The organism is Novosphingobium sp. B1 (genome assembly GCF_900176395.1).
In the GTDB taxonomy this organism is placed as follows: Bacteria; Pseudomonadota; Alphaproteobacteria; order Sphingomonadales; family Sphingomonadaceae; genus Novosphingobium.
The window spans coordinates 55,257-104,080 of the sequence record NZ_FWXL01000010.1; the positions used below are offsets into that span (position 1 = coordinate 55,257).

Here is a 48,824-nt window from a genome sequence, read left to right on the forward strand (position 1 = left end):
GGGTAAAAAAATTCCCCTGTTTACTTACCGCGGACTTTGTGGAGCTATCCGCCTGGCCTCCGTGGAGGCGCCAACAGAATATGGATCACCGCGTATCGGGTATGGCGTATCCGTCGGGGGAAGGAATATGGTCGCCTATGTCCCAGGTGATCTACACTTTCACGTTCGATAAATCGGTGTTCCGGCTCGCGAGTCATGCCATCCGAATCCATTCGCATCACACGCTCGCGTTCGAGAGCGTGTCGGCTACGGCGTTGAAAGGAATGGAGATATTCCTAGGCGCGGAGAACCCGGAAGCTCTGGTTGCCGAGGCGGCGAAGCTCGATCTACCAGGCGACGTCCGGGTGACGTTGCGCATACCCTTGAGCCAAAAGCCCACGTTTCAGCACGCTCGTGACCTAGCGATGCAATACACGGATCATCCCGTTCCAACTCGGCTCGCCTTCATAATAGCGCTGCTCGCCGTATTTCACGGAACGTTTAGCGATTGTTCACAGATTCCTGCCGACGCCATCGATTGACAAATAGCGAGAATACCGGAGTATTGCGGCCGTAAGGGGGTCGCATCATGTACCACCAAGGCAAGGCGTTCGCCGTAAGCGCCGACAGACAGCGAGGCTTTCTCACGCTATTCCGCGAGGAATGGAGGCGTCGGGGGCTGACGAATCCGCAGGTGGCCTCACGGCTCGGGCGCAGCCTCAGCCTGGTCGTGAAGATCAAAGCTGGACGGACGCCGCTTACTGGCCATCTCATCGATCAGCTTGCGGAGATACTCGAGATCGATGTCGTCGGTGCATTCTTCGCCGTCGATATCCTCAACGAACCGATGATCTATTTCGACCCAGTCTTTCTGCAGTCGCTGAACAAGACGATGGTCCTCTATGAGGACATGCTTACCGCCTATCGAGCTCAACAGGACACGTCCGAGCACGACGAGGGCATCACTCTCGATCAGACAGCCGGGTGATCGCTGCAGCGTTTGCCTTGCAGACCAGCGCGACCTCGTTTCGTCATGCCGAAGCCATATTGCACCTCGCCTGATGCTAGCAGATTGTCGTCCGCTTATGACGAACGACGAGCAGCCCATAAAACGCAGCACCCGGTCCATGCGGCTGAAGAAGCAGCGCGAGGATCAAGCCGGCTATCGTCGATCGACGATCGCGTTGTCACCTGTGGCGGTGGCCATTGCAGAGCGGCTGCAGCAGCGACTTCAACTCTCCTCTCGCGAAGCCGTGATCAATGCCGTGCTCGAGCGCATCGAGAGCGACAGGTACATCAAGTACGAGTTTTTGGGCTCAGAGGGATTTCGATCGCCGCCAACCGCGCACCTGCCGACAAATCGAGACACCGAGAATGCCGGCAGCGGCATAGACCCACAGGATCATTCGGTGACCGCCACGGAGTCGGACCGATAGCAGTTGGGGCCGCGGATAGGTCGCGTAGCCGCCGGCGAGCTAAGAAAGCCCTCGACCAGCGATCAGCGCCGCGATCATTTCCCTGGAAAATGGCGGTAGAAGGTCGACAGCGATACGCCGATCGCACCGGCGATCTCGCGTGGTGTCATCTGTGTCTTCAGCAGGCTCTCGGCCGCATTCCGACGATCGTCGGTCATGACCGACTTACGGCCGCCAAAGCGACCGCGACGCCTGGCTACTTCAAGCGCCGCGGTGGTGCGCTCCTTGACCAGCTCGCGCTCCATCTGCGCCATGGCGGCGAGGATGTTGAAGACGAGCCTGCCGGCAGTGCCGGAGGTATCGATCCCATCCGTGATCGAGCGCAAGCCGATGCCCTTCTCCTCGAGCTCGGCTGCGAGATCGACCAGACCCTTCATCGTTCGGCCCAGCCGATCCAGCTTCCAGACGACCAGAACATCGCCGGCGCGCGCGTAGCTGATGGCCTCGACCAGCCCGGGGCGACTGATCTTCGCGCCGCTGGCCTTGTCGGAAAAGCAGCGCTCACACCCGGCCTGGCGCAGCGCATCGAGCTGCAGGGTCAGATCCTGTTCGGGCGTCGATACGCGCGCGTACCCGATCAGCATCGATTTTTCTCAAAACTCATCGACAAGGCTCATCGATCGGGATTACAATTGGCGATGGGTTTTGAGAAGTCATATTCCGCAGCCGGCCTCTCGGCCGATCGCGCCGGGCGACCCATTCCCATGGTGCCTCGTCAAAATAGGTCGTTTGCGACGAAGCCGACCAACCCCGGTGCGGGTCTCGTAGGCGTAGTCGATAGTACGAAGTTGGACCGAACTGGCAGGCACCCTCCCCTCGGAAGGCTGCGTTTTCCGCCCGAAACCCGCCTGAAGTTCGTGGTATCGCCTACGCCTCACCCCATGACCGGCCTTACGGGTCGACCGGCTCGTGGTATCGCCTACGCCTATGGTGTCGCCGCGGTTCGGACGCGCGTGAGCCGACTGGATGACGACGGAGTTGGTCATGCCGAAGAGTAAGGCGGCCGAACCAGGCCTGTCGAAAGATCGGGCGCCGGCCGGCACTGCCAAAGACGCAGTGGTTCCGATGCAGGGCGACCTCTTCTCCATGGACAGCCCACTACGCGGTGGTGTTCATGGCGAGCTATCGCTGATGGCATACCCCTTCTTCGCCCTTACGAAGCAGGCATGGATGAAGCCGCTTGCCTACAGCACCGGCGAGATCAGTATCGAGGTGCAGCCTGGCCATAAGGGTGTCGCCAACATCTACGATAAAGAGGTTATCCTCTACATCGCCAGCCTTATGGCTGCGAAGATCGAGAACGGCGAGCCAGTAAGCCAAAACTTCCAGTTCACTGCCAATGACTTCTTCCGGGTCACCGGCGCTACACCGTCATCCAACGCGTACACAAGATTGTACGAGGCATTGGAACGACTGCAGAGCACGCAGATCAAGACTGACATCGAGACTGGTGGCGAGGGCGAAGCGGGATTCTTCTCCTGGGTCGAGACTGCCCGCCTTCAATATACCAAGACGCGAACCGGCGAGCGCAGGCTCAAGGCCGTGAATGTTCGTCTGTGCGATTGGCTGTTCCGGGCGATCCTCAAGGATCGAAGTGTCATGCAATACGCACCCAGCTACTTCCAGCTGAGCCCGATCAACCGTCGGCTCTATGAAGTCGCTTGCTTCCTGCGCTTCTCCGGCGTGACGTCGATAAGGTTGGGTGATCTACAACACCAGATCGGCCATCAAAGCCTGACCCGGCTCTTCAAGCCTTACGTTGTCGAGGCTGCAAACGGCACAGTCCCGGGCTTCGAGTTTTCTATCCAGGCGGCCGAAGGCGCCTCAAAAAGCAGCAAGGTCTCGGACGAGGTTGTTGTCATTCGCGAGGTTCCGACTGTCCTGGCGCCGATGAAGCGATCGAAAGCTGCTTCCGAGAACTGATCGGATTTGATCTCGACAGTCGCAGAGGCGACGCATTCCACCCGGCCCACCTTGTCAGCACTGCCGACCGCGTCGGAGGCCAACTACCATCCGCTGGGGCGTAGCCGATACCACGAACTTTGCCTTGCCGCGTAGTCGATACCACGAACTTATCGCCGCGGGCGTAGTCGATACCACGAATCTTTTCCGGCGAGCGTAGCCGATACCACGAATACTCGTGGTTTCTTAACCTTTGCATCTGCGGCACTGTGCTCGGGCGACCTTCCGTCGCATTTTCTGGAGCTATGACCGTGGCCACATAAACGAATGCCCGGCACGAAGGCCGGGCACCCTGGAACCGTAAGATGGGCAGCGTCGCCAAACGCTGACCGGTCCGCGATAGGCCTCCCATCTAGACGATCCTGACACCTGGTTCAAGGGAGCGCGATTCGCGCCACGCACGAGTTATGCCTGCTGACGGTCCCTCCATCCGAGGGGGCGAACGATGAACTATACGCAAACGGCTTTCACCGGCCGGACCGGGGCGCGGCCGATCACGGCACTGACGCGCGAGCTCACCCGGAGGATGAAGGTCGTCGACGAGAGCGCCGTCCAGATATCCAAACAAGACGCTCGCAGGGTCGTGAAGGCGCTGAAAGGCGCGATCGCGGTCAGCAACGGCGCGATCGAGACGCTAATGGATCTTGTCCAGCTCACCTGGGAGGCCGACTGGGCCGCCGACCGCCCGCTCGTCGTCTGGCCGAGCAACCAACATCTTGCGGACGAGGTCAGGAAAACCGTTGCCTGCATCAAGGCGCGGCTGCGTGAGCTGCGCGCCGCAGGCTTGATCCTCGCGCGAGATAGCGCCTCGGGACGTCGAAGCGGTTTCCGGAACCGTGACGGCGTCATCGTCGAAGCCTACGGCCTCGATCTCTCCCCCATCCGGCTGCGCTATGCCGAGCTGAAGGAAGCCGGCGATCGCCTCAACGCCCTCTATGCGCTCTTCAAGAGCGGCAAGAAGGAGATCGCGCGTGTCCGCCGGATCGTCGGACAGGCACTCGCGCAGGCCGCTGATCTGAGCCTCACCGGACCGCACTGGATGGCACTCCAGGACGCGATTGACGAGATCGCGTTTGCTGCGGCGCAGGCCAGGACTATGGGCGACCGCGAAGGCTACCAGGCCGCGCTCGACCGTCTTCCTGGCGTTGAGGATCTCGTCGGAGAGACCATCGATCGCTTCATGTTTACAGGGCCCAGTCGGCTCGAAGCTGCGATTTTGGCCAGGTTGAAGAACGAACACTGAACGCTTGATTGATTCTACCAGGACCGTTGCTGACCACCGACCTCGTAGATATCGGCTTCCATGGAGCAATTGTAGCTCTCTGCGATGTTGAACATCTCGGAGAGGAGGCTTTGGATTTCCTCATCAAGGGAAATGCCATCCGGATCGGGGTCATAGGCGACGGTCAGTTTGTAATCACAATTGCCGTTTTTTACCATGGCGTAGTCGCGTTCCAGCATCGCCTCAATCCGCTCCCGAGCGGGTTTTCTACCTCTTCCACGCTTGTTGAAGTTCTCGATAATCAGATGCAGGGCGATGCTGGCAGTGGGCGGCTTTTCCGGCAGTTTGGTCTGTGACGGAATAATGTCGAGCGCCCGATAGACGGTCATTCGTGAGACCTTCAGGTCGCGGGCAACGCGGGCCTTGCTGGCGCCGGCGGCAAGGCGACGGCGGATTTCATCGTCATCGACGTTCTTCTTCCGGCCTTTGTAAACGCCTTCGGCGCGCGCCGCTTCGATCCCGGCGCGCTGACGATCCTTGATGAACTTCAGCTCCATATCGGCGACCATGCCGAGTATGGTGATGACCATTCGCCCCATGTCGCCCGCCGTCGTCACCTCTGGCTCAAGGATGCGCAGCGAAGCTCCCTTTTCATCAAGCTCATGCACCAGGTTCAGGACATCGCGCGTGGAGCGGCCGAGCCGGTCGAGCCGCAGCACGACCAGCTCGTCGCCGGTGTGCATAAACTGCATGATCGTTTCCAGTTCCGTGCGCCCGCTCCGCGAGGCCCCCGATCCGGTCTCGGAACGGATAATTTCGCAACCTGCATTCTTGAGGCGGCCAATCTGGATATCCAGATCCTGGTCCGTGGTGCTGACGCGGGCATATCCGATACGAGCCAAGTGCAAAATCCGTCACATTAGGGTGGCTCTTGCAGTGTATCGTCACATTGAGCGCAAACCCACCCTTTTGTGACAGACGAATGGTGTCACTCGGCCCTATCACTCTGGGGTGTACCCAAATGTTATAGGCCGATCAGCCGCCTCACGCTGCAAGCCGTCCAAAATCAATCCGGTCGTTCAGGTCGAGGTCGAAGCGGCCATAAGGGTTCACATGACTGTAGATCAACGGCGTGAGACCACGATAATCTTCCGGCGTCATCCGCCCCGCCCACTTCGGCTCAACCAGTACGGTCTGAAGCATGCGGGTGTTCACATACACCAGCGACGCTTGCAGGAGGTGTAGCGCCAGAACGGAGATTTCCTGCTCATGGATGCGGTTGGTGGCGATCTCGCCGCCCTTGCCGAAGAACACGAAACCATTAGCGCCGTTCCAGTTCTCAACCACATTCAGCCCTTCGTGGATCTCGCGGCGGAATGCCTCCTGACGCAAATACCGGCATAGGAAGATTGTTTTGACCGCGCGGCCGAGTTCACTCAGCGCCTTGTAGGTCGGGTGCATCACTTCGGCTCTGGCAAACCGGAGCAGGATCGCTTCCGGATCGGCGGTGCGCGATTGCATGGCAGCGGCATATTTGACCATTTCGTCATATTGTTGCTCGATCTCGTCCCAGTCGATCGGGCTGGAGAGGATCGGCAGTAAATTGGAAAGCCGCGTGCGCATGCCGGCTTGGGGAAGGGCCAGTTTCTGGCGTGCCACTGCTTTCAGCCGCGGGGCAAGCTCAAATCCAAGGAGTCGGCAGAACGCAAAGCCGACTGCGCTCTGGCCGTGGCTATCGACGTACTGGCGCTGGATTTCCATGTCGGTGCAATGGCGTAGCACGCCTTCGATCATGGAGGCGACCTCCGAGGAAGAGCACCGCTTGAGCTGGGAATAAACGCAGGTCGCGCGCTTCTCCACATGCCAGTAGATCATGACGCCACGGCCGCCATAGCGGGCGTGCCATTCCGTCATCAGGTTGCGGTCCCACGCGCCGAACTTCGTTGAATCGGACGCGCATGCCGTGCCCGCATCTCCCCATACTGCGGCATTGCGGATTGCCAGTGTCGCGTTTGCTACCCGCGCGCACGCCTCCCTCAGCGCTGGCGCGTGGATGAAACGGCGATGGACATGCAGCAATTCCTCGTAACTGACATCGGGTGTTGCGCCAGCGACCCGCTTGAGCCCGGCGTTCGTGCCCAAGCCATAGAGACACAGCAAAAGACGCTGAGCCAAGGCTGCTTTCGACAGGGTAACCCGCGAGGCCGACGTTTCGAAAGCATCCATCAATCCCGTGTCCAGAGCAGCCTCTTTCAACACGTCCAGCAGTCCGGTCATCGGCCAGCGCTGACCGATCTCGCTTTTGATCGAAGCGAGACCCTTCGGTTCGGGCAAGGGCTTGAACGGTGTAATCGATATCCGGTTGTCGCCGCGCCACAGGAGCCGGACCTTGTCGTTTTGTGGAATATTGGCATTGAGGAGCAACAGTTCCCGTTCAAGCTCCTCCCGGATCGAGGCGCAAAACGCCTGCGCATCTGGCGTCAGGCTGAGGCCGGAATAGTACGCATCTCGCCTGATCTCGAAGTCCTTGGGAAGATCGTCATCGGGATTGCGATAGCGATCCGCCCCGACCACCCAGATTTCTTTGGAGCGGATGCGGTCGCGCAGTTGCGTCAGGACGCAAAGCTCATAGCTGATCCGGTTTACCCGCCCATCGTCATCAATGACGGAACTGCGCCATCGCGCTGGAATCACCTCATCGATCGGAACATCCTGCAATGGCACGAAGCGGCATCCGCCATCCACCTTGCTCCTGATCCAGTCGAGGGCCGCCAGGACCGGCCGCCACACCGCGTTGTTCGACCGGAACTCAAGTACGGAAAGCAGGCTTGGCAGCATGCGCCGGTAATGATTGGCCCAGGAACCACGCATCACCTTGTAGATGCGCCGGTCCAGAGCGCCCTTCGCATGGCTCTCCTTGACGATCGCCGCCAGCTTGGCCTTACCGGCGATCGGGAAAATGACATCGCAGATGCGCCCCGATGGTTCATTGATCGAGGCGCTGGCGATCTCGACCAGCAGGCGCTCCTTTCCATAGACCCGCTCGATGTCTTTCGCGATATCGCCCACCACCTTGCGTTTCGAGCGCGTTCCGATCTTGTGAACGGTTTCGATCAGCAGGTCGATCATCGCGTCAGTGAGTTGCGCCTCCCGCGACATTAGATAAATCGCATAAAGGCCGAGCTGTCGCGCCGGCGCATGCCGGCGCATCTCCGAGGCCTTTTCACCGGCAACGCGGCGAACAATCTGATCGACCCATGGCTTGCCCGTAGCCGTCAGGAGATCATGGGGAAGATCAAGTCTCTGGATAAAGGCGAGTTTCTCGGTCACGTCGAGAATGTTGTCGAGCGTTGCCTGTCCGGCGTCACCCTTCATCCTGTTGAATCCGGTCGAGCTGTCCGGATCGGCAAGCGAGGCTTCCAATAACGCCACCGCATCTGACGAAAGCCGATCACTGGTTCCGATCAGCCAGGTGTCCAGATAATCTTGCCGTTGTGAGCGAACGACACGTTCAAGCTCCTTGCGCGACGGCCCATAAATACGCCGGTCCCGGCACCACAGGAAAACATGCTCAAGCATGGCATTGATCGACTGGCCGCCCGGGCACAGCTCGCCAGCAATCCATTCCGTCAATTGCGCGCGATCCACCCGCTTCATGCGGTGATATCCAAGATGGATCAGGATCTCCGCACAATGCCGTCGTGCTGTCCGACTGGAAAAGTCATAACCGGCTATCTCGCCAGCCTCGACACCGAGTTGCTCGGCCAGATACGAGAGGCCATCGGTAGGGATTGAGCCGGGATCGATCGCGAAAAACCCCAGGGAAGCGAAGAATTTCAGCTGCGCGGCGAGGCCAAGGCGCGTCAGGGCCGGCTTCGAATTTACAAAATCAATATCGGCAAAGCTCAGGCTCCATCGTCCGATCAAATCCCCGCCCGGAATACTCCGATCCATCAACCCACTCCCTATGATGGAGCGAACTGTCCTCTTCTATGATTTCCATCGTCAATACCGAATGCCACGTTCCCAAAACGTTCTCCGACTTGGCCAAAATCGCAGCTTGGGGCCGACTGGGCCTATCTCCTGCCCAATCGGCTTCCTGGCCTTGTCCTATACGAGCTGGGTCCGGCGCTGATCTTGGTTGCTGCGGTCGGCAGCGCCGTGGTCTTCACCAAGGAAGACGGACCGCGCCTTGGCATCCCTGCGCGGCTCGTGCTGTTTGCACTCGTCGCGACGATCGCCGGGACCGCTACCCTTGCTGCCGAATATGCTGCCGCTCTCGACGGGCAATGGCTATGAACACGAGGTGTGCCACGTGGCACACCCCTATCGCGAGACCTACATGGCGTCGCGATGACTTTTGCGAGGGTGTGATGCCGATAGAGCCTTTCGTTCTTATTGTTGCCGATCACGACAGGCGCGTCTTTTCGGTCGAGGGGCCGATGGTGGACGACAACCCGTGGTCAAAGCCGGTCGTCGATGCTCAAGATGGCGGCAAGCGCCACATCAACTGCTTCGTTCCCGGTGGCCCCTCGCGCACCGACGTAGAGACCGCCGCGCGCGAATATCAGCGTGAATATGGGTATGCGCGTGTTGAGGCGGGATCGATCGTCAGCCGCAAACCCTGCTAAGGTCACAGGAACCGGCATCAATCAACCTGGTTCGTTCATGCTATCTATCTGGCGCATTTGACCCGCCAAGCCGCTCAGACGGCCCTTCAGGCGTTGATCGCCGCTGCCGGGCTGCTGGAGGGCCAACCTCGTCTGACGGTGCTTCAGGCGCTGGCTATTGGGCACGACGACCTTCCCGTCGCGAACGACGACACCCGTGATCTCCGCTGGCCGATCCACATAGTGCTTGAGCTTGTGATAGCGCAGCCCTGTCCGGTGGATCATGCGCCGCACATGCCAAACATCTGCTACGGGCACTTTCGCGCCGGAAATTGTCACGTCATCGACATAGACCGTCAGCGTGTAGCCCTTGGCCGTGCAGAACGCCGCGATCTCGGCCCACATATCGTGATAGCTATAATATGCCAGGATCGGGCTGAGGGGACTGCCCGTCGGCAAATGACCCTCGAACGTGCAAAGATCACCAAGAAGGCCGGCAACGTCGGCGCGGCATCCCATGATGCTTTGGAAGAACGCGATCACCCGCACACGGGGCGTGTTGGGGAAGAACTTCTTGATGTCGAGGCAGTGAACGACGCGGTTGCCGCGATGGCGCGCGGCATTGCTGACGTAGCATCGTCCCTTCACCGGGCAGAACAGAAAAGATGGCGGCTCGATCCGCGCCAGCATCTTGGCGATACGGCCCTGTACACGCTTGAGCGGCGCGACCGGATCTTCAACCGGACGTTTTCCGCCACTCTTCTTCTCAATCTCAAACTGCCGATACCGATCCGGCCCGGTCGCCATTGCCCGCAGCTCAGCTTCTGCAAGGCCGAGCACGTCAGCGAGGCGGCGCGGACTCGTGAGCTTATAGAGCTGCGACTGATTGAGCGGGATGACCGTCTTATTCGGCATGGGTCCGACCGGACCGAGCCTCGAGGAATTGAAGCAGGCTCACCACCTTGCCAGCGACAAAGGTCCGTGCCTGGTCGAGCGTGCTCTTCTGATCGAGGTTCTCCGAAAAGAACATGATCGACGAGACAGGCATGTCGAAGACAGTGGCATAGCGCTGGATGATGTCCAGCGTGGGCGTCTTCAGGCCGCGTTCGATTTCCGACAGATACGACGTCGAAACCTCCAACCGCTCAGCCGCCTGCTTCTGCTTGAGGTCGTGATAGACTCGGATCAAGCGAAGAGCTTCACCCAACATTGCATCTCCTTTCAGGAGGCTATTCAGGGTGCGAATTACTGGCGGAAAACCTTGATGATGGAGAGGGCGATGTGGAGCAGTTGCACCACCACTCGCCCCAAGGCCACCACCGTCTTCAAAGTGGACGGACGGATCAGGCGCTTTGCCCAATGCTGCCGTCGCACCGTCTTCGTTCGCGCACGCTTCTCGTTCAGACCAAGCTTTCGCATGGCGTCCTCCTCTGCCAACCCCCACACCATGCAGAGGCGCCGCCGAGGCTTTGGAGGGTGGGGTAGAAGCACGTTAACCCTGAACACCAAGGCGGACACCGGGCCGTCCGGTGGCCGCCCGCGGCGCCGCTCGCTCGCACGCACGGAGCCACAAAGCAGAGAAGGTTTCTTCTCCAGGAGGGGGTTCCCCCTCGGTTGATGGCGACACATCCCCTTTCAAACTGAACGAGAGTGTGATGCCCTAGCGCACTTCGCTAGTGAACGAATAAAATCCGCTCACAGCGAATTTATTGCTCTGCTTAAGCGGCGGCCGACGACGTTCCGCCCTTCCCTGCCATGCGACTGGACGACTCGATGCCAATCTACCGGCGAGCAGGTCATTATGTCTGAAGCTTGCGGGCTGCGTGCCAGTGCCGCAGATAAGCCAAGGGCCGCCCTTTTGAGGCGGCCCCGACCATTTAGTTCCCTCGCGGGAAACGGACACTCCCCAGGGGGAGGCCGCGCGTGCTCCCCATGTAGAAACCCATCCCTTACGATTCAACTAAAATCTGAAAGGACATCAACCGGCCTTACGCGCCGGAACCGGTGGGCGTAGGCGGCACCCCCTGAGGCGGCGACGGGGGCGTCGAGGGCACGGGCAGCCAGGCCAACACAAGGCGCAGCATGTCGTCGAACTCCCCGACCGGCATTCGCATGATGCCGCCTTTGTCAGGGATTAGCCGGCTCACCGCCACGGTCGTCAGCTTGTCGCAGATCGCGAACGCCGCCCGACCGTCAATCGTGGTCTGCAGCGGAAAGGCCCACTTGTTTCCTGGCTGCGCTGCCGTCGAGCAGGGCACCACCGTGACCGCGCCATGCAGCGTGTTCTTGAACGACACGATGATGACGGGGCGCCGCTTCCAGAACTCCGGGAGCTGGGCGTCTTGCGGAAAGTCACACCAGTAGAGCTGACGGATGCTTGGCGCGGCCGTAACCCTCGGTTCCACTTTCGGGGGTGGATCTTGGATATGCGCGTTCACTCGTCGTCATCCTGTACCAGACGCAGCTTAGGCGCCCCGGCCCGGTTCTGACGGCGCTTCGCCAGCTCGGCCTTGTCCTTGATCTCAGCCAGCTTCTCGACCGCGAACGGCGCTACTGCCTTAATCAGCCCATCGAGATGGTAGATGTTGGTGCGGCTGCCGGTTTCGGTCCGCCGCTCCTCGCGACGGATATACCCTGCCCCCTCCAGCGCAGCGATGTGCTTCTGGATCGTGCGCGGATGAACGTCCATCGCCTTCGCCATCGTGGTCTTGGACGGAAAGGGCTTGCCCTCCGCCGTCCACCATTTGCTCGCCAGATACACGATGATGTTGAGATCGAGCGGCGACAGCATGAGCTGGCGCTGATTTTCGATGATGACGCTCGGCAATGCAGTCCAGCCCGCATCCATCAGCGGCTTGGTCCACTTCTTCTCATTCGTTCGCAGATCGGCGCTGCTGTCCTTTTGCTTTTTCGCAGCCATGTGATTATCCTTTCTGGCTGCAAATATGCCCCTCGCGCGAAGGGGATTCAAGTTTGAGGGGGCGGCACTAGGGGCGCCCCACAGGGCGCGCAGGCCGCCCCCTCCCCGGCCCTTTGGACCGCCCACCCGGGAGCCACACGGGGCCTACAAAGCATAGGACATCCCCATATAGGAACCGCTCAGGGTACACTCCTGGCGTATCAACCGAGGATAAACCCAGCGGGAGCCCCCACGGCCTCCCCCTCTCCCCGTGTTTTCCTATTCGCGCTGCCGCAAGGCAGGTGTGCCACGTGGCACACCCCCCATGACACGCCTGGAGCGTGGCACAGCTTGTTGGGCACGCTGCCCTCCCCCGGAGGCCAGACCGGTGCCGGGGAACACCAAGGGCGGCTGCCCTTTCGTTCCCGAACGACAATCAGGCCCCCCGTGTAATCCGCCAAACGCGGCACCCGACGCCCTGCGGAGCGTCGGCCGCGCTAGGCGGCTCGCCCGCGCCAGAGGCCAGATTCTCGCCCTCCCTCCCCATCCCGTTCCTCGCCGGAAAGGCAGAGCCGGTTGCTGTTGCGACCGGCTTTCAGCCTCAAAAGAAAGGAAGACATCATGGGACGGATCACCGACAATCGAGCCGACATCTATCAGGAAATCACCGATCAGATGATCGCGATGATCGAGGCAGGCACCCGGCCTTGGTCGAAATCGTGGAACGGCAGCACCGCACCGAATATCCTGCTCCGCTCGACCGGCGTTCCCTATCGGGGCATCAACGTCCTGACCCTTTGGGTTGCCGCCATGACCAAGGGCTATGGCTCTCCGCATTGGCTGACCTTCAAGCAGGCGCTCGCGCTTGGTGGATGCGTCCGTAAGGGCGAGAAGGGTTCGACCGTCGTCTATGCCAACAAGATTGAGGTTGACGCCGACAAGGGTGGCAAGAGCAGCGAGGACGGCAAGCGTCAGGTGGCGTTCCTCAAGCGCTATACCGTTTTCAATTCTGAGCAGATCGACGGCATCGAGGCGAAATATCCAACACCCGCGCCAATCATCACCGCGACCAATCCCGATGAGCGGGACGCCGAGCTGGACGCGCTTTTCGCCCGCATCCCCGTCACCCTGAAGCACTTCGGATCGCAGCCCTATTATCAGCCGAGCGGCGATCATGTGGTTATGCCCGAGTTTGCCGACTTCCACACCAGCGATGATTATTATTCGACCCTAGCGCACGAACTTTGCCACGCGACAGGACATGTTGACCGACTTGCCCGCCCGTCTCTCATTTCCACGAATCGCGAGGACTATGCCCGCGAGGAATTGGTTGCCGAGCTTGGAGCGGCGTTCGTCAGCGCGACCATCGGCATCAAGCTTCACGACCGTGAAGACCATGCCGCCTATCTGGCAAGCTGGCTCCAGGCCCTGCGCAACGACAAGCGGTGCATCTTCACCGCCGCCCGCCTCGCGCAAGATGCGTCCGATTGGCTTTTGAGCCGCATGGCCGTTGAGACGGCCCCCGAATTGGACGAGGCGGCATGAGCGCCCCTCACGATCCCGGCCCCGACGAGGGCCGGGGCGTGGCGGCGCGACTGGTCTATGACCTCAATATCGCGACCGTTAGCGAGGCAACCTTCAACGAGCTGGTCGCTATCATGCGCGACGGTCCAACCGGCAAGCCGCTGACCCCGGAGGCACAATGGCGACGCGCCTATCACAAGGCGATGTTCCACCGCCGCCTTGTCGGCGTGCAGCCCGACCTACTCGGCGGAAAGCCGGTGACGCATATGCACAAGGCTGCGCCGGGGCCAGTCGTGGACTGGAAACCGGAGCCGGTTGAGGAGAAGCTGTCCCGGATCGCGCGCGATCCCCAAGCGACGTTCGGCATCGGCCGACCGGCTCTTTCGCCAGAGGAACAGGCCGCCGTCATCAACGGAGCAGCCAATTGGCTGCGGATCGCGCAGCGGGTCCGCATAGCGGGCGCTTTCGCATCCTATGATGGCCGCGCGGAACGCCGCGTTGGTCGGAAAGGTGTCATCTGGCGCTTGTGCAGTCCGGTCTTTGCGGATCACACCTATGTTTATCTCGATCCGACCGGCGCCGAACGGGTAGAGAAGATCGTGATGGTGGAACTACGTGACGTCGAGCCGATCGACGACGCGCTGTTGGTCCCCGTCCCCTTCCACCCTTGAAGGCAGCAGGAACCAAGTCTCATGAATCTACCTCAACGCCGCCCTGCGATCCGAGCTGTCAGCTTCGATGAAGTCGGTCAGGCTATCTGCCGCCTGATCGTGATCGCCGGGTCAGATACCGGACAAGCATCGCGGGCAGCCGACTTCTTGTTGGCATGGTGGGATGGCGCGACATGGGGGCACTTCCCGGTTCTCCACCTGTGCAACTGCGATCCATCCATTTCGGAGGATATGCTGATCGACATGGCGTATCTGGCGCAGGAGCCGACCGTTTATCCCGATGCTTGGGGATACCGCGATGCGATGGCGGCGCTGGTCGAGCAATGGCGGCCGGAATGATCCCGTTGCGCAGCGCGGTAGAGATTTCGACCGGCGAGCTGATCGACCGTGACACGCGCCGCGCGCGGCTACTCGCCGCGCGCCGGAGGCCGGTCGGAAGCATCCCTCGCCGGGGCATTCTGTCCGGCCATTGGGATCGGGGCGCAGTTGTTGGGGAGTTTCGGGGCGGGCGCGGCAGTTTCGCCGCGCACGTGGCATCTGTACGCGACCAATAGGACGTTCAGTCGCTATTCAAAGGGCAGTCTCTACTCATGGCCGCATAAGTCATTCGTCCGTGATGGCGATGACGGGAGAGTAGAGATGCGTAAATTATTCTGGATTGCGACAGGGCTATTAGCGACGCTGGCACCCGGCGCTGCGCTGGCTCAGCATCATGGTGGCGGCCATTCCAGCAGTCATAGCGGCTATGGAGGCCACGGCAACTATGGCCGACACGGCGGCGTGGTGGTTTCCAGTCATGGCTATCGCCATTCCCAGCCCTACTACGGGAATAGCTATTATGCCGACTATCCCCGATACCAAGCACGCTACCACGCACGCGATCGGCACCACGATCGTCATTCCCGCCCAAGGCATCACCGCCGCCACCATTGACGGCGGTGATTGCTGATCGCCCTAGTCGGCCGCTATTTGCGGGCTTCCCGGCGTGCAAGCCAAGCCCGCATTTCTGCGATTTCGCGCCGCTGTGTAGCCACCACTTCGGCCGCAAGCCGACGAACGGCGGGATCGCGGCCGTATTTCAATTCAACTTCGGCCATCGCGATCGCGCCTTCATGGTGCGGGATCATCGCGCGCATGAAGTCGGCGTCGGCATCTCCGGTGAAGGCCACGTCCATATCGCCATGCATCTTGGCATTTGCGGCCCGGTAGGCCTTGGTTGCGGGCGGATCGGCTCGGCGGCCTAAAGCATCACCCTGCGATGCGCCGGAAGCGTGTTGGGTATGTTGTGCGCTCGCGGCAAGCGGCATCGGCCCAGCGGCCATTGCCAGCGTGAGCACTACCGTCCTATCAAATCTGACCATAGCAGTTCTTCTCCAGTGGTGGGGTCTCAGTTGATGGCCCGGCTCTTGGCGGCTCGCTTCGACACCACCCGTTCATTGTTGGCGATCATGCTCGACCCAGCATCCACCCTTGGCAGGGGCCTGCCGAGGCGCAGCGGCATCGAGTTCGGCCACGGCTTGGGCCGCAGCTTGGCAGTCGCTGCCGGTTTTCTGTCCCCGCTCGCAGCGCGTGACGACCAGCCTCGCCTCTTCCGCGTGGAACCGGAAGTAGCCCGCATCCCGTGGTTTAATCAGGCCGCATCCGGTGAGGAAGATCGTTGCAGCAGCAGCAGCAGCAGCAATGAGCGCGCGTTGATTGCTGTTTATCATTGCGCTGATACTCTTGTTGATGATCGAAGTCATAAAGCGATGCCGAGGCGCTGGAGTGCGAAGACCATCGCAAAATAGAGCAGGATGGTTAGGCCGCACCCGGCTGCGAGGGCTGGCCAGAAGCCGACGCCGTGACGCAGAAGGTCCGGGATCAATAGAAACATCGGCAACGAGGGCAGGACGAACCAGAATGTCGCCTGCGCATGTGCCGCCATGTTCGTCGCATCAGGCCGGTCGTGCCATAGCCATATCATGCCGAGTACCGATACCACCGGCAGCGACGCAATTAGCGCCCCGAACCCGGGGTAGCGCTTCGCCACTTCCGACGCGGCTGCGATCAATATGGCCGAGATGATGGCTTTGCTTGCGAGATAGAGCATCGGAGAGCCCATCAGTGATGCCGATCCGACCGGCGCCGTGAGCGCCCGAAGGTCGCAACTCGCCAGAGATACCAGATGACGGCCAGTGCGAGCACGCCGTTGCTGACCGGCTCGATGACGTTCGCCACCTGATTATAGCGTTCGCCCAGCTCGAACCCCGCCAGCACTAGGATCACGGTCCATATTGCGGAGCCGGCAAGCGTCGAGAGCAGGAATGGGCCGAGCGGCATCCCGCTGACCCCTGCGGGGACCGAAATCAATGTCCGGACCCCCGGGACCGTACGGCCGAACAGAACCGCCCAATGGCCATAGCGGTCGAACCAGCGGTCGACATGATCGACCTCGCCCGGTGTCAGCGTCAGCCATCGACCGTGACGGGACGCGAAGCGCTTCAACCGATCGATGCCGATCCAGCGGCCGACATAGTACCACAGCACTGCCCCTGCAGCCGATCCGAGGGTGCCGGCGACAACGATCACCAACAGCGAGCCGCGCCCTTGCGCAGCCGTGTAGCCTGCGAGCGGCAAGATCACTTCCGATGGGATCGGCGGGAAGACGTTTTCGGCCAGCATCAGCAGGAAGACGCCGAAGCCGCCGAGCGCTGAGAGAATCGATGTTATGATGTCGAACACAAGCCAGCCTCGTCAGAAGACCCAATAGAAAATCGCGCAGAATGCGAGCAGGAAGGCGAAGACGGACCCTACGATCCGGTTTTCCAGTCGCGGACACTCGACGTTCCTGATCCGCACGGCGACTTGCCAAGCGGGGCGGATTGGACACCGCCAAGAGCCTGCGGCAATGCGATCCAGCTCCGCATCCGACAGCCCGAAAAACGCCTTCACATCGGCGCGTGATCGCCCCGCCAGCCCCATCACGCGAAGCACCACGTCGTCCCATGCGACATCGATCGCGCTTGGCCGATCAACGATCAGGCCGCGCGCATCACCGCCCGCCCAGGAGGGAGGAAGCAAACCGATTATCCGGTGCGGATTGCGCTCCAGCAGTGTCGCCCAGCGCAGCAAGCGGTGTTGGCGATCCTGCGCCGCGATGCTGCTCGCCGGCGTCCAGCGTTTAGTAAGCGCGCGAACGGGCCGCGGCCATTGAGGCGCCTGAGAGGCCGTCATGGGCTTGCGGGGGTGCCGACGTCGCTTTTGCTGGCGCGCTTGAGCGGACGAGAACAGCGCAGCGTGAGGAAGGTGGTGGCGCTCAGAATGACGGCGATATCATAGAGGCCATAGCCCACCGCCGCGCCGAGCGCCCCGGTAGCCCATAAACTGGCCGCTGTTGCCGTGCCCGACGCTTTGCTGCCGTTCTTCAGGATGGCGCCACCCCCGATAAAGCCGACGCCGGTAATCAGACCTTCGAGCAATCTGGCTTGCGCAGGAGACGTGCGGCCGAGGATTGCGATGCCCACCAGCACGAACCCGCAACTGGCAATGGCGACCAGTGGGAAGGTTCGGATACCTGCGCTGCGCGCATCCCTCTCCCGATCCCAGCCAACCGGCAGGGCGAGCGCGTAGGCGGAGGCGAGACTGATGATATGGGTGGCGATCTCCCACCACGAGCTTTGAAACATGTCGGCCTGCCTGTTCTACGCGATTGCTCCAGATCGGAGGAAATGGTGGAATGTCTCACCGGAAGGCGATGGTCGCGAACATCGGCGATCCTAGCGGTGCAGACATGCGATGATGGCGGTCACGACGGCAGTGGTCTCGGCTACGTCGCGCACCTTCACCGTATCGAGGCCGATTTCAGCAGCAGGATAGTCATTCCCGCCGGGGAAAATCGCATCGCCGATGAACAGCATTGCATCGAGCGGCACGCCGCTTTCGGCACTCAGACGCTTCAGGCCATAGCCTTTGTCGACCCCTGCCCTCGTCACGTCGATCGATGTCGTGCCGCCAAGATTGATCGAGAGGTCGGGCAGCGCCGCGCGCAAGGTCGCCTGCAACGCGGTGCGCTTCTTTCGGTCAGGATCCCACGCTTCCTTTTCCTTCAGCGGCGCTGCCTGGCCAAGCCCTGAAAAGGTAATTTGGCTACCGCGATCCTCGATCCGTTCACCCCAAATGCGTTCATCAGCGATGCCGGCATCGGCGAGCGCTCGATCGAAGGCCGTGCGGATCCTCCCTCTCTCCGCGTCGTCGAACAACTCGGTATAGACAGCGCGCCAAGCGCCATTGATGAACCGGTAGAGCTTTGTGCCCGTGGTCGGCATCAACCAAAGGCGGTCGAGGGCGGCATCCACAGGAAGGCGTGAAGCAACCTGCTTTTCGAATTGCGGCCAGTCCCCGCCCGAGATTACCGCCACGTCGGTGACGGCGAGCAATCGGGCGAGGGTTGCGGCCATATCCTCCGATAAAGGGCGCTTGCTCTCCGCAAGCGTGCCGTCGAGGTCGAAGGCGATCAGCCATTTCATTGGTCATCTCCGAATGATCGGTCGCAGGATCTCGACAGGACAATCATCAGGACGCCTTGCGGCTGATCGTCTCACCGTCGCGGCGCCGAAGGTCGTTGTGAAGAGCTGTGGCAGCGATGGCGGCATGGCCCATCGCAACGCTGATCTGGTCCAGCGACATGACGATATCACCGGCTGCATAGATACCGCTGACACTGGTGCGTTGGTGTGGATCGACGATGATGCAACTATCGTCACTCAACTCCACGTCGAGCTGGCGGGCCAAGGCATTGTTGCTGTCGGAACCGAGCGCGGGATAGATCGTGTCGGCATCCAGCACGCTTCCGTCGACCAGGTGCAAGCGCGCTCGGTCGCCGGAAAAATCAAGTCGATCAAGCGGGCTCGATGCGACTGACACCCCTGCCGCGTCGAGTTCCGTCCGGTCATTTTCGCTTAGGTCCACCGAGTTGTGCGCGACCAGCGTGATCCGATCGGAATAAGTTCGCAGGAACAGCGCTTCGGCCACCCCATGCGTATCGGCACCAATGACGCCGATCGCTTGGTCGGTCGCTTCGTATCCGTCGCACACCGGGCAGTAGCGCAGCAATCCGCGATCGAGCGCATCGCGATGGGTTTCGCCGTCCATTTCAGGTCGGCGATTTTCCACCCCTGTCGCAATCAGGATCGAACGGGCTGCGATCGTCAGGTCGCCGCCTTGCGCCTCGAAGGCGTCTTGTGATCCTGTCGCCGCATCAATTCGGCCGTCGAGAATGATCGCGCCGTATCGCTCTGCCTGCGCGCGCATCCGACCGAGCAATTCCCCACCGTTGATCCCTTCCGGAAAGCCGGCGTGATTGTGCGAACGGGGAATCCATTTCGCGCGACTATGCCCCGCGTCGACCACGATGACCCGCCGACGATAGCGGGCAAGATAGATCGCGGCGGTCAGGCCCGCAGGCCCTCCCCCCACCATCAGCACATCTGCCTGATAAGCGCTCATGCCGCCTTCCCCGCTGGATCGCGGTAGGCGAGCAGCCTGAGCGCATTGATGACGACGAGAAGCGTCGATCCCTCGTGGACCGCTACCGCTGGGCCGATGCCAAGGCCGAGGATGGTGGCAGGCACCAAGAAGGCGACGACGCCCAAGCTGGCGAAGACGTTCTGGCGAATGATCCAGCGCGTGTGCCGACTAAGACCGACCGCGAACGGCAGGTGCGCCAGGTCGTCGGCCATCAGGGCGACGTCGGCCGTCTCCAGCGCCACGTCCGAGCCTGCCGCGCCCATCGCGATGCCGACCGTCGCGCTCGCCATCGCCGGCGCATCGTTCACGCCGTCGCCGACCATCGCTACCTTGTCTTCGCCGGCGAGCTTCCTGATCGCGGCGACCTTGTCTTCGGGCATCAGGTCGCCCCATGCCTCGTCGATCCCGACGTCCTTGGCGATCGCTTCGGCAACCTTCTGATGATCGCCGGAGATCATTATCATCCGCGACACGCCCATCTCGTGCAGCCGGCGCAGAGCGGTCTTGGCAGCTTCGCGAGGCGTGTCCATCAGGCCGATCGCGCCCAGGTCGCGATCCCCCTTGCGGACGACCATCGTCGTGCGACCGTTTTCGCGCAGTTGCGCGATCGCATCCAGCGCCCCTTGCCCCAGCGCCGGGATGCCTTCCGTCCCGAACATCTCGGCCTTGCCGATCCAGACCGTCTCGCCATCCACGCTCGCGGTGACGCCGCGACCGGTCAGGCTCTTGAGATCACCGGCAGTGGGCACGGCACGATCGTTCAGTCGTTCGCGACCGTCCTTGACGATCGCTTGGGCTAGTGGATGATCGCTCAGCGCCTCGACAGCCACGGCCAGCGCCAGCAGCTCGCCTTCATCGGCGCCATCGACCGGCACGACATCAGTGATGCGCGGCCGACCTTCGGTCAGAGTGCCCGTCTTGTCGAAGGCGATCGCCTTCAGCGACCCTAGATTTTCGAGCGGCGCACCGCCCTTCACCAGCACGCCGCCGCGCGCTGCGCGGGCGACGCCCGATAGCACCGCGCTCGGCGTGGCGATCGCAAGCGCGCAGGGGCTTGCCGCCACCAGCACCGCCATCGCGCGGTAGAAGCTGTCGCGGAACGGCTCGTCGACGACGACCCAAGCGAACAGGAGAAGCACCGACAGGATCAGGACGGCGGGCACGAAGATCCGCTCGAACCGGTCGGTGAAGCGCTGCGTCGGCGACTTTTGCGTCTCCGCTTCGCTCACCATCTTGACGACCTTGGCAAGCGCGCTTTCATTGGAACGGCGCGTCACCTCGATCTCGATCGCACCGCCGCCGTTGATCGTACCGGCAAAGACCCGGCTTTCCGCGTCTACCGCGTCGGGCTTGGCGCGTGCCGCCGCAGCGTCCGCGACCGGCACCTTGTCGACCGGAATGCTTTCACCCGTCACCGGGGCCTGATTGATCGCGCTTGCGCCCTTGATGATGAAGCCGTCGGCAGGCAGGCGCTCATTCGGGCGCACGATGGCGATATCGCCGACGACCATCTGTTCGACCGGGATTTCGCTGGTCTCCCCGTTGCGGCGCACGGTCGCGGTTTCCGGGGCGAGCTTCGCCAGTGCCTCGATCGCCTTCTTGGCGCGACCCATCGCATAATGCTCGAGCGCGTGACCAAGGCTGAACAGGAACAGCAGCAGCGCACCTTCGGCCCATGCACCCAGCGCAGCGGCGCCGGCGGCAGCGACCAACATCAGCGTGTCGATTTCGAACTTCTTCAGCCGTAGATTGTCGATCGCCTCGCGCAGCGTGAAGAATCCGCCGAAAAAGTAGGCTGTGATATAGCAGGCGGTCGGCAGCCAGTCCGGCGCACCAGTGACCAGCCTCTCGATCGCATAGCCGATCCCCAGCAGCGCGCCGCAGGCGAGCGCGAAGATCAGCTCGGTGTTGGGGCCAAGAAACTCGGCATGGCTATGGTCGTGGCCATCGCCAGGACCGTGCTTCTCCTCGCCCGCGCCGTGGCCACCCGGCCCGTGGTCATGGCCGGCATGGTCGTCAGCCGCGACCCGCTTGCCCACACCGACCTTGAGCTTGCGAAGTGCGGCGCGGACCTCCTCTTCGGTGGTCTCCCGGCGATCATACTCGACCCGAACCGAGCCGCTGGTGCTGGCGTTTGCCTGGACGACGCCGGGTAAGGCACACAGTGCATCGCTGACAGTGCGCGCCCGGCGCTCGTGATTGATACCTGTCACCTGCCAGATCGCATGGCCGTAACGTTCGGTGATCTCGGCGCCTGCGGCGCGCACCATCTCGCGCACGCGCGGCAGCGGCAGCTTGGCAGCGTCGAAATGGATGCACAACGCCGCCGGCGTGTCGCCGTCGAGGCAGATCACATGCGCCCGCTCGACGCCTTCGCGCTTCGACAGGGTCGATACGAGACGATCCAGGCAGGCATCGGCCGCGTCAGGAAGGTCCGGCAGCAGCACTGGAATATCGAGTTCGAGCTTGTCGTTCATGACGACCTCCTTTCGCTTTTCTTGGTTTCGGCGCGTGCGTCGCGCAGGATTTCGACACCGCCCTTGATGGCGATGATGGCGGTAGCGAAGCCGACCAGCAGGTCCGGCCAGTTGGTGCCCAGCCACAACACCAGGACGCCGGCGATCAGGATGCCGCCGTTGGAAATGAAGTCGTTGAAGCTGAAGGTGGTGGCGGCCCGGAGATTGACGTCCGGATCCTTGAGACGCTGGAGCAGCCGCAGGCAGAGGTAGTTCACGACGCCGGCGATCGCCGACATGACCATCATGGTCGGCCCGATCGGGTCGCTGCCTTGAAGGTAGCGTCGGCCAACGTCGATCAGGATGCCGCCCGCGAAGATCAGCAACATGACGCCCGACGCCATCGCGGCGCGTGTCTTCCATGTCTGGCCCCGGGTGAGCGCTACGAGGCTCAGTGCATACACGGCGGTGTCCGACAGATTGTCGACGCCGTTGGCGATCAGCGCGCTCGAGTCCGCGAAGAAGCCCGAGATGAAGAAGCCCACCGCGATCGCCGCGTTCAGCAGCAGGACGATCCAGAGGGTGCGGCGCTCCTCTCCGCCCTTGTTGTCGTTGCTCGGGATCATCCCATGATCTCCTCAAGCGTCAGCAGGGCCAAGAACCCCACAAAGAACATCGAGCTGATGAGCGGGGTGTCGGGCTTCTCGTGCGCCTCGACCAGCAGCTCCTCCGTGACGAGATAGAGCAGCGCCATCAGCCCGAAGCTGAGGAAGCCGGCGACCATCACCGGCGACAGCGTGGCGACGGGTACAGCCGCCAGCGCGCCGATCGGCAGCAGCAGCGCCAACGCCGAGACGATCACGATGATGCGCAGGCGCGAGCGATAGGTTTCCGCCAACTCGTCGGTCAGCGTCAGTCCCAGGAACAATACTTCCAGCGTGAGCGCGATCGTCAGCAGGAAACCTGCCTTCTCGCCCGCCACGAAGGCGAGACCGAGCACCAGGCCATCGACCAGGATGTCGATGCCGATCGCCGCGAGCAGCGCCATCGGCCCTTTGAAGCGGGCCTCGAATGCCTTGAGCCCCAGCATCGTCGCGACGCCCGCCGCCCCGCCGATCAACGTCGCGCTGGGCGATGCCTCATGCTTGACCTGGGGAAGTATCTCGGTCGCGGCAGCCGCGAACACGACGCCTGCCGCGAGATGCTGGAGGCCCGCCACTAGGTTGGGTTTCAACTTGGTGCGGCTCGCGATGATCGCGCCGAGCACGACCGCCAGCACAGGCGCAAGCGTGTAGAGCAGTGCCTGCATATCCTATGATCCCTCCGGGGTTCGGTGACAGACGTGGATCTTTCCGCGCCGCATGAAGGCGATCGCCCCGCCCGCCACGATGGCCCGCGACTGGTCGCCACGAAACTCGTCGCCAGTTCGCTGCGCGCGCAGGATTTCGGTCCTGCCCTTCGGCAGCCAGGTGACGGCCATCTTCAAGCCGTCGTCGATGAAGTCGACATCGGCGCGGGTGCCGTCGTCGCAATACGTGATGCGCTGCGCGATCAGCCTTGGCGTTACACGCTTGTCGTGAGCCGGTTCGACAGGTTCGCTCGGAGCCGGGTTGCACGCCCCTACAATCACGCCGGTGACGAGAACGACGCAAACGCGCGCGATCGTCAGCCCGGGCAGATGCAGCAAGGCGCGCATGCCCATCACCACAGTACGCCGTGATCGGGAGTCAGCGGCTCAGGGGCTGGCAGCCCCGCCGTCTGGAGAAGGTCGATCTCAATCGTGCGGCACATGGCCGTGAGTGGGACATCGTGGACGCTGTTAGCGAACGGATCGGTCAGATCTTCGCCGATGCTCAGCACCGCGAGGAAGACGAGTCCGATCAGCGTCGATCCGATCGGCGTGGCGAGGCCCAAGGATTCGACCAGCGCGATCGGGAGCAGGATGCAGAACACGCGCGTAAAGAGGTTCGGGAAGAACCGAAAGCCATTGGGCAGCGGCGTGTTCTTGATCCGCTCCATGCCGCCCTGCGCATTGGCGATGTCGATCAGGACGCGCTCGACAGTCGCTTGCTGGATGGCGTTGATCCGCCCTTCCGCGAGCGCGTCGGAGTAGATGCACGATATGTCCTCCAAGAGCGCGTTGGCAGGGTTTGTGCGAGCGAGCGCCCTGTCGGCGACGTCAGAGCCGGCGACCCGGGCAATCTCTTCATAGGGCGATTGTCGGCGAAGCTGGCAGCGCATCGAGTGCGCAAAGGCGATCTGCCGCAGAATGATGTCGTGCCGCATCTCACTGCCCTCGGGTTCCCCCTTGGTCAGGCTGCGCGTGATCCGGGCTAGGCTGCGCGACGCATTGATGAGCGCGCCCCATAGAGTGCGCGCCTCCCACCAGCGAGCATAAGCAGCATTGGTGCGAAACCCCATGAAGAGCGCTATGGCAGTGCCGAATAGCGCCGTCGGCAAAGGCGGCTCCTTTATCGGAGTCATCATGTGGAATGCCGTCACCGCCACGTCCCACACGAACAGGATCGTGAGAGGCTTCCAAACCTCGATAATGATCTGCCTAAAACGTGGCCGCGAGCCGACTATCATATAAATTACGCCCTAAACCTCTTCGCGATCGTCATCCGATCGGCATGTTCATGATGTCTCGGTAAGCAGACAGCAGCTTGTTCCGGACTTGCAGCGTCGCTTCGAAAGTTATGGATGCGCGGCTCTGGATGAGCGCGACGGTCGCGATGTCGGTCGTCTCGCCACGTTCATAGGCTTCGGTGACGACGTCCTCTTGTTCCTGGGTTTCATTGACCTTGGCGACCACGGCGTTGAGGGTGTCGACGAAGCTTGAGGCCGGAGCGGTCGGCGTGACGCCCGGCGGGGCCGTTGGCTGGACCTCGCGTAAGGCGCGGTTTCGCGCGAGCACTTCGGCGCGAATGGCCATCACATTTGAGATCGACGTGTCAGACATCGCTTCTCTCCCCTTGCAGTGCGACGGGTTGGAAATCGGGGCGGCTCATCGGGTGCCCTCCCGCTCGCAGGTCCGGGTGCGGCCATCCCCTTCCACGACTGTGAGCTGCGATCCTTTGAAGGTCGCGGTGGCCGTCTCGCCGACATATTGCAGGCCCTGGGCCGGCGCCGTCAGCGTCATAGGCAGCCCGCTGTTCGAGGGCCGCAAATCGATCTGCAGGCCATTGTCCTTGAAATCGACGAACAGCGGTTCCCCGTCGGAACAGCGATACGGATGCCGCCCCATTTCCCCTGTCGCCACGGCGCTGTCGGACGAATGGATTTGCTGCTCCGTCGGCGGGGTTGGCGGTTTGCTTTCCGAGCAAGCCGCCAGCCCGACAACGAGGATGAAGGCGGGCAGCACCCGCTTTCCAGGCATCATCGCGCCTTCCTCCTGTAGCGGGAGGGGACGCGCTGACGATTGATCCCACGGGCAGGCTGACCCACCCGCCAGCGCAGATAGGTCGCAAGTCGATCGTCGGCATCGACCATCAGGGACCGCAGACGACGCAACATCATCGCCGCGAACGGCAAAGACAGCGCCCCGCGCAGCGTGCAGCTATGTGTTAGCCTGGTGCCACCGTCGTCCCCTGCCAGCTCGTACCGCTCTTCGAGCGTGAACAGATAAGGGATGCCGCAGGACCAAGCGAAGGCGTGCGGCTTGTCGAATTGATCGACCAGGGCCGGCGTCCGAATTGGCCGGGTGATGCCCTGGATCGCGAAGGTACATTCCGTCTCGCCAAGCTGGCACGGGTTGTCGAGGAATACGAGCGGACTCCAAGCCCGGCGATGATCCGGATCGGTGATCGCCGACCAGATCCGCAGTGGCCCGCCGTGAAGCATTGAGCTGGTTATGGTGCGAGGCATATCCCCATCTCCCAGAGATGAGCGGGGCGATCGCGGATCGCCCCGCGCACCCATCAGGCCAAGTTGTTCACGAAGGTCTGACCGTGGTCGTCCCCTTCATGCTCCTCATTGTAGTGCTCGGGCTTCTCGATCGCCTTCTGCCCGAACCGGGCGTAGAGCGTCGGCAGCACGAACAGCGTCAGCAGCGTCGCCGAGATCAGGCCGCCGATGACGACGGTCGCCAATGGCTTTTGCACCTCCGCGCCCGCGCCCTCGCCAAGCGCCATCGGAACGAAGCCGAGGCTGGCGACGAGCGCGGTCATGACGACTGGCCGCAGACGCTGCATTGCGCCGACATGGGCCGCCTCCTCGCGCGATAGCCCCGACCGGATCAGATCCTGGATTGAGCTGACCATGACGAGGCCGTTGAGGACCGCGATGCCCGACAAGGCGATGAAGCCCACCGCCGCCGAGATCGAGAAGTCCATGCCGCGCAGGAAGAGCAGCAGGACGCCGCCCACCAGCGCGAAGGGCACGCCGGTGAACACGATCGCGGCATCGCGGACCGATCCAAGCGCACCGTAAAGGAGCAACAGGATCAGGATGAAACAGGCCGGAATGACCAGCTTCAGCCGTTCGCTCGCCGATTGCAGGTTCTCGAACTGACCGCCCCATTCGAGATAGGCACCGGCAGGCAGCCGGACCTGGCTGCCGATCGCCGCCTGCGCGTCTGCAACGACGCTACCGACGTCGCGACCACGCACGTTGGCTTGCACCACCACGCGCCGCTTCCCGTTTTCGCGGCTGATCTGATTGGGACCGTCGACGACCTTGATGTCAGCGACACTGGACAGCGGCACATAGCCGCCCCCCGCCACCGGCACCTGCACCTGTTCCAGCAGGCCAATGTCAGCGCGCTGCGTCTCCGACAGGCGGATCACCACCGGGAAGCGGCGGTCGCCCTCGAAGATCTGGCCCGAGGTGCGGCCGCCGATTGTCGCGGTGACGGTATCCTGCACATCCTGCGCGGTGACGCCCAGACGTGCCATTGCGTCACGATTGACGCGAATGTCGAGCATGGGCAGGCCCGTCGTTTGCTCGACCTTCACGTCCGCCGCGCCCTGCGTTTTGCGCAGCACCGCCGCGATTTGCTCGGCCGTCCGGTTCATCTGGTTGAAGTCGTCCCCGAACACCTTCACCGCGATGTCGCCGCGCACGCCGGCGATCAGCTCGTTGAAGCGCATCTGGATAGGCTGGGTGATCTCATAGGCGTTGCCCGGAATTTTTGCGAGATTTCCCTCGATCCGGCTTACCAGTTCCTCCTTGGTCAAATCGGGATTTGGCCAATCCTTGCGCGGCTTCAGGATGACGAACATGTCGGTGGCGTTAGGCGGCATCGGGTCGGAAGCCAGTTCCGCCGTGCCCGTCTTGGAATAGACGAACGCCACCTCCGGTTGCTTCGACATCATCCGTTCGATCGGCACCTGCATCGCCTGGCTTTGCTGGACCGACGTGGCGGGGATGCGCAGCGACTGGATCAGCAGGTCGCCTTCATCGAGCTGCGGCAGGAACACCGAGCCGAGCGTGGTGAAGGCGAGCGCCGCCACGACAAGGCTGCCGACACCCGCGCCGATCGTCAGGGTCGGGCGCTTCATTGCCCGGTCAAGACCCGGCTCGTAGCGCTTCTTCAGCCACGTGATGATGCGGCCGTCCTTCTCCTCAACCTTCTTCGACAGCCAGATCGCGATCATGGCCGGCACGAAGGTGATCGAGAGGATGAAGGCGAAGGCGAGCGCGATGATGACGGTGAGCGCCATCGGCACGAACGTCTTGCCCTCCACGCCGGTCAGCGTGAGCAGCGGCACATAGACAAGGATGATGATCGCCTGCCCGTATACCGAGGGGCGGATCATCTCGCGCGCGGCGGCCGCCACGGTCGCGAGCCGTTCCCTTACGCTCAGCAAGCGACCTTCATGATGCTGTTGCTCGGCAAGCCGTCTCAGCGCGTTCTCCACGATGATGACAGCGCCGTCGACGATCAGACCAAAGTCCAAGGCGCCAAGGCTCATCAGGTTCGCCGAGACGCCGGCACGCAGCATCCCGAAGCCGGTCAGCATCATGGTGATCGGGATGACCAGCGCCGCGATCAGCGCCGCGCGGAAATTGCCGAGCAGCAGGAAGAGCACGACGATGACCAGCACCGCGCCTTCCGACAGGTTCTTGGCGACCGTCTTGATCGTCGAGTTGACCAGCTCGGTGCGGTTGAGCACCGGCTGAACCACGACGTCGGGTGGCAGCGAGGCGTTGATCGACTTCAGCTTCTCGGCGACGGCCGTGGACACGACACGGCTGTTCTCGCCGATCCGCATGATCGCGGTGCCGACAACGACTTCCGTGCCGTTCTCCGAGGCCGAACCCATGCGGATCGCCTGCCCCGTCTTCACGGTCGCGACTTGTTCGACCGTGATCGGCACGCCGTTACGTGTCGCGATCACGGTCCTGGCCAACTCGCCGGCATTGCGCACGAGCGCATCCGAGCGGACAGCCAGACCTTCGCCATTGCGATTGACGAAACCGCCGCCGACGCTGGTGTTGTTGCGCTCCAGCGCGTTGCCCAGGTCCGTCAGCGTGATGCCGAGTGAAGCCAGCTTCTGCACATCGGGCACGACGAGGAACTGCTTGGCGTACCCGCCAATCGAGTCGACGCCGGCGAGGCCCGGTGTGTTCTTCAGAAGCGGCGTGACGATCCAGTCCTGCGCGGTGCGCAGGTAGGTCGCCTTGTCCTCTTCAGTCGTCAGTCGCTCACCCTCTGGTGTGATGTAACTGCCATCGGGCTGTTGGCCCGGTTCACCGGGCTTGTGCTTGTCGTCCTCGCGATGCTCGAGACGAACGGTGTACATGTACACCTCGCCCAGGCCTGTCGCGATCGGACCCATTTCTGGATTGACGCCGCTCGGCAGGTTTTCCTGCACGCCTTGCAGCCTTTCGCCGACCTGCTGCCGCGCGAAATAAATGTCCGTCGAATCCGAGAAGACGGCAGTGACCTGCGCAAAGCCATTGCGGCTCAGCGAGCGCGTATATTCGAGGCCGGGGGTGCCGGCGAGCGCGGTTTCGATTGGAAACGACACCTGCTTCTCGACCAGCTCGGGCGAGAGGGCAGGCGCGCGGACGTTGATCTGGACCTGATTGTTGGTGATGTCCGGCACCGCGTCGATCGGTAGCCGGTAGAGGGAAAAGGCGCCGATGGCGGCGACGATGACGGTGAGGAGCAGGACTAGCCAGCGCTTCTCGACCGCCCAGGTTACGATACGGGCGATCATGGCTTAATCCTCGTGGCTCGCTTCGCCCTTGCCGATCTCGGCCTTGAGCGTGAAACTTCCGGTGGTGGCGATCTGTTCGTTGCCGGTCAGGCCCGACCGGACGATCACCGTGTCGCCCGACGCATCGCCGAGCTGGACCGGGGTCGCCTTGAAGCCGGTGGGCGTGCGCACGAACACGACCGACTTGCCCTCGAAACTCTGGACCGCCGTCGTCGGCACGCGGACCGCCCCGCTCCCGCCGCTGCCCGTGAGCTGCACGGCTGCCGTCACAGGCTCGCCGACCCGCCATTCGCCACCGCGATTGTCGAGGGTGGCGAGCGCAGGCACGAGCCGCGTCTGCGGATCGAGCGCAGGTGACACGAAGGTCACGCGCGCGGTTGCCTGACGGCCCGCCGCCTTGACTAGCACCGTGTTGCCGGGACGTATCCGGCCCGCATCCTCTGGCTTCAGGTTGAGCGCGATCGATACCTGGCTCAGGTTCGCGATGCGATACAGTTCGGCGTCCGCAGCAACCGTCTGTCCCAGCGTCACGGGGCGCGCGATGATCTGGCCCGAGATCGGCGCGGCGATGCCGAGCCGATTGAGGCCGCCGCCGCCGACACCCGCCGCCGACACCATGCTCTGCGCCTGCGTCAGCGCGATCCGCGCTTCCGTCGCCGCCGTGCGGGCAGCGATCAGATCCTGCTCAGGGGACACCTTCTGCGCGAACAGCCGCTGTTCGCGCGAGAGGTTCGAATTGGCGAGCTGAAGCCGCGCCCGTGCGGCTTCGACCTCACCCTTGATCTGCGCCGCCTCGCGGCTTTCGATCACTGCAATGGTCTGGCCGCGCCCGACCGATTGCCCAAGGTTGCGCGTCAGCGCGACCACGCGCCCCGCGATCGCGGCCGAGACGACCTGCGTACCCTGGGGGTCGCCCTCGATGATCGCAGGCAGCTCGATCGTTCCGGCTCCGCCGATGATCGGCCGTCCGACCTGCACGCCCGCTGCGGCGATCTGGTCGGCACCGAGCGTGACCACGCCTTCATCGGCATGACCGCCTTCAGCGCCGTCTTTTTCGGCGCCCGCTGCCGTTTCATTGGCGGCTGCGCCTTCGGCAGTTGCTTCATTCCCGGCGTCCTTGCCGCCACAGGCAGCCAACAGCAGGGCGAGCGACGCCGCGCTCGCGAGATAAATGCTCTTCATCACTGGTTCCCCCCATTCGGCGCAGGAGCGGTCAGTCGCTCAACCTGCGCGCGGGCATTCTGGTAGTTGGCAAGCGCGTCGATCGCGGCGACCCGCGTTTCGGCGAGCGTGCGTTCAGCATCGAGCAATTCGAGCTGGCCGAACTTGCCCTCGCGATAGCCGATCCGCGCGATGCGGGCGGCCTCCTGTGCAGCCGCCAGCGCCGGCCCCGACGCCGCGCGTGCGGTCGTCGCGGCATTGGCCGCCTGTGCCTGCGCGTCCGTGATGGCCTGTTCGATGTCGAGCGCGGTCACGCGGCGCTGTGCATCCGCCTGCGTCCGCTGCGCGGTCGCCTGCGCAATCGCCGCGCGACCGTTGTTGAACAGCGGGATCGGGATCGACACGGTGAACACCGCCGCCATGTCGTTGGTCGCTTCCAGTCGGCGGATCGCAGGTCCGACGTTCAGGTCAGGGACGCGATTAGCGCGTGCGAGCCGCACGCCGGCCTCCGCGATCGAGAAATCCGCGTTGGCTGCCGCCAGCGCCAGCGTGCCGGACGTGTCAGCCGGCGCGATCGGCCCGTAGATGTTCGCACCGGGAAGGCGATCGAGCAGCGTGTCGTCAAGCGCACCGTCGATCGGCCGCCCGATCCGGCGCGCCAGATTGGCCCGCGCCGCCTCCGCCAAGCGAAGCTGCCGCTCCACGTTGGCGTCGGCGTTGATGCGCGCGACATCCGCGCGCTGTTGCTCCAGCGGGGAGGCACGCCCCGCCTGCACCCGGACGCTCGCGGCCCGCAGCGCGTCGCTGGCGATCCGGGCCTGATCCCGCGCCGTCGCCACCCGGCGATCGGCCGCGACCGCTTCGACATAAAGCTGCGTCACCTGAAGCCGGACATCCGCCGCGATGATCGCGGCCTGGATCTCGGCCCGGGATAATTGCGCATTGGCGACCGCGACGCGGGCGCCGCGCTTGCCGCCTAGCTCGATCGGGATCGCAAAGCCGACCGTGGATTCCGCGCTGCGGACCCCACGATACGGACCCGAGCCGATGACGTTCTCAACCTGGCCCTGGACAACCGGGTTGGGCCGCAGTCCGGCGACCGTGCGGCCCGCGCGGGCCGCATCGATCGCGGCTGTTGCCGCTTCGGCAGCAGGGGCCGAACCGCCCGCTGCACTGACCGCTTGGTCAAGCGTGTAGACCGGCGCGTCCTGCGCAAAAGGCGCGGACGGTCCGACCTGCGCCTGCGCCATAGTGGCGCACGACGCTGCGGCCAGCATGGCCGCGAGGATACGATGCATGAAAATAGGACTCCTAACGATGATCGACAGGGGCGCGCCAACGCGCGCCCAAATCGGACGTCAGGCTTGGGGGGGTCTCAAATGGACCATGCCGGTGCGGCCATCGAGCGACGCAGAGGCGGAGATAGTCGGCTTGGGCATCGTGAGGACGTGGGTATATTCCATCGTCGTGCGCGCAGGCGCACCAACGTCATGCCCGTGGCAATAATTGTGATGGTGCGGGACGTTCTTGTCCGAATCCGATGGCACCTCGTCGATGTCACCGGCAGTGTGGACCGTAAACTCAACACCCGCGATGCTTCCCCCCGCCAGATCGGCGGCGTGAGCCATGCCGGAGAAGCTGGTCAGGACCAGCATCAGGCATGTCAGAAGAGGCAAAAAGGCTCGCACGAACCCGCCCTTATCACGGAGAGGTTTCCATGTCATTGCAATATCTCACGCGCCGGTTCCTTCGCGGCACGCCATGCCGGCCAGGCTTCCCGCAGCACGCGCCAAGCCGAGCGTAGGAAGATCACGGCGATCAACCCGCCGACGATGATGTCCGGCCAAGCCGAGCCGGTCAGGCCGACCAATCCGGCAGCCGCGAGAACCCCGACGTTCGACGCGACATCATTGCGCGAGCACTCGAACGTGCTCGACATGTTCATATTCTCGCGGCGGAAGCGCCAAAGCAGCGCGAGGCAGATCAGGTTCGCAACCAGCGCGGCGCTGCCAACCCCGAGCATCAAGCCCGATGCCGGAGGAACGCCGTTCGCAATCTTGTCAGCGATCTCGAAAATGACCGCGACGCCGAAAGCCAGGATGATGCCACCCTTCGCCAGCGCCGCACCCGCTTCCCAGCGCGCGCCTCGATGCAATGCATAGAGACTGAGCGCATAGACCACCGCGTCGCCGAACATGTCGACCGAATCCGCCATCAAGGCAGAGGAACGCGCGACGACGCCGCCACCAAACTCGACCACGAACATCGCGAGATTGATGAGCATCACGATGATGAGCACGCGGCGCTGCTCGGTCTTGCGACCAAGTTCCGCGATCGTGTCGCGTTTCGATGAGCAACAAGCGTCTGCCATTATCGAAGCTCGATTCGTGGATCAGACGCCCTATATGAACCCTCATCCTACTAGAGGGTCAAGAGGTTCGGCGATGAAAATCGGTGAGATCGCAAAGCGCACTGGGTTGAAGATAGAGACGGTCCGTTTCTACGAGGCAGAAGGGCTGGTTCCCGCTCCCATCCGTAGCGGTAGCAATTATCGTTTGTACGATCGCTCGCACCTTGATCGACTGTCGTTCATCAAGCGATCGCGCGATCTGGGCTTCACGCTGGATCAGGTCCGCGCGCTTCTTCGTCTTGCAGATGATCCCCGTGGTTCCTGTGCCGAGGCCGATCAGATTGCCGCGGTCCACATCGCCGAAATCGATCGTGGCTGTTGAAAAAGTCCTACTGAAGGCTGCCGATCGTCTGTCGAAATCGCCTTTTTAGATTATGCGAGAGGTTTGCTTATCCGGTTCCACCTGAGACATCAGGAGCCACCTTGGGGTCGGGATCCTGTGCCTTGCCGGTTGCGGGTGCCGCTTTCTGGCTCGGCATAGCGGTGAGATAAGCAACGATCGCGTCAACGTCCTTCTCGGCCACCGGCGCCTTGTACACCTCACGCATCTTGGTGACGGTCGCCTTCCACTGGTCCGCCGATAGCGCAGGCTGAGTTAGCGCCATGCTGGCCGAGTGGCACGAAGTGCAGTTGGCGTTGATGACGTCGGCGTGCGGACCATCGGGGTAGGTAGCGTCATCGACCGGCAGGTCGACGCTGGTCGAGGCGAGCGAAAAGCCGCGGGCTGAGACGCTGGTGGGCGGTGCCGGCTCGGATGTCTCGGAGATCGGGGCAGGCGCCTTGCGGCTGCTCGGCGCCCCGATCGAGACGAGGATAATGCCGGTCAGGCCGATCAGGCCAGCGGCCATGATGCCGGGAGACGGGGTCTTCATGCTACTCGCTCCTCAGGCCGCGATGATGGTGGTGGTCTCGATATTGCCGCGCATGAACCCGCCCGGGTTCCAGATCGGCTTCATCGGCTGGGCGACACCGTTGGTGTTCCAGCAGCGCACCATGATCGGGTTGGCACCGCGTCGCAGCGGCACGCGACCATCCCACCGACGGAAGCTGTACCTGCCCTCGTCCGCTCCGAGCGTCGTCCTGTACCAGGTGCGGCCTCCGTCCGACGATACATCGACCTTGGCGACGCCGCAGTCGCCGCCCATCGCGATGCCGCCGACCGGGATCGATGCCTCATAGGCTATCGTCTGGCCATCGGGCAGGCTGGTCATCCAGCTGCGCGGGATCATGCGGTTGATGGGGACAGTCGGGAAGTCTCTGGCGCCGGGCGCGACATTCGCGCCCGGCGTCGCGGGGATCTTGTAGGCCTTGGCCATCCAATACTGGTCGTCGGGGCCGGGCAGTACCTCGATCGAGTTCAGCATCTTGACCCAATAGGTCGAGTACCAGCCCGGCACGATCAGCCGGCAGGGAAAGCCATTGAGGAGCGGCAGCTGCTCGCCGTTCATGCCGAAGGCGATCATCACTTCGCCGTCGCGGGCATGGTCGATGTCGAGCGCCTTCTCAAAGTCAGGGGCGTCCGCCACGACCGGTTGATCGAGCGCACCGAAGCGCACCTGCACCGCGCCTGTCTTGACCCCGGCGAGGTCGAGCACGTCGCGCAGGCGCACACCGAGCCATTTGGCATTGCCCATCGCGCCGTTGCCCCATTGCGCGCCGGCAACACGTGGCTGGAACAGCCCACGGCTGTTTCCCGAGCATTGGTTGACCGCCGCCATCTCGACCCGCGGCAGGCGCAGCAGCTGGGCGAGGCTGATCGACAGCGGTCGGTTGACGTGGCCGAAGACGTTGAGGCGGAAAGTCTCGACATCGATCGAGGTCGGGATGTCGGCCCAGTGCCAGCGGACGAAGAACTGGTCGTTGGGCGTGAACACCGACTTGTCGAACACGTCCATCGGCGTTTCCAGCAAGGGCGGATGGACACGCTGGAGGATCATGCTGCCCTTGCCGGGAAAGGCGCTGGTCATCGGCCGTTCGGCATTGCCGCCAGGCAGCTTCAGGTCGACGAGCTGCTGCGCCAGTGCCGGCGCGGCGGCAAGGCCGGCGGTACCGAGCGCGGCATGCCTGAGAAAGCGGCGACGGCTGGTCTCACTCGCCAGTTCGGCGTCGAAATTGTCCATGACAAGGCTCTCCTGTGGCCAGCCACGCTGGCGGATCGAAGGGGCGTTTCGCAAGTGATCGGACCGACTGATCCGATCATCATGGCGGATCAGTTCGGGGTGGCGATGCAGGGTGAGACGAACAGGTTGCCGCGCCATGCGCCGGCCAGCGTCTTGGCGCCGACGAGCAGCCACATCGCCGCAAGCGCGACTGTCAGCACCGTGCCGACGAAACCGAAGAAACCGAGGTTCAGCGTCGTGCCTAGGCGTAAGGTGGCGACGGTGTAGACGCCGAGCGGAAAGGTATAGCCCCACCAGCCCAGGTTGAACGGGACGCCGGCGCGCCAGTAGCGGATGGTGATGAGCGTCGCGAGCGCCAGCCACCACAGGCCGAAGCCCCACAGGCAGAGTCCGGCCACAACGCCGATCCCTTGCGCGACGGCACCGACACCGGCCAGCCCGTGCGCCGCGAGGATAGCCGGCGCGTCCGCCCCGAGCACCAGCATGCCCAGAGCACCCGTGCCGATCGGTCCCAGCGCCAGCCAGGAGGACGCCGCCATGCTCTCCTGCGGCAGTTTGTGGAGCGCCATGCGCAGGATGAGGATGGCGAGGATGCCGAACGCGACCGGCACCGAATAGGCCCACAGCACATAGGAGGTCGCAAGCGTGACGAGCTGCGCGTGAGGATCGGCCAGATGCGGCGCGAGCAGCCCGCCGCTGGCGCCCGCCACTTCGGCAGCGACGACCGGCAGCAACCATACCGCGGTCATGCCGTCCAGGCTGTGCTCGTGACGGGTGAACATCATGTACGGGATCAGCACGCCACAGGCGAGCGACATGGCGGCGTCGATCCACCACAGGACGTGTGCGACCGGTACGATGCCATTCCCGAACCGTGCGATGCCGAAGGCGAGGCAGCCGTTGATGATCGTCGCGAGGCCCATCGGGATGGCGCCGATGAACATCGACACGGTGTTATGCCCGAAGATGCGCCGCGCCTCGTGCCCGAACATCACCCAGCGCGCGCCATAAAGGCCGGCGAACAGCGCGAAGAGTGCGATATTGAAGAACCACAACACCTCGCCGACGGGTTTAAGCGAAGGCCCGATGCCGGGCACCTGCGGCAGCGCGAGCGCGAGGATACCGGTGCCCATCGTCGCGGCGAACCAGTTGGGCGTGAACTGACGAATCATCTCGCGGGGATGATCGAGCCGGCTGAGCGGCTTGAGGCCGCTGAGAACGGAGTGCGTGTCGGCAGTCATGCGACCTGCTCCTTGATGAGGTCCGTCAGCGCGTCGGCCGCGCGGGTGCGATAGCGTTCCTTGTGGCGCAGCGCGTGAAAGGCGCGGTCGGGCAGCCCGAGCGGCAGCTCGACAAGGTCACCGGCCTTGAGCGCGCGCGCGACGACCAATCGCGACAAGACGGCAACGCCGGCACCCGCCTCGACGGCGGTGCGCACCGCCTCGTTGGACGGCAGCGTCATCGCTATCGTCAGCTGGGCCGGATCAAACCCGCGCGTTCGCAGCACGTCCTCCCCCGCCGAGGCCCGGCGTGGAGCGCGAGCAAGCGGTGGTTGCGAACAATGCCGCTCCGCCAGCCAACAGCGAACGTCGATCGAGCATCTAAATCTGTCCCAGCGTGCAGCGCAGCTCGGAAGCGATACGGACAGCCTGGTCGATCAGCATGGGGTTACCTCGCACTCCGGCGCTTCGAAGGAGCCTCGATGGCTTGGCGAAATAGTAGCTCACGGGGGGAACCTCCTAGCTGGCGCTTGATCGAACACCACTCCATCATATATGCTACATATAAGATGTTTGGAGCAACTGTGCCACCTTCCCTCGTTAAAATGTCTCCGGAGCTTCTGGAGGAAAAGGCCGGCGAAGCGGAAGCGTTCCTCCGTTCGCTTGCGAGCCGGCACCGTCTGATGATCCTGTGCAGCCTGCTCGGCGGGGAGTTGTCGGTAACCGATCTGGGCGAACGCCTCGGACTGACACAGTCGAATTTGTCCCGCCATCTGGCCACGCTGCGCGACGAAGGCCTGGTCGGAACACGGCGGGAGAAAACGACGATATTCTACCGCATCACGTCCGAGCGCGTGCTGCCGATCCTGACGGAACTCTACGCACTCTTTTGCGCCGGTGACGAAGCTGAGAGCAGAGAATCCTGACGATGGAGGGTTTCACCCCATTCTCGGCCATCGTGGGCGGCGCGCTAATCGGCCTCTCGGCTTCCTTCCTGTGGATCGCCAATGGGCGCATCGCTGGAATCAGCGGCATCGTCGGCGGGGTGCTTGCGCCTGTCCGCGGCGAGATGGCATGGCGCGCAACATTCCTGGTCGGCCTGCTCGCCGCGCCCTTGCTCTACCGGGCGGCGGGCGGCCTGCTACCGGACCTCACGTCGCCGGCCCCAGTCGCCGTCGTGATCGCAGCCGGCCTTCTGGTGGGATTTGGGACTCGGCTCGGGAGTGGTTGCACCAGCGGGCATGGCGTCTGCGGAATAGCGAGGCTCTCGCCCCGCTCGCTCGCCGCGACAGGCGTCTTCCTCATCACAGCGGCCGCGACTGTGTACGTCGCCCGACACGTCATCGGACTCTGAGCAATGAGGAAGCTGCTCATCGCGCTCGCCTCGGGGCTCATTTTCGGCTTCGGCCTGATCGTCTCCGCCATGATAGCCCCCAGCAAGGTTCTGGCGTTTCTTGATGTCGCCGCGCCGTCGTGGGACCCGAGCCTTGCCTTGGTGCTGGCCTCGGCCGTCATGGTTTCAGCGTTGGGATTTGCACTCGGCCGAAGGCGCGATGCTCCGCTTTTCGCACCGGCGTTCAATGGGCCATCGTCCCGGTCCCTGGACAAGAAGCTTCTCTCGGGCGCGGCTTTGTTCGGCGTCGGATGGGGCCTCGTCGGCTACTGCCCTGGTCCGGCCCTGGTCGCCCTGAGCCTCGGAGCGCCGGCGGCGCTGGTGTTCGTCGTGGCGATGCTGGCGGGCATGGGCGTCTTCGCCCTTCAGGAACGTTATCGCGCAGCCAGGCCCGGGGCAAACCCATGACGCCGGTCGACATCCTCACGCTCATATCCGGTGTCGTCGTCGGCTTTACCCTCGGGGTGATCGGCGGCGGCGGCTCGATCCTTGCCCTGCCGTTGCTGCTGTATGTCGTGGGCATGAAGGACCCGCACGTCGCGATCGGCACGAGCGCGCTGGCGGTGGCCGCCAATGCCTTCGCCAACCTGATCCAGCACGCCCGGGCCGGAACCGTGAAGTGGCCCTGCGCCCTCGTCTTCGGGGCATCGGGCGTCATAGGCGCCCTGATCGGCTCCACCCTGGGCAAGATGGTGGCGGGTCAGCATCTCCTGGTGCTGTTCGCAGGCGTGATGATCGTGGTGGGGGTTTCCATGCTGCGCGGCAAATCCGGCGGCGGCGACCCGGGCGTGCGGATCACGCGCCCCATCGCTGTGCGGCTCGTGGCGATCGGCCTTCTCGCCGGCCTCCTGTCAGGGTTCTTCGGCATCGGCGGCGGCTTCCTGATTGTGCCCGGCATCATGCTCGGCAGCGGCATGCCCATCCTCAACGCGGTCGGATCGTCGCTGTTTTCGGTGGGAACGTTCGGATCGGCGACAGCCCTCAACTATGCCCTGTCAGGACTCGTGGATTGGCGCGTGGCCGGCTTCTTCATCGCTGGCGGGGTCGCTGGCGGCGTCGCCGGCATGCAAACCGCCATCCGGCTCGCCGATCATAAGGGCTTGCTCACCCGCATCTTCGCTTTCGTCCTGCTGGCCGTGGCCGCCTACATGCTGTTCCGCAGCCTGGGCGGGATCGGCGGCTAGACACCATTGGAGACCGATCATGATCTTTCGTCAGTTGTTCGAGCCGGAGTCCTCGACCTACACCTACCTCCTCGGTTGCCCGGAGACGCGCAAAGCCGTCCTGATCGATCCTGTCCTCGAAACGATCGAACGCGACCTTGCCGCGCTTCAGGAACTGGATCTCGAACTGGCTTATACGTTGGAGACGCATGTGCATGCGGACCACGTCACATCGGCCTGCTATCTGCGCAGCCTTACCGGCTCCAAGATCGCGTACCCCGCCATGGACGGCCTTCCCTGTGCTGACGTGGGGGTCGCCGAGGACCAGCCTTTGACTGTCGGCGCGCTCAAGCTTCAGCCGCTGTTTACGCCGGGGCACACCGACGCCCACCATACCTACCTGGTTGAGCAGCCCGATGGTCTTCGCGCCTTCACCGGCGACGCCCTGCTAATCGACGGCTGTGGCCGCACCGACTTCCAAAACGGTGACGCCGCCACCCTTTATCACTCCGTCACGCAGAAGATTTTCACGCTGCCGGGCGATGGTCTGATCTACCCGGCTCACGACTACAATCATCGCCACATCACGACAGTGGCGCAGGAGCGTGAACGGAACCCGCGCCTTGCGGGCAAGACCGTTCAGGAATTCGTCGCGATCATGGCCGCTCTCGATCTTCCCTACCCAAAGAAGATCGACGTTGCCGTTCCGGCAAACAAGCTTTGCGGTGATTGCCCGACAGATTTGCCGGAAATGCTGCGCCAGATAGGCGGCAAGTCCGAGCAGGGCTGAGCCATCCGATACAGGTTCATTTACAGGAGAAAGTCGATGCCAACACGCACCTCGAAACAACTCGTTTCCGAAGCGAATGCGATTGTCGAAACTATCGCGCCTGACGATGCAGCCAAACTTGTCGGCAATCCCAAGGTCCAGTTCGTTGACATCCGCGAGCCAGGGGAAGTCGCAAAATCGGGGCTGGTGGCTGGTGCGGTGCATGTCCCGCGTGGCCTTCTGGAATTCCAGGTCGATCCTGAAAGCCCCACCCACAATGCCAAACTCGCCAGTGGATCGCGGTTGGTGCTCTATTGTGGGTCCGGCGCCCGCTCGGCGCTGGCCGCAAAATCACTCAAGGAGATGGGCGTGGAGAATGTCGCCCACGTCCCCGGCGGGTTTGCGGCGCTCAAGGATGCCGGCGCTTCAATCGCACCGGAATAACCCATGGCGCGCTCGAGCGCCGCTTCTCGCAGGCAGGATACAATCCTTGGATAGCCATATCGCATTCGCCAGCCTCGGATTGAGCCCGATAGCCATCTCCATAGGCCCGCTCGACATCCGCTGGTACTCGCTGGCCTATATCGCCGGCATCATTGCCGGGTGGTGGTATCTGCTGCGGCTGCTGGCCCAACCAGCGGCCCCGATGAACCGCGCACAAGCCGACGATCTCGTGTTCTACGCGACGTTGGGCGTTATCCTCGGTGGCCGTCTCGGCTATGTGATCTTTTACGGTCCTGAGATGATCTTCGACCCCCTGCAAATCCTCAAGCTGTGGGACGGCGGCATGTCGTTCCACGGGGGTGCAGCTGGCGTCTCGCTCGCGCTGATCCTGTTCGCGCGACGACACGGCCTCGAATGGCTGCGGGTCCATGATTATGTCGCCTGCACCGTGCCGATCGGCCTGTTCTTCGGCCGCCTCGCTAATTTCGTGAATGGTGAGCTTTGGGGAAAGCCCACCGATGTGCCTTGGGCGATTGTGTTCCCCGGAAGTCGCGATGGCCTCGCGCGTCACCCGAGCCAGCTCTACGAAGCCGGGCTGGAAGGACTGGTCTTGTTTGCCGTGCTCGCGTGCCTTTTCTGGTTTACCAACGCCCGACGTCGCCCTGGCATGCTCGTCGGCGTGTTCCTTCTTGGCTATGGGCTCGCTCGCTTCATTGTCGAATTCTTCCGGGAGCCGGATGCCCAGCTTGTCGGCTTCACAGCCAGAACAGGGCTTCATATGGGTCAGTGGCTCACCGTGCCGATGATTGCCGCAGGTATCTATTTGATAGTCGCAGCTTGGCGCGCCGGCTCGCGCAACCAGCAGGGCAAATCAGTAAAAAGTGAGCCAGCAATCATGCCAAAATCGAGTTGCAGTGAATAGGAACTAGCGGTCGCTATCCTGCTGCTCCTCAAGGCTAGCACCAACTTTGATTGTGCATCGCACCGTCTCGCGCGTTCGGGCTGCGGCCTTGCTGCACCCTTCGATCGTTTCGCGATTGGCCAACACCATCCTGTCGGCCGCTATGATCGCGCGGAACGCGGTGGGCGAGGCGGCCTGCATCATCCGCTGCCCGCCTTCCCACATTGACAGGTCGAGCGCTCGCGCCGCCATCTTTTCCGGCCATTGCCAGCTCGCCGGCACGGCACGCGCGACGACGCCGGCGAACGCCGCCCAAAGCACCATGCCGAGCACCACTCCGCCGATCGCCGTCCACATCAACCAGCGGTTCTGCTCGTAGCCCCGCCGCGCCGATGCGGTGACGCCCTGAAGCGCCCGAGTTGCATCCTTCAGCTCTGCGGCTGCGGTCGCGATCGTCCGCCGGTCCTCGGCGCGGGCGTCACCGCCTGCCGCTACGATCCGGTCAACAACGTGACGCGGCGTTGCTCCGTCCCTGGCTGCCGTCACCAGCGCGTCGGCGCGCTGCAAGGTGGCGTCGATCTTCTGCACCATGCCCGCCAGCGTCTCGCTATACGGCGACCTTGGCATAGCCTAACGCCACGAAGCCGGTGTCGACGCCGTTCGTACAAGCTTCTGCCATGCGGACTCCTGTTTTGGCGAACGGCGGTTAGAATGCGTTGGGTTAACCTGCGGGGTCGATGTTGACTGCGGAGGTGGCAATCGCGAAGTGAACCGCGAATCCGAACCGCACGCTGAGCGCTCGGGCGATCGCTCGCCCGCTACAGATCAGTCGAACAACCGTCCAAGGAACCCTCGGCGACCCCGGTGCCCGCAGTCATCGGTATGTCTGACATGGAATGGTCCTTTCCGATTGGTCCTATGAGGCTCAACCCACAAATCTCGATCTCCCCGGCGCCTTCGCAATCGAGACGGTCGATCGCGCCGGCCAAAGGGAGCCTGTAATCAGCAGGACGACGCCGACCGTGATCATGACGTCCGCCATGTTGAAGGCGGGCCAATGCCAATCGCCAACGTGAAGGTCGAGGAAATCGGTTACCGCACCGTGACGCACCCGGTCCACCACGTTGCCGGCGGCACCGCCAGCAATCAGGCCTAGGGCAAATGTCTCGATGCGCCTTGTCGTTCGCACGGCCCATACGAGCAGCCCCGCCGTGATCGCCGCCATGATCGCTGCGAGCAACAGCGGTTGCTCGACGAAAAGCTCGCGAAACATCCCGAAACTGACACCCGTATTGAAACCGAGCACGAGATTGAAAAATGGTGTGATCTTGATCATGTGCGGCGGGATCATCACAATGTTGACGATCAGCCATTTCGTGACGAAGTCGATAGTGAGCGCGATGAAAAGCGCGGCGCCGGCCAGCGCAGCTCGTCCCACCAAGGTTCTGGATTGCACAGTCAATACGTCCTCATATCTGCTTCCAGATGCCATGATCAGCGCGCCCGGCGTACCGCCGCGACCATGGGCTCATGATGCGCGTGGGCCGGAGCACCCGATCTGGTTGAAGGACCGCCCCCCTCAAGCGTCGCCTGACCACGGTTGAGCAGGCGCAGGCCGTTGAGAACGACCAGTAGCGATGCGCCGACGTCGGCGGCAATGGCGCCCCACAGCGACGCGAGACCCACCACGGTCAGCACCGTGAACACGAGCTTCACGAAGATTGAAAACGCAACGTTCTGCCGGATAACTGCAAGCGTTGCGCGGGAGTGGCGCACGAGCCAGGGGAGTCTCGAAAGATCGTCCGACATCAGGGCAACATCGGCCGTTTCAATGGCGGCGTCGCTGCCCACGGCACCCATGGCTATGCCCAGATTGGCGCGCCCCATCGCGGGAGCATCGTTGACGCCGTCGCCCACCATAGCCACCGATCCATAGCGCCGCACCAAATCCTCGACCGCCGCCACCTTGTCGCCAGGCAGAAGTTCCGCCCGCACCTCATCGATGCCCGTCTGCATCGCGATCGTCTCTGCGGTCGCGCGATTGTCTCCTGTGAGCATTACGACGTGTTCGATCCCAGCGCGGTGAAGCGCCGTGACAATATCCTTCGCTTCCGGCCTGACAGCATCGGCAACGGCGACGAGTCCCCAGACGTCCTGACCATCGCCGACCGCGACGATGGTGCGACCGGCGCTGGAAAGCGTATCTGCCCGTTGCAGAACTTCAGGAGAGTTGATGCCACGCTCCTCGATATAACGGCGCGATCCGAGCCACATCTCGCGACCGTCCACTCGCCCGATGACGCCTCGGCCCGTGATGGCTTGGACAGCTTGGGCAGGCTGGACAGCGATCTTCAGTTCGACGGCTTTCGCCAGGATGGCCCGAGCGATCGGATGTCCGCTGCGCGCCTCCAGGGCGGCAGCCAAGCCAAGGAGCTCCGCTTCGCTGCGGCCTCCAAGCGGCACGATCTCGACGACCGCCGGCCGTCCTTCGGTAAGTGTGCCCGTCTTGTCCATGGCAATCGCCTTGAGACGCGCAGGCGTTTCGAGATGGGTGCCGCCCTTCACCAGGACGCCCTGCTTTGCCGCGCCGGCGAGCGCCGCGACGATCGTTACCGGTGTCGAAATCACTAGGGCGCAGGGGCAAGCGATCACGAGGAGCACGAGAGCCCGGTAGAACCAGACATCCCAGTCGCTGCCCAAGAGCAAGGGCGGAGCGAGAAAAATGGCAACGGCGAGCACCATCACGACGGGCGTATAGATGCGCGCGAACTTCTCCACCCATTGCTCACTCGGCGCGCGCAGGCTCTGCGCCGAACCAACCATGCGGATGATCTGGGCGAGCGTCGTGTCATTCGCTGCTTTGGTAGTCAATATCTCAAGCGCACCCTCGCCATTGATGGTCCCGGCATAGACGTCATCGCCTTCCGCCTTGAACACGGGAACGCTTTCGCCGGTGATCGGCGCTTGATTAACCTCGCTCTCGCCGATGGCGACCCGGCCGTCGAGCGGCACCTTGTCGCCCGGCCGAACGATGATATGCGCGCCGACCCGAACTTCCGCCGCCGGGACGTCGCGCTCGGAGCCGTCGTCGAGCTTGACACGAGCTGTGGGCGGCGCGAGCTCCATGAGCGCGGCAACTGCCCGGCGCGCGCGACCAAGACTCCAGGCCTCGAGCGCCAGCGCCAATGCAAAAAAGAACGAAACAGTAGCGGCCTCGAACCAGGCGCCGATGCCGATCGCGCCCGCGACCGCAACCATCATCAGCAGGTTCATGTCGGGACGGAGCCGTTTGGCCGACAGCCAAGCTTTTGGCGCAACATAGCGCGCGGCAGACAGCACCGCTAAAGTATAGAGCATAATGCTCGGCAGCGGGGTCGATCCCAAAGCGTGTTCGCCGGCCTCGAACGCTGCAATGACGCCCCCTCCAAGCCAAGCGTGGACTGCGAAGCCGAGCGCCGTCAGCAAGCCGCTTGCGGTTGTCAGCCAGGACTGCACGCGCTTGCGGCGCTCTTCGGTCTTTGCGGCTTCGCTGCCATCGCCATCAGTCCAGGGCTCGGCCTGCAGACCGGCACGAGCCACCGCCTTTTCTATGCGGGCTTCGAGCATGGAATTCGGTGCCACGCTGATTGACATGCGGCCGTTGAGCAGATCGAAGGCGAGCCTGTCGTCGCCGACCAGCGGACCGACTTCGCGCTTCAAAGCCGCGATCTCGTCGGCACAGTCCATGCCGTGAATGCGGAACACAATCTGCCCCGGCGAACGGGTCGGAATCGGCGGATCGAGGGCTTCCTGCGCTACCGCGCCGCAGCTACCGGCCGAGCCATTATGCATCGAGGCGGTCTCGGCGGAAGCGAATGAGACCGTCTCCGCCGTCCAGAGTTCGGCGCGCATGCTCGCCCGAATCACGACTTGCTCGATCGCGTCAGCCGTCGCCCGGCTCTGGGGGGCCACCGTGATCGTGCCTCGCGCGGTGTCAAAAGCGAGCTTGTCTTCGCCGACGAGCGGGCCGAGCTCTCGCGTGAGAGTCGCCACCTCGTTCTTGCAGTCGAGGCCATGGACCCGGAAGAGCATAGCTTCGGCCGCATCCTCCACAACAAGAGAAGCCCGCATTCCGGTCCGGGCTACGCGGCCGATGATATCGTCGACCGTCGCCTGTCGCTGCGGCGCCACGGTCATGAACCCCTTCGCGGCGTCAAACATTAGCCAGGCGTCGCCGCCGACCAGCGGGCCAATCTCGCGTTTGAGCGTCGCGACTTCATTCTGGCAGTTGAGCCCGTCGACCCGAAACAGGTGCGTCGGTGCGGTTTCCTGCGCTGCATCCTCCGGCAGGAGATGCGCTCGCATTCCAGTCGTAGCGACCGCCCGCTGGATGGCGTCGAGCATCGAAGCATCCCCTGACAGCACTTCCATAACGCCCGCTTGGGTGTTGAACGACAGTTTGTCGTCACCGCCCACCACTGGACTGACCGCCTCTCGAAGCGCGCGGACCTCATTCTGGCAATCAAGGCCGTCGACTTTGAAACGCAGCGAGCTCGGTTGGCCCATCGCCGTGGCATCAGCTCTCATTCTTGTATCCTCGCGATAGGGCCAAGCTGGCCTCGCTGCATTGGTCACTCTACTGACGAATCATACATCCTGTAGTAACTACAGGATCAAGGGGTAAATCTTGCACTTCGGGTAAACTCGGCCAGGTCCGTGATAACGGGCAAGCAATTCACGGCTTCGACCCAACCCGGCAGACCACGATGCAACTCAAGACGGGCTCGCCGGCGTTGCGATTGCGCCCACGCCTTCTTTGGTGTGCGCCACGCGTCCCAGACCAAGCTTATACAACATGCTCGGTCATAATCGTTCTCGGGTTCACACCTCCAGTCACTTGCTATACCTATTTCCTGTAACCACTACTGAACCGCCCTTGATGATAATTATCGAAGCCTTGGTTGATCTATGCGGCCAAAACGCGCGGCCGAGACCGCTTAGCCTTTTCAGCATCCGTGCATCGACGAGCCAGGAAGATGAGATCGGCTGATGAGCTTCTATTCCATCTATCAGCAGGGCTTCGTCCGGGTTGCGGCCTGCACGCCGAAATGCGAAGTTGGCGATCCAAGCTACAATCTCGCTGAGACGCTTGCGCTTGCCCGGGATGGCGCACGCCAAGGCGTCGCGCTGATGGTGTTCCCGGAACTGGGCCTATCGGCTTACGCCATTGATGATCTTCTTGGGCAGGCGGCACTGCTGCAGCGGGTCGAACAGGCAGTTGAAGAGCTTGCGGCCGCGAGCCGTGAGCTTTTACCCGTTCTTCTTGTCGGCGCGCCGCTGGAGCGGGAAGGAAGGCTTTACAACTGTGCTGTCGCCATACACCGCGGGCGCATACTAGGCGTGGTTCCCAAGGGTCACCTGCCGAATTACCGGGAATTTTACGAAAAGCGCTGGTTCGCCTCCGGGCGAGACGTGAAAGGCGCGATAATGGAGATCGCCGGTCAGTCCGTCCCGTTCGGGATGGATCTCATCTTCGCGGCCGAGGATTTGGCAGGGTTCGTCTTCCACACCGAGTTATGCGAGGACGTGTGGGGACCAGCTCCCCCCAGCGATTTCGCGGCCCTGGCCGGCGCTCTGATTCTGGCGAACCTCTCGGCGAGCAACATCACTATTGGCAAGGCCGAAACGCGCCGACTGCTCTGCGCGACCCAATCGGCGAGGTGCTGGGCCGCCTACATCTATTCTGCGGCCGGCCCGGGTGAGTCGACGACGGATCTGGCGTGGGACGGTCAAGCGTGCATCTATGAGCTCGGCGCGCTCCTCGCGGAAACCGACCGGTTTCCGCAGGACTCGCAGATGGCCACCGCCGACATCGATGTCGATAGACTCAGGCTGGAGCGCCTGCGCACCGGTACGTTCAACGAGGCGGCGATCGCCCAAGGCATGCCGGGGGATCGGTTCCGGCGAATCGGCTTTCGCTTCGAGCCGCCGACGGCCGATCTCGGGCTTCATAGGAAAATGGCGCGCTTCCCCTACGCCCCGGCCGATCCGGCGCGCCTCGATCAGGACTGCTATGAGGCCTACAACATCCAGGTGCAGGGACTGATAAAGCGTCTGCAGGCCACCGGCATTCGACGCCTCTGTATCGGCGTCTCAGGCGGCCTGGACTCCACTCACGCCTTGATCGTGGCCGCCAAGGCGTTCGACCGGCTTGGCTGGCCGCGGTCCGACATCCTCGGCTTCACCATGCCGGGCTTCGCGACAGGCGAATCCACCAAAACCAACGCCTGGGCGCTGATGAGCAGTCTCGGCATCACCGCCGAGGAAATCGACATCAAGCCGTTAGCGCTACAGATGCTGGCGGTTCTGCAGCACCCTTTCGCACAGGGCGATCCGGTCTACGATGTGACGTTTGAGAATGTGCAGGCGGGCCTGCGCACCGACATCCTATTCCGCGCCGCCAATCAGCGAAGCGCGATGGTGCTTGGTACCGGCGACCTGTCGGAGATCGCGCTCGGCTGGTCGACCTACGGCGTCGGCGACCAGATGAGCCACTACAACGTCAACGCTTCGGTGCCCAAGACACTCATCCAGTATCTCATCCGATGGGTCACGCAGTCGGACGCTTTCGACGAGGAGACAAGCCGCACCTTGCTCTCGATCCTCGACACCGTAATCTCACCTGAGCTTGTGCCCGCGGGAGCTGGCGGCGCGTTGCAGAGCACGGAGGAGAAAATCGGACCCTATGAACTGCAGGATTTCACGCTGTTCTATTTGACGCGCTATGGCCTGAAACCGTCAAAGATAGCATTTCTCGCCCTCCATGCTTGGCGCGACGCCGCCACTGGCGATTGGCCACCCCAATACCCGCAAGAGCGCCGCCGAGCCTATGACTTGGCGACAATCAAGTCCTGGATGGAGGTGTTTCTCTACCGGTTCTTCACGGTCAGCCAGTTCAAGCGCTCGGCCTCTCCCAATGGGCCTAAGGTCACCGCAGGCGGATCGCTGTCCCCGCGCGGTGAGTGGCGCGCACCATCGGACGGCAATGCCCGGCTATGGCTGGAGGAATTGCGCGTCAACACGCCCTCGGACTGAACCAGTGGCCCTCTTGCTGCCGTCCTAGGTGGGCGGGGTTCACATACCCCTGGCCCCTTGCTATACCCATGTCCTGTAGCCACTACAGAATTACTCTATGATGATCACGATCGGAGCCTTGTCCAAACGCACGGGCGTCAATATCGAGACGATCCGCTATTATGAGCGGATCAAACTCATACCTCCACCACCCCGAACCGACAGCGGACGACGCCTCTACGGGGCGGAGGACGTTCGGCGATTGACGTTTATCCGCAATGCCAGGGACCTCGGCTTCGACATCTCGGCCATCAAGACGATGCTCGCTCTGCAGGAAGAGCCTGAAGCATCGTGCCAGGAGGTAAGCCAGATCGCTACCGATCAGCTCGAAGCCGTCGAAAGCCGGATCCGCCGGCTACTCGGGCTTAGGACCGAGCTCATCCGGATGGTTCAGGAGTGCGACAACGGGAAAGTCGCGACTTGCCGGATTATCGAAGTGCTCGGCGACTCTCCCGGTCAATCCGACGCCCCATAGTTTTCCTACCATGAGGACAGCGACGCCATAGACGATCGCCGCGTCAGCGAAATCGAAATGGGCCAATTGTGGCCCAAGCCTGCGATACGCCGTAAGCGCCGACGGAAGGCGGCGTTGACGTAAGTCTATTTGGCCTTCCGCGGGCGCGGCGCCCATTTCTTTGCCAGCGCTGCTAAGCGGTTATGG

The 48,824-nt window shown here is 62.9% G+C and carries 55 protein-coding genes and 1 pseudogene; 20 read left to right on the forward strand and 36 right to left on the reverse strand.

Annotated features, from left to right (window positions below):
- Positions 1-137: 137 nt before the first annotated feature.
- From B9A23_RS16185 to B9A23_RS16195, 3 genes are all read left to right on the forward strand, one after another.
- On the forward strand, positions 138-521 hold the full coding sequence (locus B9A23_RS16185; RefSeq protein WP_066690536.1) for a hypothetical protein: 384 nt from the start codon (positions 138-140) through the stop codon (positions 519-521).
- A gap of 47 nt (positions 522-568) precedes the next feature.
- Entirely contained in the window at positions 569-967 is a 399-nt protein-coding gene (locus B9A23_RS16190; protein ID WP_066690534.1) for a helix-turn-helix domain-containing protein, read from the forward strand.
- A gap of 97 nt (positions 968-1,064) precedes the next feature.
- Positions 1,065-1,415 carry a hypothetical protein gene (locus tag B9A23_RS16195; protein ID WP_066690532.1) on the forward strand — a complete coding sequence of 117 codons (351 nt, stop codon included), beginning with the start codon at positions 1,065-1,067 and terminating at the stop codon, positions 1,413-1,415.
- A gap of 74 nt (positions 1,416-1,489) precedes the next feature.
- On the opposite strand, the gene B9A23_RS16200 is transcribed toward B9A23_RS16195, so the two are convergent.
- The gene (locus B9A23_RS16200) at positions 1,490-2,038 is read right to left on the reverse strand and encodes a recombinase family protein (protein ID WP_066690523.1); all 549 of its coding nucleotides are present in this window, start codon (positions 2,036-2,038) and stop codon (positions 1,490-1,492) included.
- A 400-nt stretch (positions 2,039-2,438) separates the two neighbouring features.
- Here B9A23_RS16200 and B9A23_RS16205 point away from each other — a divergent pair, with 400 nt between their 5' ends.
- Together B9A23_RS16205 and B9A23_RS16210 are read left to right on the forward strand one after the other, a co-directional pair.
- Entirely contained in the window at positions 2,439-3,377 is a 939-nt protein-coding gene (locus B9A23_RS16205; RefSeq protein ID WP_286165232.1) for a replication initiator protein A, read from the forward strand.
- Between the two features lie 484 nt (positions 3,378-3,861).
- Positions 3,862-4,659, forward strand: coding sequence for a helix-turn-helix domain-containing protein (locus B9A23_RS16210; protein WP_084280098.1), 798 nt, complete (start codon positions 3,862-3,864; stop codon positions 4,657-4,659).
- 14 nt (positions 4,660-4,673) lie between these two features.
- Here B9A23_RS16210 and B9A23_RS16215 read toward each other — a convergent pair whose 3' ends face one another.
- Both B9A23_RS16215 and B9A23_RS16220 read right to left on the reverse strand, forming a co-directional pair.
- The gene (locus B9A23_RS16215) at positions 4,674-5,540 is read right to left on the reverse strand and encodes a recombinase family protein (protein ID WP_006953933.1); all 867 of its coding nucleotides are present in this window, start codon (positions 5,538-5,540) and stop codon (positions 4,674-4,676) included.
- A 142-nt stretch (positions 5,541-5,682) separates the two neighbouring features.
- Complete coding sequence (locus tag B9A23_RS16220) at positions 5,683-8,592, reverse strand: Tn3 family transposase (RefSeq protein WP_048938210.1); 2,910 nt, start codon at positions 8,590-8,592, stop codon at positions 5,683-5,685.
- 183 nt (positions 8,593-8,775) lie between these two features.
- Here B9A23_RS16220 and B9A23_RS23350 point away from each other — a divergent pair, with 183 nt between their 5' ends.
- Both B9A23_RS23350 and B9A23_RS16230 read left to right on the forward strand, forming a co-directional pair.
- Entirely contained in the window at positions 8,776-8,937 is a 162-nt protein-coding gene (locus B9A23_RS23350; RefSeq protein WP_254895156.1) for a hypothetical protein, read from the forward strand.
- 74 nt (positions 8,938-9,011) lie between these two features.
- Entirely contained in the window at positions 9,012-9,269 is a 258-nt protein-coding gene (locus B9A23_RS16230; RefSeq protein WP_019368209.1) for a hypothetical protein, read from the forward strand.
- 21 nt (positions 9,270-9,290) lie between these two features.
- Here B9A23_RS16230 and B9A23_RS16235 read toward each other — a convergent pair whose 3' ends face one another.
- The 5 genes from B9A23_RS16235 to B9A23_RS16255 all read right to left on the reverse strand — a co-directional run bounded on the left by B9A23_RS16235 (position 9,291) and on the right by B9A23_RS16255 (position 12,168).
- Positions 9,291-10,163: a reverse transcriptase family protein gene (locus tag B9A23_RS16235; protein ID WP_084280100.1), complete on the reverse strand. Its 873-nt coding sequence runs from the start codon at positions 10,161-10,163 to the stop codon at positions 9,291-9,293.
- Positions 10,153-10,458, reverse strand: a complete 306-nt coding sequence (locus tag B9A23_RS16240) for a helix-turn-helix transcriptional regulator (protein WP_019368207.1) — start codon at positions 10,456-10,458, stop codon at positions 10,153-10,155. Before B9A23_RS16240 ends, B9A23_RS16235 begins: the two co-directional genes overlap by 11 nt.
- Positions 10,459-10,493: 35 nt before the next feature.
- On the reverse strand, positions 10,494-10,667 hold the full coding sequence (locus B9A23_RS16245; protein WP_236704401.1) for a hypothetical protein: 174 nt from the start codon (positions 10,665-10,667) through the stop codon (positions 10,494-10,496).
- A 569-nt stretch (positions 10,668-11,236) separates the two neighbouring features.
- Positions 11,237-11,686, reverse strand: a complete 450-nt coding sequence (locus B9A23_RS16250) for a type II toxin-antitoxin system PemK/MazF family toxin (RefSeq protein ID WP_119184528.1) — start codon at positions 11,684-11,686, stop codon at positions 11,237-11,239.
- Positions 11,683-12,168 (reverse strand): helix-turn-helix domain-containing protein, encoded by a 486-nt coding sequence (locus B9A23_RS16255; protein ID WP_017503469.1) that lies wholly within the window; start codon positions 12,166-12,168, stop codon positions 11,683-11,685. The genes B9A23_RS16250 and B9A23_RS16255 overlap by 4 nt, the downstream gene beginning before the upstream one ends.
- 600 nt (positions 12,169-12,768) lie before the next feature.
- On the opposite strand from B9A23_RS16255, the gene B9A23_RS16260 reads away from it, so the two are divergent.
- The 3 genes from B9A23_RS16260 to B9A23_RS16270 are packed head-to-tail and all read left to right on the forward strand — an operon-like array spanning position 12,769 to position 14,681.
- Entirely contained in the window at positions 12,769-13,692 is a 924-nt protein-coding gene (locus B9A23_RS16260; protein ID WP_084280101.1) for an ArdC family protein, read from the forward strand.
- Positions 13,689-14,342, forward strand: a complete 654-nt coding sequence (locus B9A23_RS16265; protein WP_017503677.1) for a hypothetical protein — start codon at positions 13,689-13,691, stop codon at positions 14,340-14,342. The genes B9A23_RS16260 and B9A23_RS16265 overlap by 4 nt, the downstream gene beginning before the upstream one ends.
- A gap of 21 nt (positions 14,343-14,363) precedes the next feature.
- On the forward strand, positions 14,364-14,681 hold the full coding sequence (locus B9A23_RS16270) for a DUF7673 family protein (RefSeq protein WP_038293167.1): 318 nt from the start codon (positions 14,364-14,366) through the stop codon (positions 14,679-14,681).
- A 626-nt stretch (positions 14,682-15,307) separates the two neighbouring features.
- On the opposite strand, the gene B9A23_RS16285 is transcribed toward B9A23_RS16270, so the two are convergent.
- The 21 genes from B9A23_RS16285 to B9A23_RS16385 all read right to left on the reverse strand — a co-directional run bounded on the left by B9A23_RS16285 (position 15,308) and on the right by B9A23_RS16385 (position 32,929).
- Positions 15,308-15,679: a CopM family metallochaperone gene (locus B9A23_RS16285; RefSeq protein ID WP_249340900.1), complete on the reverse strand. Its 372-nt coding sequence runs from the start codon at positions 15,677-15,679 to the stop codon at positions 15,308-15,310.
- Positions 15,680-15,775: 96 nt separating this feature from the next.
- The gene (locus B9A23_RS16290) at positions 15,776-16,084 is read right to left on the reverse strand and encodes a hypothetical protein (protein ID WP_084280102.1); all 309 of its coding nucleotides are present in this window, start codon (positions 16,082-16,084) and stop codon (positions 15,776-15,778) included.
- A complete protein-coding gene (locus B9A23_RS16295) occupies positions 16,081-16,431 on the reverse strand; it encodes a DUF3147 family protein (RefSeq protein ID WP_084280121.1) in 351 nt (116 codons plus the stop codon). The genes B9A23_RS16290 and B9A23_RS16295 overlap by 4 nt, the downstream gene beginning before the upstream one ends.
- An 11-nt stretch (positions 16,432-16,442) precedes the next feature.
- Entirely contained in the window at positions 16,443-17,063 is a 621-nt protein-coding gene (locus B9A23_RS16300; RefSeq protein WP_017503760.1) for a DedA family protein, read from the reverse strand.
- A 12-nt stretch (positions 17,064-17,075) separates the two neighbouring features.
- On the reverse strand, positions 17,076-17,453 hold the full coding sequence (locus B9A23_RS16305) for a hypothetical protein (RefSeq protein ID WP_017503761.1): 378 nt from the start codon (positions 17,451-17,453) through the stop codon (positions 17,076-17,078).
- A gap of 98 nt (positions 17,454-17,551) precedes the next feature.
- Complete coding sequence (locus B9A23_RS16310) at positions 17,552-18,007, reverse strand: MgtC/SapB family protein (RefSeq protein WP_084280103.1); 456 nt, start codon at positions 18,005-18,007, stop codon at positions 17,552-17,554.
- Positions 18,008-18,097: 90 nt separating this feature from the next.
- Complete coding sequence (locus B9A23_RS16315; protein WP_072383890.1) at positions 18,098-18,847, reverse strand: HAD-IIB family hydrolase; 750 nt, start codon at positions 18,845-18,847, stop codon at positions 18,098-18,100.
- 46 nt (positions 18,848-18,893) lie between these two features.
- On the reverse strand, positions 18,894-19,826 hold the full coding sequence (locus B9A23_RS16320; protein WP_084280104.1) for an NAD(P)/FAD-dependent oxidoreductase: 933 nt from the start codon (positions 19,824-19,826) through the stop codon (positions 18,894-18,896).
- On the reverse strand, positions 19,823-22,324 hold the full coding sequence (locus B9A23_RS16325) for a heavy metal translocating P-type ATPase (protein ID WP_084280105.1): 2,502 nt from the start codon (positions 22,322-22,324) through the stop codon (positions 19,823-19,825). Before B9A23_RS16325 ends, B9A23_RS16320 begins: the two co-directional genes overlap by 4 nt.
- Complete coding sequence (locus B9A23_RS16330; RefSeq protein ID WP_069319152.1) at positions 22,321-22,929, reverse strand: cation diffusion facilitator family transporter; 609 nt, start codon at positions 22,927-22,929, stop codon at positions 22,321-22,323. The genes B9A23_RS16325 and B9A23_RS16330 overlap by 4 nt, the downstream gene beginning before the upstream one ends.
- Positions 22,926-23,612, reverse strand: a complete 687-nt coding sequence (locus B9A23_RS16335; RefSeq protein ID WP_069319151.1) for a ZIP family metal transporter — start codon at positions 23,610-23,612, stop codon at positions 22,926-22,928. Before B9A23_RS16335 ends, B9A23_RS16330 begins: the two co-directional genes overlap by 4 nt.
- A gap of 3 nt (positions 23,613-23,615) precedes the next feature.
- Positions 23,616-23,999, reverse strand: coding sequence for a hypothetical protein (locus tag B9A23_RS16340; RefSeq protein WP_084280122.1), 384 nt, complete (start codon positions 23,997-23,999; stop codon positions 23,616-23,618).
- 5 nt (positions 24,000-24,004) lie between these two features.
- The gene (locus tag B9A23_RS16345) at positions 24,005-24,892 is read right to left on the reverse strand and encodes a bestrophin family protein (RefSeq protein ID WP_084280106.1); all 888 of its coding nucleotides are present in this window, start codon (positions 24,890-24,892) and stop codon (positions 24,005-24,007) included.
- 31 nt (positions 24,893-24,923) lie between these two features.
- Positions 24,924-25,265: a flagellar hook-basal body complex protein FliE gene (gene fliE / locus B9A23_RS16350; protein ID WP_017503826.1), complete on the reverse strand. Its 342-nt coding sequence runs from the start codon at positions 25,263-25,265 to the stop codon at positions 24,924-24,926.
- A 45-nt stretch (positions 25,266-25,310) separates the two neighbouring features.
- Positions 25,311-25,685 carry a hypothetical protein gene (locus tag B9A23_RS16355; RefSeq protein ID WP_084280107.1) on the reverse strand — a complete coding sequence of 125 codons (375 nt, stop codon included), beginning with the start codon at positions 25,683-25,685 and terminating at the stop codon, positions 25,311-25,313.
- Positions 25,682-26,170, reverse strand: a complete 489-nt coding sequence (locus tag B9A23_RS16360) for an SRPBCC family protein (RefSeq protein WP_084280108.1) — start codon at positions 26,168-26,170, stop codon at positions 25,682-25,684. The genes B9A23_RS16355 and B9A23_RS16360 overlap by 4 nt, the downstream gene beginning before the upstream one ends.
- 53 nt (positions 26,171-26,223) lie before the next feature.
- Positions 26,224-29,469 carry an efflux RND transporter permease subunit gene (locus B9A23_RS16365; RefSeq protein WP_084280109.1) on the reverse strand — a complete coding sequence of 1,082 codons (3,246 nt, stop codon included), beginning with the start codon at positions 29,467-29,469 and terminating at the stop codon, positions 26,224-26,226.
- 3 nt (positions 29,470-29,472) lie between these two features.
- The gene (locus tag B9A23_RS16370; protein ID WP_084280110.1) at positions 29,473-30,651 is read right to left on the reverse strand and encodes an efflux RND transporter periplasmic adaptor subunit; all 1,179 of its coding nucleotides are present in this window, start codon (positions 30,649-30,651) and stop codon (positions 29,473-29,475) included.
- Positions 30,651-31,928 (reverse strand): TolC family protein, encoded by a 1,278-nt coding sequence (locus B9A23_RS16375; RefSeq protein WP_084280111.1) that lies wholly within the window; start codon positions 31,926-31,928, stop codon positions 30,651-30,653. The genes B9A23_RS16370 and B9A23_RS16375 overlap by 1 nt, the downstream gene beginning before the upstream one ends.
- 60 nt (positions 31,929-31,988) lie before the next feature.
- Positions 31,989-32,285, reverse strand: coding sequence for a hypothetical protein (locus B9A23_RS16380; RefSeq protein ID WP_084280123.1), 297 nt, complete (start codon positions 32,283-32,285; stop codon positions 31,989-31,991).
- A 65-nt stretch (positions 32,286-32,350) separates the two neighbouring features.
- Positions 32,351-32,929, reverse strand: coding sequence for a cation efflux transmembrane domain-containing protein (locus B9A23_RS16385; protein ID WP_303245901.1), 579 nt, complete (start codon positions 32,927-32,929; stop codon positions 32,351-32,353).
- Here B9A23_RS16385 and B9A23_RS23355 point away from each other — a divergent pair.
- Positions 32,826-33,362, forward strand: coding sequence for a MerR family transcriptional regulator (locus B9A23_RS23355; protein WP_254895159.1), 537 nt, complete (start codon positions 32,826-32,828; stop codon positions 33,360-33,362). The genes B9A23_RS16385 and B9A23_RS23355 overlap by 104 nt on opposite strands.
- 67 nt (positions 33,363-33,429) lie before the next feature.
- Here B9A23_RS23355 and B9A23_RS16395 read toward each other — a convergent pair whose 3' ends face one another.
- The 4 genes and pseudogenes from B9A23_RS16395 to B9A23_RS16410 all read right to left on the reverse strand — a co-directional run.
- Complete coding sequence (locus B9A23_RS16395) at positions 33,430-33,912, reverse strand: c-type cytochrome (protein WP_021224435.1); 483 nt, start codon at positions 33,910-33,912, stop codon at positions 33,430-33,432.
- Positions 33,913-33,924: 12 nt separating this feature from the next.
- A complete protein-coding gene (locus B9A23_RS16400) occupies positions 33,925-35,160 on the reverse strand; it encodes a molybdopterin-dependent oxidoreductase (RefSeq protein WP_084280113.1) in 1,236 nt (411 codons plus the stop codon).
- An 89-nt stretch (positions 35,161-35,249) separates the two neighbouring features.
- Positions 35,250-36,401 carry a TDT family transporter gene (locus B9A23_RS16405; protein WP_084280114.1) on the reverse strand — a complete coding sequence of 384 codons (1,152 nt, stop codon included), beginning with the start codon at positions 36,399-36,401 and terminating at the stop codon, positions 35,250-35,252.
- Positions 36,398-36,673: pseudogene (locus B9A23_RS16410) on the reverse strand (LysR substrate-binding domain-containing protein); the annotation flags it as partial. The pseudogene B9A23_RS16410 and the gene B9A23_RS16405, both read right to left, overlap by 4 nt.
- A 312-nt stretch (positions 36,674-36,985) precedes the next feature.
- Between B9A23_RS16410 and B9A23_RS16415 the strand changes: the two are divergent.
- Genes B9A23_RS16415 through lgt form a run of 7 tightly spaced genes read left to right on the forward strand, consistent with a single transcriptional unit; the run spans position 36,986 to position 41,071 of the window.
- On the forward strand, positions 36,986-37,306 hold the full coding sequence (locus B9A23_RS16415; RefSeq protein ID WP_007016076.1) for an ArsR/SmtB family transcription factor: 321 nt from the start codon (positions 36,986-36,988) through the stop codon (positions 37,304-37,306).
- A gap of 2 nt (positions 37,307-37,308) precedes the next feature.
- Complete coding sequence (locus B9A23_RS16420; RefSeq protein ID WP_004213265.1) at positions 37,309-37,734, forward strand: YeeE/YedE family protein; 426 nt, start codon at positions 37,309-37,311, stop codon at positions 37,732-37,734.
- Between the two features lie 3 nt (positions 37,735-37,737).
- The gene (locus B9A23_RS16425; protein ID WP_004213266.1) at positions 37,738-38,181 is read left to right on the forward strand and encodes a DUF6691 family protein; all 444 of its coding nucleotides are present in this window, start codon (positions 37,738-37,740) and stop codon (positions 38,179-38,181) included.
- Entirely contained in the window at positions 38,178-38,957 is a 780-nt protein-coding gene (locus B9A23_RS16430) for a sulfite exporter TauE/SafE family protein (RefSeq protein WP_004213267.1), read from the forward strand. Before B9A23_RS16425 ends, B9A23_RS16430 begins: the two co-directional genes overlap by 4 nt.
- A 19-nt stretch (positions 38,958-38,976) precedes the next feature.
- On the forward strand, positions 38,977-39,726 hold the full coding sequence (locus tag B9A23_RS16435; RefSeq protein WP_007016078.1) for an MBL fold metallo-hydrolase: 750 nt from the start codon (positions 38,977-38,979) through the stop codon (positions 39,724-39,726).
- Positions 39,727-39,762: 36 nt separating this feature from the next.
- On the forward strand, positions 39,763-40,149 hold the full coding sequence (locus tag B9A23_RS16440; RefSeq protein ID WP_004213269.1) for a rhodanese-like domain-containing protein: 387 nt from the start codon (positions 39,763-39,765) through the stop codon (positions 40,147-40,149).
- 46 nt (positions 40,150-40,195) lie between these two features.
- Positions 40,196-41,071, forward strand: a complete 876-nt coding sequence (gene lgt, locus B9A23_RS16445) for a prolipoprotein diacylglyceryl transferase (RefSeq protein ID WP_007016079.1) — start codon at positions 40,196-40,198, stop codon at positions 41,069-41,071.
- Between the two features lie 3 nt (positions 41,072-41,074).
- Here the strand turns inward: lgt and B9A23_RS16450 are convergent, their stop codons facing one another.
- The 3 genes from B9A23_RS16450 to B9A23_RS16460 all read right to left on the reverse strand — a co-directional run bounded on the left by B9A23_RS16450 (position 41,075) and on the right by B9A23_RS16460 (position 45,505).
- Positions 41,075-41,677 (reverse strand): DUF6118 family protein, encoded by a 603-nt coding sequence (locus tag B9A23_RS16450; RefSeq protein WP_254895160.1) that lies wholly within the window; start codon positions 41,675-41,677, stop codon positions 41,075-41,077.
- A gap of 298 nt (positions 41,678-41,975) precedes the next feature.
- Positions 41,976-42,542, reverse strand: a complete 567-nt coding sequence (gene lspA, locus B9A23_RS16455; protein WP_083199200.1) for a signal peptidase II — start codon at positions 42,540-42,542, stop codon at positions 41,976-41,978.
- 2 nt (positions 42,543-42,544) lie between these two features.
- Entirely contained in the window at positions 42,545-45,505 is a 2,961-nt protein-coding gene (locus tag B9A23_RS16460; protein WP_254895161.1) for a heavy metal translocating P-type ATPase, read from the reverse strand.
- A gap of 573 nt (positions 45,506-46,078) precedes the next feature.
- On the opposite strand from B9A23_RS16460, the gene B9A23_RS16465 reads away from it, so the two are divergent.
- On the forward strand, positions 46,079-48,124 hold the full coding sequence (locus B9A23_RS16465; protein ID WP_065847552.1) for an NAD(+) synthase: 2,046 nt from the start codon (positions 46,079-46,081) through the stop codon (positions 48,122-48,124).
- Between the two features lie 97 nt (positions 48,125-48,221).
- Positions 48,222-48,638 (forward strand): MerR family transcriptional regulator, encoded by a 417-nt coding sequence (locus B9A23_RS16470; RefSeq protein WP_065847549.1) that lies wholly within the window; start codon positions 48,222-48,224, stop codon positions 48,636-48,638.
- Positions 48,639-48,824 lie beyond the last annotated feature (186 nt).

Coding starts and splice junctions, on each gene's coding strand:
- B9A23_RS16185 (WP_066690536.1), top strand. CDS start 138: ATGTCCCAGGTGATCTACACTTTCACGTTCGATAAATCGGTGTTCCGG.
- B9A23_RS16190 (WP_066690534.1), top strand. CDS start 569: ATGTACCACCAAGGCAAGGCGTTCGCCGTAAGCGCCGACAGACAGCGA.
- B9A23_RS16195 (WP_066690532.1), top strand. CDS start 1,065: ATGACGAACGACGAGCAGCCCATAAAACGCAGCACCCGGTCCATGCGG.
- B9A23_RS16200 (WP_066690523.1), bottom strand. CDS start 2,038: ATGCTGATCGGGTACGCGCGCGTATCGACGCCCGAACAGGATCTGACC.
- B9A23_RS16205 (WP_286165232.1), top strand. CDS start 2,439: ATGCCGAAGAGTAAGGCGGCCGAACCAGGCCTGTCGAAAGATCGGGCG.
- B9A23_RS16210 (WP_084280098.1), top strand. CDS start 3,862: ATGAACTATACGCAAACGGCTTTCACCGGCCGGACCGGGGCGCGGCCG.
- B9A23_RS16220 (WP_048938210.1), bottom strand. CDS start 8,592: ATGGATCGGAGTATTCCGGGCGGGGATTTGATCGGACGATGGAGCCTG.
- B9A23_RS16230 (WP_019368209.1), top strand. CDS start 9,012: ATGCCGATAGAGCCTTTCGTTCTTATTGTTGCCGATCACGACAGGCGC.
- B9A23_RS16235 (WP_084280100.1), bottom strand. CDS start 10,163: ATGCCGAATAAGACGGTCATCCCGCTCAATCAGTCGCAGCTCTATAAG.
- B9A23_RS16240 (WP_019368207.1), bottom strand. CDS start 10,458: ATGTTGGGTGAAGCTCTTCGCTTGATCCGAGTCTATCACGACCTCAAG.
- B9A23_RS16245 (WP_236704401.1), bottom strand. CDS start 10,667: ATGCGAAAGCTTGGTCTGAACGAGAAGCGTGCGCGAACGAAGACGGTG.
- B9A23_RS16255 (WP_017503469.1), bottom strand. CDS start 12,168: ATGGCTGCGAAAAAGCAAAAGGACAGCAGCGCCGATCTGCGAACGAAT.
- B9A23_RS16260 (WP_084280101.1), top strand. CDS start 12,769: ATGGGACGGATCACCGACAATCGAGCCGACATCTATCAGGAAATCACC.
- B9A23_RS16265 (WP_017503677.1), top strand. CDS start 13,689: ATGAGCGCCCCTCACGATCCCGGCCCCGACGAGGGCCGGGGCGTGGCG.
- B9A23_RS16270 (WP_038293167.1), top strand. CDS start 14,364: ATGAATCTACCTCAACGCCGCCCTGCGATCCGAGCTGTCAGCTTCGAT.
- B9A23_RS16290 (WP_084280102.1), bottom strand. CDS start 16,084: ATGACTTCGATCATCAACAAGAGTATCAGCGCAATGATAAACAGCAAT.
- B9A23_RS16295 (WP_084280121.1), bottom strand. CDS start 16,431: ATGCTCTATCTCGCAAGCAAAGCCATCATCTCGGCCATATTGATCGCA.
- B9A23_RS16310 (WP_084280103.1), bottom strand. CDS start 18,007: ATGTTTCAAAGCTCGTGGTGGGAGATCGCCACCCATATCATCAGTCTC.
- B9A23_RS16315 (WP_072383890.1), bottom strand. CDS start 18,847: ATGAAATGGCTGATCGCCTTCGACCTCGACGGCACGCTTGCGGAGAGC.
- B9A23_RS16320 (WP_084280104.1), bottom strand. CDS start 19,826: ATGAGCGCTTATCAGGCAGATGTGCTGATGGTGGGGGGAGGGCCTGCG.
- B9A23_RS16325 (WP_084280105.1), bottom strand. CDS start 22,324: ATGAACGACAAGCTCGAACTCGATATTCCAGTGCTGCTGCCGGACCTT.
- B9A23_RS16330 (WP_069319152.1), bottom strand. CDS start 22,929: ATGATCCCGAGCAACGACAACAAGGGCGGAGAGGAGCGCCGCACCCTC.
- B9A23_RS16335 (WP_069319151.1), bottom strand. CDS start 23,612: ATGCAGGCACTGCTCTACACGCTTGCGCCTGTGCTGGCGGTCGTGCTC.
- B9A23_RS16340 (WP_084280122.1), bottom strand. CDS start 23,999: ATGCGCGCCTTGCTGCATCTGCCCGGGCTGACGATCGCGCGCGTTTGC.
- B9A23_RS16345 (WP_084280106.1), bottom strand. CDS start 24,892: ATGATAGTCGGCTCGCGGCCACGTTTTAGGCAGATCATTATCGAGGTT.
- fliE (WP_017503826.1), bottom strand. CDS start 25,265: ATGTCTGACACGTCGATCTCAAATGTGATGGCCATTCGCGCCGAAGTG.
- B9A23_RS16355 (WP_084280107.1), bottom strand. CDS start 25,685: ATGATGCCTGGAAAGCGGGTGCTGCCCGCCTTCATCCTCGTTGTCGGG.
- B9A23_RS16360 (WP_084280108.1), bottom strand. CDS start 26,170: ATGCCTCGCACCATAACCAGCTCAATGCTTCACGGCGGGCCACTGCGG.
- B9A23_RS16365 (WP_084280109.1), bottom strand. CDS start 29,469: ATGATCGCCCGTATCGTAACCTGGGCGGTCGAGAAGCGCTGGCTAGTC.
- B9A23_RS16370 (WP_084280110.1), bottom strand. CDS start 30,651: ATGAAGAGCATTTATCTCGCGAGCGCGGCGTCGCTCGCCCTGCTGTTG.
- B9A23_RS16375 (WP_084280111.1), bottom strand. CDS start 31,928: ATGCATCGTATCCTCGCGGCCATGCTGGCCGCAGCGTCGTGCGCCACT.
- B9A23_RS16380 (WP_084280123.1), bottom strand. CDS start 32,285: ATGCTGGTCCTGACCAGCTTCTCCGGCATGGCTCACGCCGCCGATCTG.
- B9A23_RS23355 (WP_254895159.1), top strand. CDS start 32,826: ATGTCGACCGAATCCGCCATCAAGGCAGAGGAACGCGCGACGACGCCG.
- B9A23_RS16395 (WP_021224435.1), bottom strand. CDS start 33,912: ATGAAGACCCCGTCTCCCGGCATCATGGCCGCTGGCCTGATCGGCCTG.
- B9A23_RS16400 (WP_084280113.1), bottom strand. CDS start 35,160: ATGGACAATTTCGACGCCGAACTGGCGAGTGAGACCAGCCGTCGCCGC.
- B9A23_RS16405 (WP_084280114.1), bottom strand. CDS start 36,401: ATGACTGCCGACACGCACTCCGTTCTCAGCGGCCTCAAGCCGCTCAGC.
- B9A23_RS16415 (WP_007016076.1), top strand. CDS start 36,986: ATGTCTCCGGAGCTTCTGGAGGAAAAGGCCGGCGAAGCGGAAGCGTTC.
- B9A23_RS16420 (WP_004213265.1), top strand. CDS start 37,309: ATGGAGGGTTTCACCCCATTCTCGGCCATCGTGGGCGGCGCGCTAATC.
- B9A23_RS16425 (WP_004213266.1), top strand. CDS start 37,738: ATGAGGAAGCTGCTCATCGCGCTCGCCTCGGGGCTCATTTTCGGCTTC.
- B9A23_RS16430 (WP_004213267.1), top strand. CDS start 38,178: ATGACGCCGGTCGACATCCTCACGCTCATATCCGGTGTCGTCGTCGGC.
- B9A23_RS16435 (WP_007016078.1), top strand. CDS start 38,977: ATGATCTTTCGTCAGTTGTTCGAGCCGGAGTCCTCGACCTACACCTAC.
- B9A23_RS16440 (WP_004213269.1), top strand. CDS start 39,763: ATGCCAACACGCACCTCGAAACAACTCGTTTCCGAAGCGAATGCGATT.
- B9A23_RS16450 (WP_254895160.1), bottom strand. CDS start 41,677: ATGCCAAGGTCGCCGTATAGCGAGACGCTGGCGGGCATGGTGCAGAAG.
- lspA (WP_083199200.1), bottom strand. CDS start 42,542: ATGGCATCTGGAAGCAGATATGAGGACGTATTGACTGTGCAATCCAGA.
- B9A23_RS16465 (WP_065847552.1), top strand. CDS start 46,079: ATGAGCTTCTATTCCATCTATCAGCAGGGCTTCGTCCGGGTTGCGGCC.
- B9A23_RS16470 (WP_065847549.1), top strand. CDS start 48,222: ATGATGATCACGATCGGAGCCTTGTCCAAACGCACGGGCGTCAATATC.